The following is a 55,929-nucleotide window of genomic DNA, read 5'->3' on the forward strand; positions in this document are numbered from 1 at the left end:
TATCCGCAGCGCCACCCGATACGATCCAGAGGACTGAGAGGGCTGGGCCTGATACCCTTTCAGGGTTTCGGTTGTCCCGAATTCCCGTGCCCGCCAGGGTGGTCGGGACCCGTCTGCCAGCTTATTGCCAGTCCCCATGAATACACCTGTCAAATTCACTACCTCCCAGATCCGCAGCGATTTCCTCGAATTCTTCAAGAGCAAGGGCCACACCATCGTGCCGTCGGCGCCGCTGGTGCCGGGCAATGACCCGACCCTGCTGTTCACCAACTCCGGCATGGTGCAGTTCAAGGACGTGTTCCTGGGGGCGGAGAAGCGCAGCTACGTGCGCGCGGCCGACGTCCAGCGCTGCCTGCGTGCCGGTGGCAAGCACAACGACCTCGACTCGGTGGGCTACACCGCCCGTCACCACACGTTCTTCGAGATGCTGGGCAACTGGTCCTTCGGTGACTACTTCAAGAAGGAAGCCATCGCCTGGGCGTGGGAACTGCTGACCCAGGTCTGGAAGCTGCCGGCCGAGCGCCTGCTGGTCACCGTCTATCACACCGACGACGAAGCCCATGCGCTGTGGCGTGACATGGTGGGCATCCCGGAAGAGCGCATCGTGCGCATCGGCGACAACAAGGGTGCACCGTACGCGTCGGACAACTTCTGGCAGATGGCCGACACCGGCCCGTGTGGCCCCTGCACCGAGATCTTCTACGACCACGGTGCGCATATCGCCGGTGGTCCCCCGGGCTCGCCGGACGAGGATGGCGACCGCTTCATCGAGATCTGGAACCTGGTGTTCATGCAGTTCGACCGCCAGCCTGACGGCTCGCTGCAGCCATTGCCGGCGCCGTGCGTGGATACCGGCATGGGCCTGGAGCGCCTGGCGGCGATCCTGCAGCATGTGCATACCAATTATGAAATCGACCTGTTCCAGGCGTTGATCCGCAAGGCCGCCGAGCTGACCGGCACGGCCGACTTGGAGAACAAGTCGTTGCGCGTGATCGCCGATCACATCCGCGCCTGTTCGTTCCTGATCGTTGATGGCGTGCTGCCGTCGAACGAAGGCCGTGGTTACGTCCTGCGTCGCATCATCCGTCGCGCATTGCGCCATGGGTGGATGCTGGGCGTGCGCCAGCCGTTCTTCAGCAAACTGGTGCCGACCCTGGTCGAGCAGATGGGCGAGGCCTATCCGGAGCTGCCGGCGCAGGTCGATACGGTCGTGCGTGCCCTGCAGGCCGAGGAGGAGCGCTTTGCCGAAACCCTCGACGCCGGCATGAAGATCTTCGATGACGTCGCCGCCAAGGTGAGCGATGGCGTGATCCCGGGCGTGGATGCGTTCCGCCTGTACGACACGTATGGCTTCCCGCTTGATCTCACCCAGGACATCGCGCGCGAGCGTGACCTGACCGTGGACACCGACGGCTTCGACGCCGCAATGGAAGACCAGCGCCGCAAGGGCCGCGAAGCCGGCAAGTTCGGCGGTGGTGTGACGCTGTCCGCCGAACTGGTCGCTACGCTGAAGCCGACCGTGTTCCTGGGCTACGACCGCCTGCAGGCCGATGGCCTGACCGTGGTCGCGCTGCTCAAGGATGGTCGTCCGGTGGAGAGCGTCCAGGCCGGTGATGAGGTCATCGTGCTGACTGACCAGACCCCGTTCTACGCCGAGTCCGGTGGCCAGGTCGGTGATACCGGTACGCTGGTGGGCAACGGCTTGCAGATCGCCGTCGGCGACACGCAGAAGTTCGCGGGCCAGTTCCACGGCCATGTCGGTACGTTGAAGCAGGGTGCCCTGAAGATCGGTGACGTGCTGGCCGGGCAGGTGGATGCCCAGCGTCGTGGCGCCACCATCCTCAATCACTCCGCTACCCACCTGTTGCACGCGGCCCTGCGCGAAGTGCTGGGCACCCATGTGCAGCAGAAGGGTTCGTTGGTGGCACCGGATCGCCTGCGCTTCGACTTCTCGCACTTCCAGCCGATCACGGCCGAAGAGCTGGCTGTCATCGAGCGCAAGGTCAACGAGCAGGTGCGTGCCAACAATGCGGCCGAAGTGCACAACATGGGCATGCAGGAAGCGTTGGATTTCGGTGCGATGGCGCTGTTCGGCGAGAAGTACGGCGAGCACGTGCGTGTCCTGAAGATGGGCGAGTACTCGACCGAACTGTGCGGCGGCACGCACGTGTCGCGCACCGGTGACATCGGCCTGTTCAAGATCACCTCCGAAGGCGGTGTGTCCTCGGGCGTGCGCCGCATCGAGGCGGTGACCGGGCAGGGCGCGCTGGACTATGTGGCCGACGAGGAGCAGCGCCTGCATGATGCGGCCCAGTTGCTGGGCGGCAGTGCAGGGGACGTGGTGGACAAGATCCGCCAGCTGGGCGAGCGCCAGAAGAAGCTGGAGCGCGAGCTGGAAGCACTCAAGGCCAAGGTGGCCTCCGGTGCGACCGAGGACCTGGGCGCCTCGGCCATTGAGGTTGGCGGCGTGAAGGTGCTTGCCGCCCGCCTGGAAGGCTTTGACGCCAAGGCCCTGCGCGACACCATGGACCGTCTCAAGCAGCAACTGGGCGACGCGGTGATCCTGCTGGCGGGCGTGCAGGACGGCAAGGCGGCGCTGGTCGCCGGTGTGAATGGCGCCGCACTGGGCAAGGTCAAGGCCGGGGAACTGCTCTCCCATGTCGCCGGTCAGATCGGAGGCAAGGGCGGCGGCCGTCCAGACATGGCCCAGGGTGGCGGTGAGGATGGTCCGAAGCTCGTGTCGGCCCTTGACGGTGTGCTGGCGTGGATAAAGCCGCATTTGACCTGAACATGAACAGAAATCCGCCTTGAAGGTCTTTGCGCCCTGCCGTTAACATTGGGAGTCTTTTCCCTTTGTCGTGGGGCGCATCGCTTCAAAGCGCGCCAATGCCGGCGGGAAGCCCCCCCGGTTCCATGGAGATTCGCAAAAATGTTGATCCTGACTCGCCGTGTAGGCGAAACCCTGATGATTGGCGACTCGGTCAGCGTGACCGTGCTCGGTGTCAAGGGCAACCAGGTACGTATCGGTATCACCGCGCCGAAGGATGTGGCAGTGCATCGCGAGGAGATTTTCCAGCGCATCCAGCGTGGCGATGATGCGGGTGCATCGGGAAGTGAAGAAACTTCCGAATAAGGGTTTACCTTTCACCTCGTTTAACGTTATTCTTCGCGCCCCGCTACGGAATACGCAGCGGGCAAGAAAAACGGAGTGATGCCCGAGAGGCCGAAGGGGCTCCCCTGCTAAGGGAGTATAGGGTCAAAAGCTCTATCGAGGGTTCGAATCCCTCTCACTCCGCCAGTCAAAAAAAGCCCCTTTTCAGGGGCTTTTTTATTGCCCGTGATACTGCCTCGGCGTGCGACGCATGCGCGTATGTTCGAAGCCTGCCGGCTTCGTTGTCATCAGTGCCGCGAGTGGGTTGAGGTGATGTCGTGGTGAATTGCATGCGTTGCTTCGGGCATGTCCTTGAGGGCGTTCTCAGGCGGGAGCCTGCATGCGTGGTGCGCACGGTGAAGCATGAAGCGGCAGGGGGCCGTGGTGGCGAGTGGTGCGTGGTCCTGTTGCCTTGCTTGGTGCGCGCCAGTGTGTGCACGCCTGCCGGGGTGATGCAGGCGGCCTGGGGTGGCGGCGGAGCTGTATGTTGCGCGTGGCGCTGTGATCGCGCGCGTCTGAGGGTTGCTTCGTGCCGGGTGCGTGCGCGGCTACCTTGTGGCGGCGTGAGCGCGTGCGAGGGAGGGGGGGGTAGGTGGGGCTGCCTAGATGACGGGCATAAAAAAAGCAGGCTGCGCCTGCTGTTTTTTATTGAAATGGTGCGCCCGGAGAGATTCGAACTCCCGACCGCCTGGTTCGTAGCCAGGTACTCTATCCAACTGAGCTACGGGCGCATATTTCATTAGGTTTTGAAGCATGCAGAATTGAATTCTGCTTTCTGACGTGGTGCGCCCGGAGAGATTCGAACTCCCGACCGCCTGGTTCGTAGCCAGGTACTCTATCCAACTGAGCTACGGGCGCGTCGTCAGGAGCGAGATTATGCGGATATGCTGCGGCTGCGTCAACGCTTTTGTGAAATTTTCTTAATCATCGTGATGAAGCAATGCCGAGGCGACGGCCTGCGGAGATTTCATCCAGTGGAAGTGATCTGCACGGGCGTTGAGCTGGGTCGAAGACAGTAATTGCAGCGTGCTCGGAGCAGTCGGCATCTTCGCCAACAGGGCGCGCATGGAGCTGGCCGGTGCCAGCCAGTCCGCATCGAACACAACGGCCGCGACCGGCGCCTGGATGCGGCGCAGCCCCGCCTCCAGGTCCGCATCCAGTCCTGCGGCGGCGTAGTGGTTGCTGAGGCCGACGCGGGCCCAATCGCGGATCAGGCCGCGGGCCTCGGTACCGCCGAAACCCACGCGACGTCCGGGCAGGGTGCCATTGCGATCGGCGAGCCAGGGCAGGAAGCGATAGGCCAAGGGCAGCAGGTAGCCACGGGGCGGGGGAAAGCTGCGCCACCATGGCGTGCCGCTGGCGACCAGGTAGAGCGCATCCAGTTCGTCGGTCCGTTGGCCGGCGTAACAGCTGCCGAGCTGTCCGCCGAGGCTATGCCCGCCCAGGCGCATCGGCAGGCCCGGCAGTGCAGCGTGCAGCGCGGCTTCGGCGGCGGGCAGGTCGTGCTGCAGCAGCTCGCGGTAACCCCAGTCCTGGTGGCGGCCCGGGCGCAGGCTGCTGCTGCCATTGCCACGCCACTCATGCAGGAACACGGCGATGTTGCGTGCCGCCAATGCTTCGGCGAAGGGAAGGTAGTGCCGGGCGGCGACACCCAGAGCGGGCAGCCACAGCAGGCTGGCAATGGGGCGGTCAGGCAACTGCGCCAGTAGTTCGAAACGGTGCCCATCGGGCGTGGTGACGTCCAAGCGGGCCTCGCCGATCATGCGGAGGGTGCCGCGCCAAAGTGATCCAGCACCATGACCTCGCTGCGGCCGGGCAGGTAGCCGCCGCGCAGGCCGCGTGCGACGTAGTCGATCGCCGCTTCGCAGGCGTTGGCCGCGCTCAGGCCGCGGCACAACTGGGCGGCGATGGCCGAGGCAAGCGTGCAGCCGGTGCCATGGGCGTCCACCGGCAGTCGTGCGTGGCTGAACTCCTCGCTGCTGACACCGTCGAAATAGCGGTCGATGACGCGGCTGCCTTCGTGCAGGTGGCCGCCCTTGAGCAGGACGGCGCCGGCCCCGAGCTGGATCAATGCGGCGGCGGCGTCCTCGGCGTCACCGGCATGGGTGATGCGTCGGCCGAGCAGCAACTCGGCCTCGGGGGTGTTGGGGGTGAGCAGCGTAGCCAGCGGTACCAGGCGCTCGCGCATGGCCTGCAGGGCGCTGTCTTCGAGCAGCTTGGCGCCGCTGGTGGCGACCATCACCGGGTCCAGCACCACGTGGGCGGGACGGCGTTGTTCGAGTACATCGGCGACGAGATGGATCACCTCGGCATTGGCCAGCATGCCCAGCTTGACGGCATGGATGTCGAAGTCGTCGAAGCAGGCGTCGATCTGGGCGCGCAGGAAGCCCAGCGGCGGGACATGCACGGCGGTGACGCCGCGGGTGTTCTGCGCGGTCAGCGCGGCGATGGCCGACAGCCCGTGCACGCGATGGGCGGCAAAGGCCTTGAGGTCGGCCTGGATGCCGGCGCCGCCGCCACTGTCGGAGCCGGCGATGGTCAGGGCGGAAACGGGCGTGGAAGGCGTCATGCGCCGATTGTGCAGTGTTTGCGCGCTGCCTGCCTCAGTGATGCCGGAACAGCGTCCATTGGCGGTACAGCACGTAGCCCAGGCCGGTCAGGCCGGTCAGCAGGGCCGGGACCAGCAGCGCGTCGTACTGCCAGCGCACGAACAGCCAGGCGCCGATCACGCCGCCGGCGAGGAAGCCGCTGATGATCAGGCCGCTGAGGGTCAGTCTTCGCAATTGCAGTGGCAGGCCGCGCAGCAGATGCCCGAGGCCGATGCCCAGGTCGGTGAACATGCCACTGAGGTGGGTGGTGCGCACCACCGCGCCACTGAAGGTGGTGGCCAGCGCGTTCTGCAGGCCACAGGCCATGGCCGCGGACATCGCGCCCCACACCTGGTGTTGCTTGAACAGGGGAATGGCCAGCAACAGCAGCATCGATTCCAGCGCAAGGGCCACGCCGTAGCGGCGCCCCAGTTGCAGGGTGCTGTCCTGGATGAGCAGCCCGCTGAGCATGGCGCCCAGCGAGAAGGCGATCAGCAGGCCCCAGAGGTGGCCGACGCTGCGCCAGTCTCCCTGGGCCAGTGCCATGCCCAGCTGGCTGGTGCTGCCGGTCAGGTGGCTGACGGCCTGGTGCTCGAAGCCGAGAAAGCCGACCACGTTGACCATGCCGGCAACGCACGACAGTGCGACGGCACCAATCCAGACCCAGGTGGGCAGGCGTATTCCCACGTCCCTCGCACTCAGGGCGTCGCGGGCGGGCCGTTGAACTGCACGTCGGAGAAGCTGCCGGCCTGCGGGTCGTAGACCGCGCCCCAGAACTGGCGACCGCCATCGCAGACGCGGATGGCTTCACGCGCGGGGTTGATCTCGCTGTGGTCCGGCAGCGGGAAGGCGTTGACGTAGATCAGGCGCCTGCCTTCGGATTCGAAGCCGACGTACTGGCGGTTGGACTGCGCAGCATCCGGCACCGAGGCGGACAGCTGCGGCAGGTGGCTTTCCAGTGCATCGACATCGCTGCGGCTGGGAGCCCAATAGCCGGTTACCGCGCCGGCATGGCGGGCCGGGCTGTCGCGCGAGCAGGTGTCCAGCACCTGCGCGGCGACAACCGGACGCGTGACCACCCAGGATTGCCCGGCCTTGATCGCGGTCGGCACGAGGGCGCCGGGCTTGACGTTGGACGGGGTGCAGGCGGCCAGCGCGAGGATCGCGCCGGCCGACAGCAGGGCATGCAGGTGTTTCACAGGACCTCCGAGGCGTAATCGGCCAGGCGCGAACGCTCGCCCCGGCGCAACGTGATGTGCGCACTGTGCGGCCAATTCTTGAAACGGTCCACCGCGTAGGTGAGGCCGGAGGTGGTTTCGGTCAGGTACGGCGTGTCGATCTGCTCCACGTTGCCCAGGCAGACGATCTTGGTGCCCGGGCCGGCGCGGGTGATCAGCGTCTTCATCTGCTTGGGGGTGAGGTTCTGCGCCTCGTCCAGGATCAGGTAGCGCGACAGGAAGGTGCGCCCGCGCATGAAGTTCAGCGAGCGGATCTTGATGCGGCTGGCGAGCAGGTCGTTGGTGGCCGCGCGGCCCCAGGCGCCGCCCTCCTGGTTGTGGGTGAGTACTTCCAGGTTGTCGGTCAGCGCGCCCATCCACGGCGTCATCTTCTCTTCCTCGGTGCCGGGCAGGAAGCCGATGTCCTCGCCGACGCTGACCGTGGCGCGGGTCATGATGATCTCGCGGTAGCGCTGGGTATCCATGGTCTGGGCCAGGCCGGCGGCCAGCGCCAGCAGGGTCTTGCCGGTGCCGGCGGTGCCGAGCAGGGTGACGAAGTCGATCTCCGGGTCCATCAGTGCGTTGAGCGCGAAGTTCTGCTCGCGGTTGCGCGCGGTGATGCCCCAGACCGAATGCGAGCCATGGCGGAAATCATCCACCAGGCTGAGCACGACGCGGCCATCGCCCTCGACCTTGGCGACCTTCAGTTCCACCTCGTCGTCACCGGGCAGGTAGACGTACTGGTTGGGATGCCAGTCCTCGTCGTCGGTGGCGCGGATCTCGTAGCTGGTGCGGCCCTTGTCGCTCCAGCTGCGCAGGTCGTCGGTGTGCTTCTTCCAGAAGTCTTCCGGCAGCGCGTTGGCGCCGGTGTAGAGCAGGCTGAAGTCGTCCAGTGCGCGGTCGTTCTCGTAGTCCTCCGAGTCGATGCCGGCGATGGCCGCCTTGATGCGCAGGTTGATGTCCTTGGAAATGAACACCACCGGTGTTTCCGGGTGCTGCTCCTTCAGCGCCAGGATCGCGCCGAGGATGGCGTTGTCCGGGATGACCTTGCCAAAGCTCTTGCCAGCGTCGAAATGGCTGGTCTGGAAGTACAGGCGGCCGGCACTCTGCGCGCCGCGCAGCTGCAGGCCCTGCGGACGTTGCAGCGGCACGCCCTCGTTGACGCTGTTGATGCCGGCCGCCTCGATCAGCTCGTTGAGGAAGCGGCTCACCTGGCGGGCGTTGCGACTCGCTTCGGTGGTGCCCTTCTTGCCGTTGTCCAGCTCCTCGATCACCTGCATGGGCAGGTAGACATCGTGTTCCTCGAATTTGAACAGCGCGGTCGGATCGTGCATCAGCACGTTGGTATCCAGTACGTAGATGCGCTTGCCTCGGGTCATCGTCGATTCCTGGTGGCGGGACAGGGTCACGCCCCCCCGCCGCGGGGCCGGGCGGTGGCGTGGGTTGGTACGGGAGGTGGGTCACTTGGCTTGGGCGGCCTTCAGGGCGTCCAGCACGGCGTCGGCATGGCCGGCAACCTTGACCTTGCGCCATTCCTGCACGAGCGTGCCGTCGGGCGAGATCAGGAAGGTGCTGCGCTCGATGCCGCGCACCTGCTTGCCGTACATGTTCTTGAGCTTGATCACGTCGAAGGCCGTGCACAGGGCCTCGTCGGCGTCGCTGATCAGCGGGAACTTGAATCCCTGCTTGCCGCAGAAGTTGTCGTGCGACTTGACCGAGTCGCGGGAGACGCCGAACACCTGCGCGCCGGCACGCTTGAACCTGGGCAGCAGGGCGTTGAAGTCCAGTCCCTCGGTGGTGCAGCCCGGGGTGCTGTCCTTCGGGTAGAAGTACAGCACCAGCCAGTGGCCGGCCTGTTCGGCGAGGGTGGTGGTGGCGCCGCCGGACAGGGGCAGCGGGAGGTCGAGGGTCGTGCGGTCCAGGGTGTCGCCGATGTTCATTGGATCCTTTCCGGAGCCTGGGGTAATTCGATTGCAATCACATGAAACGCCGCGCGCCTGTGACGGGCGCGCGAATGTCAGAACTTCATCGGGTCCATGATCGCGTCCAGGTTGAGGTGGTCGCAGAATTCGAGGAAGTCGTCACGCAATGCCGCGATGTGCATGTTGGAAGGCACGCCGATGGTGATCTGCGCGGAGAACATCTCCGCACCGGTCTGCATGGCCTGGTAGCGCGTGCTCTGCAGGTTCTCGATGGTGATGCCCTGGCGGTCGAAGAAGTCGGCCAGCTGGAACAGGATGCCCGGCTTGTCGGCGGCGATCACTTCGACGATGTACGGCAGCAGGTTGGACTGCACCTGCTTGGCGGCGGTGCGGTACCACACCAGCTTCAGGCCTTCCTCGCGCTCCAGGCGCGACAGCATGGCTTCCAGCTTGGCCACGGCATCCCATGAGCCGGTGGCCAGGGTGGTGACCGAGACATCACGGCCGACGGTGGAGAGGCGGGCGTCGACCAGATTGCAGCCGCTGTCGGCGATGCGACGGGTGACGGACAGCAGGGGGGACTCCGGATGCGTCGTGTAGGCGTTGATCAGGAGGTGGTTTTCAGTCGGCAGCGGCCGCGGCGTGGTGTCGGTCAAGGTGGTTCCGGAATGCTGGAGAGTCTGAACGGCGCCGCTGGCGGCCCGTTCACTGGCGTCCAGCATACTTGCCCCTGCTTTCGACCGGCAAGTAACATGCTTTTGGTCACGAACCCGCCGTCTTGCGGGCTTCTTTACCCCCACGAAGAGCGACGATTCCTTGTCCATTACTGGTCTCATCACCGCGCTGGCCACCCCGTTCAGGGAAGACGGCGCATTGGATCCTGACGCCTGGCAGCGGCTGCTTGCATTGCAGCGCCAGGCCGGCGTGCAGGGCGTGGTCGTCGCCGGTTCCACCGGCGAGGCCGCCACGTTGTCCGACGAGGAGTACGACAGCCTGCTGCGCAGCGCGGTGTCGGCCTTCGGCGGCAAAATTCCGGTGATGGCCGGCACCGGCCTGTCCGGTACCGCGAAAACCATCGCGCTGACCCGGCGTGCCGCCGCCAATGGCGCGACCCACGCGCTGGTGGTCACCCCGCCGTACGTGCGGCCGACCCAGGAAGGGCTGCGCCAGCACTACCTGGCGGTGGCCGAGCAGGGCGGGCTGCCGGTGGTGCTGTACAACGTGCCGGGCCGCACCGGCTGCGACCTGCTGCCGGAGACGGTGGCCCAGCTGGCCACGCACCCGAACATCGTCGGCATCAAGGAAGCGGTGGGCGACATGGCGCGCCTGAGGGCGCTGCTGGAGCTGCGCAGCGACACGTTCGCCCTGCTCAGCGGCGATGACGGCACCGCCGCGCGCTCGATCCTGGCCGGTGCCGATGGCCTGGTCTCGGTCGGTTCCAATGTCCTGCCGGGCGCTTACCGGACCCTGTGCGACCTGGCCCGTGCCGGCCAGCACGAGGCCGCCGAGTCCTGGGATGCCCGCCTGCAGCCGTACCACGATTTCTGTGGCGTCGAGTCCAACCCGATCCCGGTCAAGGCGCTGCTGCAGCGCATTGGCATCGGTCACGGGCTGCGCCTGCCGCTGCTCCCGCTTTCCGCGCCGCATCACACTGCTGCCGACCATCTGGCCGCCGACGTGGGTGCGCTGGAAGAACTATCCAGCCGCTGATCGCAGCGGCCTGAACCTCGGAGATTCACCCATGCGTCAAACCTCTACTGTTCGCGTGCTTTCGCTGGCGTTGCTGGCCGTTGCGACCATTGCCGCCTCCGGCTGCCACCGCGGTGCGCGCGGCGATTACGCCCTGGCGCCGGAAGCCCGCCCGCTGGAAGTCCCGCCGGATCTGAACCTGCCCAACACCTCCGGTGCCGCGGCCATCCCGGCGCTGGCCTCGGCCAACAAGCCAGTGGCCGCTTCGCAGGCGAGCGTGGCCTCCTCGCAGAGCGGCTTTACCGCCGCCGGCAGCCGCGACGAGGTGTTCGGCAAGGTGGGTGACGCCCTCGGCGGCATCGAAGGGGTGACCATCGCCAGCCGCGCGCAGCTGCTGGGCTCCTATGATGTCGGCTACGAAGGCAGCAACTTCCTGGTGCGCGTGGTGGCCGTGGATGCCGGTGCCTACGTGTCGGCGGTGGACCCGCGCGGCATGCCGGCGACGGACGCGGCCGCGGTCAAGCTGATCGCCGCGCTCAAGGCCAAGCTGGCCGGCTGAGGCCGGACCGCTGCCAGCAACGAAAACGGGCGCCCAGGGCGCCCGTTTTCATAGGGGGAGCTGCGGCGCGATCAGCGCTCGAGCAGTTTCAGCTTGTCCGGCTTGCCGTCCCAGTCGGCGGCGTCGGCCGGCGGGTCCTTGCGCACCGTCAGGACCGGCCACTCCTTGGCGAGCTCGGCGTTGAGGCCGACGAAGACCTCCTGGCCGGCCGGCACGTCGTCTTCCGGGAAGATGGCGTTGACCGGGCATTCCGGCTCGCACAGGGTGCAGTCGATGCATTCATCCGGGTCGATGACCAGGAAGTTCGGGCCTTCATGGAAGCAATCCACCGGGCAGACTTCAACGCAATCGGTGTGTTTGCACTTGATGCAGTTTTCGGTAACGACGAAAGGCATGGCGGGGTCCGGCTTTGAGCCCGGCAATTCTAGTGCAGGATGCCGTGGCAGGGCGGGGGGATGTTCGTTCGCGGCAGGCCGCGGGGCCTGGCAGGGGGCTGGGCCGCAAAACAAAAAACCCCGCAGGGCGGGGCTCTTGATGTATCGCAGACGGAGTTGGCGCTCCCTAGGGGACTCGAACCCCTGTTTTAGCCTTGAGAGGGCCACGTCCTAACCACTAGACGAAGGGAGCGTTTGGTCGCGTCTGGCGAGCGCGCTAGTATATGCACCTGGTTGCCGTTCGGCAATCCCGTAAACCCAATTGGAAGCGCCACCATCAATTCCCCAGTTACAACACCATTCACGCTGCATGTCATCCCGCGCGACCAGCACACCATTTCGCGCAAGGACATCAGCCCCAATGCGCTGCGGGTGCTGTACCGCCTGCGCGAGTCCGGCTTTGGTGCCTACCTGGTAGGTGGCGCCGTGCGCGACCTGCTGGTGGACGGGCGGCCCAAGGACTTCGACGTGGCCACCGACGCCACCCCCGAGCAGGTCAAGCAGTTGTTCCGCAACTGCCGGCTGATCGGGCGGCGGTTCCGCCTGGCCCATGTCGTGTTCGGCCGCGAGATCATCGAAGTGGCCACTTTCCGCGCCAACAGCGATGACGGCAGCGGCGACCGCGAGGTCGAGAACGGCATGCTGGTGCGCGACAACGTGTACGGCAGCATCGAGGACGATGCGGTCCGCCGTGACTTCACCTGCAACGCGCTTTATTACGCCATCGAGGATTTCTCGGTCCGCGACTACGTCGGCGGCTTCGAGGACGTGATGGCCCGGCGCATGCGCCTGATCGGCGACCCCGAGCAGCGCTACCGCGAGGACCCGGTGCGCATGCTGCGCGCGGTGCGGCTGGCCGCCAAGCTGGGCTTCGAGATCGACGGGCCGACCGCCGAGCCGATCCCGCGCCTGGCCACGCTATTGAATGAGGCCGCGCCGGCACGACTGTTCGAGGAAGTGCTCAAGCTGTTCCTGGCCGGCCACGGCGTGGCCAGCTTCGAGGGCCTGGAGCGCTACGGCCTGCTGCAGGTGCTGTTCCCGGAGAGCGCCGCCGCGCTGAAGAGCAACCGTACCGGTGCGTTGCGCCGGATGGTCATCGCCGGCCTGCGCAGCACCGACGAGCGGGTGGCCAACGACGAGCCGGTCTCGCCGGCCTTCCTGTTCGCGCTGCTGCTGTGGCCGGCGTTCTGCCGGACCCTGATCGGCCTGCAGAAGCAGGGCCTGGCCCCGGAAGAGGCGCAGCGTCGCGCCGCCGACCGGGTGACCCTGCACCAGTTGAGCACGATCGCCCTGCCGCGCCGCTTCTCGCTGCCGATGCAGGAGATCTGGCTGCTGCAGTCGCGTTTCGCCTCGCGCCAGCGCAAGCGCGTGTTCCGCACCCTGACCCATCCGCGCTTCCGGGCCGCGTTCGACTTCCTGGTGTTGCGCCAGGTGGCCTCGCCGGAGCATGAGCAGGACATCGCGTTCTGGCAGGAAGCACAGCAGCAGAACGGCCGCGAGCTGGAATCGAGTCTGGAGTCGATCCACGCCGAGGTCGATGCCGAGCAGGACGGCGAGGCGCCGCGTCGCCGCCGCCGGCGCCGCCGGCGCCCCGGCGGCGCGGTATCGGGCGAGTAAGCCACGATGGTGATGGCCTGCATCGGGCTCGGCGCCAATCTCGGCGACGCGCCCGGCACGGTGCGCGCCGCGATCCAGGCGCTGGGCCGGCTGCCGCAGACGCGGCTGCTGGCGGCCTCGCGCCTGTACCGCACCCCGGCCTGGGGCAAGCAGGACCAGCCGGACTTCATCAATGCCGCCGCCGCGGTGGAGACCAGCCTGCCAGCGCCGGAGTTGCTGGCCGAGCTGCTCTCCACCGAACAGGCCTTCGGGCGGGTCCGCAACCCGGGCGAGCAGTGGGGGCCGCGGACGCTGGACCTGGACCTGCTGCTCTATGGCGAGCAGGTCATCGATCTGCCGCAACTCAAAGTGCCCCATCCCTACCTGCACGAGCGTGCCTTCGCCCTGCTGCCGTTGGCCGACGTGGCACCGCTGGCGCTTATCCCGGGCCATGGAACGGTGCGGGACACACTTGCTGTCATCAAAACCTGCGACATCGCGCCGATAGGGGGATAATGCTCGGCTTATCACCAAGCGTTACCCCCATATGAGCACACACGCAGACAGCAAACCCTGGACCGTCCCGGCCCTGGCCGACGCCAAGCGCAACGGCCAGAAGCTGGTGATGTTGACCGCCTACGACGCCGGCTTCGCCCGCGCCTTCGATGCCAACGGCGTGGACCTGATCCTGATCGGTGATTCGCTGGGCATGGTCGTGCAGGGGCACGATTCCACCTTGCCGGTGACCGTGGCCGACATGGTCTACCACACCCGCGCGGTGTCGCGCGTGCTGCAGCGTGCGCTGCTGGTGGCCGACCTGCCGTTCGGTGCGGATGCGACCCCCGAGCGCGCGCTGGAGGCCTCGCTGCAGCTGCTGCAGGCCGGCGCGGAGATGGTCAAGATCGAAGGTGCCGGCTTCAAGCTGGACATCATCCGCCACCTGGTCGAGCGTGAAATCCCGGTGTGCTCGCACCTGGGCCTGACCCCGCAGTCGGTGCTGCGCCTGGGTGGCTACCGCGTGCAGGGCCGAGGTGATGCCGCCCAGCAACTGGTCGATGACGCCAAGGCCGTGGTCGCCGCCGGCGCCAGCCTGCTGGTGCTCGAATGCGTGCCCAGCCCGGTCGCCGCGCGCGTCACCGCCGCGGTCAGCGCGCCGACCATCGGCATTGGTGCCGGCCCGGACTGCGATGGCCAGGTGCTGGTGCTGCACGACTTCCTCGGCCTGGACAGCGGCCATCGCCGGCCCAAGTTCGTCAAGGACTTCCTGGCCGAAGGCGGCTCGGTCGCCGGTGCCGTACAGGCCTACGCCGACGCCGTGCGCGCCGGTACCTTCCCCGACGCGGAGCATGCGTACGCATCATGATCGAGACCGTTACCGACCTTGCCCGGCTGCGTGCCATCGTTGCCGGCTGGAAGCGCGATGGGCTGCGCGTGGGCTTCGTGCCGACCATGGGCAACCTGCATGCCGGCCATTATTCGCTGGTAAAGCTGGCGCGCCAGCACGCTGACCGGATCGTCTCCAGCGTCTTCGTCAACCCGACCCAGTTCGGTCCGAACGAGGATTTCACCCGTTACCCGCGTACCCCGGAGGCCGATACCACCGGCCTTGAACAGGCTGGTTGTGACGTGTTGTGGCTGCCGACGGTCGAATCGATGTACCCGTTTGGCGTGGGTCTGGCCGCCAATGTCCATGTGCCGGGCGTGAGCGCCCTGCTGGAAGGGGCTTTCCGCCCCGGCCACTTCGACGGGGTCTGCACGGTGGTGAGCCGCCTGTTCAACCAGGTGCAGCCCGACGTGGCCGCGTTTGGCCGCAAGGACTACCAGCAGCTGGCGGTGATCCGTCAGATGGTGACCGACCTGGCATTCCCGATCGAGATCCTCGGCGGCGAGATCGTCCGTGAAGGCGATGGCCTGGCGATGAGTTCGCGCAACCAGTACCTGACCGCGGAGATCCGTCCGCAGGCGACGGTGATCCGGCGCGTGCTGCTGGCCATGCGTGAGGCCTACCTGGCGGGCGCCACGCGCGAGCAGGTCGAGGCCGACGGCGCCGCACAGCTGGAAGCGGCCGGTTTCCAGGTGGACTACGCGGTGGTGCGGCTGCCGGATCTGGGCGAGCCGGGGAACAGTCATGACGGTGCCCGCGTGGCGCTGGTGGCCGCCAAGCTGGGCAGCACCCGCCTGATCGACAACGTCGAGTTCTGAATGGGGCAGCAAGGGGACTTCGCCTGTCCCGCCGATGCCTGTTCCTGACTGCCGATGGCGCCCTCGTGGCGCCATCGGCGTCTTCGGGCCCCGTCCCCGGGAACACGCTTGTTGCAGTGCGGGCAAGCCGTCATGCGGGTGCTAGACTGCGCGCTTTCACACGCAGTTTTCGGCATTGCCATGCAACTTTCCCTGCTCAAGACCAAGATCCACCGCGCCACCGTCACGCACTCGGAGCTGAACTACGAAGGCTCCATCGCCATCGATGACAACCTGCTCCAGGCCACCGGCATCCGCGAGTTCGAACAGGTGCACATCTGGGACGTGACCAACGGTGCGCGCTTCACCACCTACGCCCTGCGTGCCGAAGCCGGCAGCGGCATCATCTCGCTCAACGGCGGCGCCGCGCGCCACGTGCAGGTGGGCGACATCATCATCATCGCCGCCTTCGCCAGCATGAGCGAGGAAGAAGCCAGCCGCTTCAAGCCGAAGCTGGTCTACGTCGATGGCGACAACCGCATTTCCCACACCAACGACAGCATCCCTACACAGGCCGCATGACCACGTACAACGGATTCGACGTATTGCGCACCCACGCCCAGCGCTTGCAGGGCACGGGTATCCCCACGCTGCTGGCCGCCGAGCCGGACCGGGTGAAACGCCTGGCGCTCAAGGTCGGTCCGTTGTATGTGAACTTCGCACGACAGAAGTACGACGCCGCCGCCCTGCAGGCGTTGCTGGAGCTGGCCGCCGCGCGCGATGTCACCGGCGGCTTCCAGCGCCTGTTCGGCGGTGAGCGGATCAACATCACCGAGGACCGCGCGGTGCTGCACAGCGCCCTGCGCGGCAACGCCAGCCAGGCGCCGGTCGCAGTTGCGGCCAACGCCGAGGCGGTGGCGGTGCAGCAGCGCATGGGTGCGCTGATCCAGCAGCTGGAAGCGAGCAATGTCACCGACATCGTCAGCGTCGGCATTGGCGGTTCGGACCTGGGCCCGCGATTGGTGGCCGATGCGCTGCGTCCGGCAAGCGGCGCGCGCTTCCGCGTGCATTTCGTTTCCAACGTCGATGGCGCGGCGATGCAGCGCACGCTGGCTACGCTGGACCCGGCGACCACCGCCGGCATCCTGATCTCCAAGACCTTCGGTACCCAGGAGACGCTGCTCAACGGCGCGATCCTGCGTGACTGGCTGGGTGGCAGCGCGCGCCTGTACGCGGTCAGCGCCAATCCGGAGCGCGCGGCCAAGGCGTTCGAGATCGCCGCCGAGCGCGTGCTGCCGATGTGGGATTGGGTGGGGGGGCGCTATTCGCTGTGGTCGGCGGTCGGCTTCCCGATCGCGCTGGCCATCGGCTTCGAGCGCTTCGGCCAGTTGCTGGCCGGTGCGGCGGAAATGGATGCCCACGCCGCCAGTGCGCCGCTGGACCGCAACCTGCCGGTGCTGCATGCCTTGACCGACATCTGGAACCGCAACGTGCTCGGCTACGCCACGCACGCGGTGATGACCTACGACCAGCGCCTGGCGCTGCTGCCGGCCTACCTGCAGCAGCTGGTGATGGAAAGCCTGGGCAAGCGGGTCAAGCTCGACGGCAGCCCGGTCGACGTGGACACCGTGCCGGTGTGGTGGGGCGGTGCCGGCACCGACGTGCAGCACAGCTTCTTCCAGGCCCTGCACCAGGGCACCAGCATCGTGCCGGCCGACTTCATCGGTTGCGTGCGCAATGATGATCCGTACACGGTCAACCACCAGGCACTGTTGGCCAACCTGCTGGCGCAGACCGAGGCATTGGCCAACGGCCAGGACAGCGAAGACCCGCACCGGCAGTACCCGGGCGGCCGTCCGAGCACCTTGATCCTGCTGGATTCGCTGACCCCGCAGTCGCTGGGGGCGCTGATCGCGATGTACGAACATGCGGTGTACGTGCAGTCGCTGGTCTGGGGCATCAATGCGTTCGACCAGTTCGGCGTGGAGCTGGGCAAGCAGTTGGCCAACCAGTTGCTGCCGGCGTTGCAGGGGCAGGCGGTGGAGATCGCCGATCCGGTGACGCGCGAGGCGCTGGCGCTGCTGCGCTGATTGTCGCGCGCAGGTTGATGTAAAAACGCCGTGCAGCGATGCACGGCGTTTTCGTTTGCGCCGCCTCCCTTTCGCGCAGCGAAGGGGAGGGCTGGGGAGGGGGCTTTGGGGGCTCGCCAGCGACGCTTGCTTCGCGACGGAAGTCGCTGCTGCCGGGCCTATCGGTTCGGGTCGCGTTCCGGGCTTGGGCGCTTGGTCAGTTTGCGCTGCAGCGAGCGGCGGTGCATGCCGAGCAGGCGTGCGGCGGCCGAGACGTTGCCGCCGGTTTCATGCAGGGCCTGCTGGATGTGTTCCCACTGCAGGCGGCTGATCGGGGTCATCGAATCCGGCGGCTCGACGTCGTCCGGCTCTTCGCCGCCCTCGTCATCCTCGCCCAGCGCACGCAGGATCATCTGCACGGTCGCCGGCTTGGGCAGGTAGTCATCGGCACCGAGCTTGATCGCTTCCACTGCGGTGGCGATCGAGGCATAGCCGGTCACCAGCAGGATGCGCATGTCCTGGCGCAGTTCGCGCAGCGGCTGGATCAGGTTCAAGCCGGATTCGGTGCCCAGCTTCAGGTCGATCAGGGCGAATGCCGGTGGCGTCTGGGTGGCCAGCTGCAGCGCGCTGACGGTGTCGGTGGCGGTCACGGTCTGGATGTCGCGCCGCGCCAGCGTGCGTTGCAGGGTACGCAGGTACAGCGGGTCATCATCGACCAGCAGGCCGTGGGAAGCGGGAGCAGTCATGCATTTACCTCGGTGGTGTTCAACGGCAGGCGGAAGCCGACGCGTGCTCCCTGGCCTTCGGCCGGACGCATCCACAACTCGCCATGCAGGCGCTCCATGGTGGCATGGGACAGGGCCAATCCCACGCCCATGCCATCGGTTTTTCCGCTGTTGAACAGTGTGCCCGGCAACGCCGCATCGTTGGCATTGAAACCGGGACCGTAATCGCGCACTTCACCGTAGAGCTGGCCGTCACGCACGCGGATGTCCAGGTCCACCTGCGCCCGTCCACTGCGCTCGCCGGCATCGGCGGCATTGTTGAGCAGCACCTGCAGCAGGTGGCCCACGCCCGGGTCCAGCTTCAGCTCGAGCGGGGCATTGGCATTGCGGCGCAGCTGGATGGTCGGGCGCACCAGCCGCCATTGTTCGAGGACATGGCCGATGGAGACGTCGGCGCGGCTGCGCGCGCCTTCGGCCGGGGCGGCCAGCGCCAGGACGCGCTCGCGGCATTGCACCAGCAGGCCGCGCAGGGTCTCCAGGTCCTCGCGCATTTCCAGGTTGTCGTTTCCCTGTTCGGCGATGTCATCGACCAGCAGTGTCATCGTCGCCAGCGGCGTGTTCAATTCATGCGCGACCGAGGCCGCATGCGTGGCCAGCGCGACGATGCCCTCGTTGCGGACGAAGCGCTCGCGCAGCAACGCGAGCTGGTTCTCGCGCTCGCGCAGCGCGGCGGCCAGCCGGGTGGAGAACACCAGCACCACCACGCTGGAGAGCAGGAAGTTGGCCGCCGCCCCCCACAGGTGCAGGTCCATCGAGTTGAAGTAGCCACCCTGCAGCGGCAGGCCGAACACCGCGCTCAGCGCATAGCCGCCGACGCAGGCGGCGGCCACCGCGTGGGTCCAGCGCAGGGGCAGGGCCAGCGCGGCCAGCGCGATCAGGATCAGGAACAGCGAACCGAACGGGTTGGCGATGCCGCCGCTCCAGCCCACCATCCAAGTCAGCACCGTCACGTCGACCAGGATATGGCCGAAGGCGGTGACCGGGGCCGGGTTGGAGTCGTGCACGCGCAGCTGGACGTACAGGTTGAACAGGGCCAGTACGAACACGCCCGCCCACAGCTGCTGTTGCGGCAGTTCCAGGCCCAGCAGCCAGGTGGCGACGAGGATGGTGGCGGCCTGGCCCGCGCAGGCCAGCCAGCGCAGGCTGCACAGGGTGCGGAGGAAGGAGGTGTCCTGGGATTCCATGGGCGCCATCGTATGCTGTCGGGCCGGTTGTCGTGCAATGGAGGGTTCATGCCCGCGAGGCGGCCGGCGCGCTAAAATGCCGCCCATGTACGACGCCGTCACTCGCCCAACCCCGCCCACCGACGCCACCGCGTGGCCCCGCCGCATCACCCAGGCCGTGACCATCGGCGGTGTGAAGGTGGGCGGTGGCAATCCCGTGGTCGTCCAGTCGATGACCAACACCGATACCGCCGACGTGGCGGCCAGCGTCAAGCAGGTCGCCGACCTGTGGCGCGCCGGCTCGGAGATGGTGCGGCTGACCGTCAACAACCCCGAATCGGCCGCCGCCATCCCGCGCATCGTCGAGAAGCTGCGGATGATGGGCATCGAAGTGCCGCTGATCGGCGACTTCCATTACAACGGCCACCAGCTGCTGACCAATGAACCGGCCTGTGCCGAGGCGCTGGCCAAGTACCGCATCAACCCGGGCAACGTCGGCTTCGGCAAGAAGAAGGACACCCAGTTCGCGCAGCTGATCGAGTTCGCGATCAGGTACGACAAGCCGGTGCGCATCGGCGCCAACTGGGGGTCGCTGGACCAGGCACTGGCCGCGAAGCTGATGGACGAGAACAGCCAGCGCGAGCAGCCCTGGGATGCCGGCCGCGTGCTGCGCGAGGCGTTGATCCGCTCGGCGCTGGATTCGGCGCAGACCGCCGTGGAGCTGGGCCTGCCGCGCGATCGCATCGTGCTCTCGGCCAAGGTCAGTGGCGTGCAGGAACTGATCGCGGTCTACCGCGACCTGGCCAATCGCTCCGATTTCGCCCTGCACCTGGGCCTGACCGAGGCGGGCATCGGCAGCAAGGGCATCGTTGCCTCGTCGGCGGCGCTGGCGGTGCTGCTGCAGGAAGGCATCGGCGATACCATCCGCATCTCGCTGACCCCGGAACCGGGCCAGGCGCGCACGCAGGAAGTCATCGTCGCCCAGGAACTGCTGCAGACCACCGGCCAACGTGCGTTCACGCCGATGGTCACCGCCTGCCCGGGCTGTGGTCGCACCACCTCCGAGTTCTTCCAGGAGCTGGCCAAGGTGGTGCAGAACCATGTGCGCGAGAAGATGCCGGTGTGGCGGGTCAGCCACCCCGGGGCGGAGAACATGACCCTGGCGGTGATGGGGTGCATCGTCAACGGGCCGGGTGAGTCACGCCACGCCAACATCGGCATCTCGTTGCCGGGCACCGGCGAGACGCCGGCCGCGCCGGTGTTCGTCGATGGCGAGAAGAAGGTGACACTGCGTGGTGAGAACATCGCCCAGGAATTCGTCGCGCTGATCGACGACTACGTCGAGACCCGGTATGCGCGAAGCTTCGGCTGAGTCCCGGAGCGAAGCCGCCGGTGTGCGGCGCTGGCTGGCCCACAATGCGTGGCGGCTGGTGCTGTTGTTCGTCGGCGTGCTGTTGCCGTTGGCGGGGTTCGTCACCCTCGCCGACGACATTCATGAGGCCGAAGCCTTCCATTTCGACGATGCGCTGCTGTTGCACCTGCATGGGCTGGCCACGCCCGGGCTCAACACGTTCTTCGTGGTGCTGTCCAAGCTGGGCTACGAATGGGGCGTCATCCCGCTGGATGTGCTGATCGTGGCGGTGCTGCTGCTGCGCCGGCGCTGGCGCAAGGCAGCATTCGCGGCCACCGCGTTCGTGGGGTCGGCGCTGCTGAACCTGGGCAGCAAGCAGCTGTTCCAGCGCGAACGCCCGAGCCTGTGGGAATCGATCGCCCCGGAGAGCACGTTCAGCTTTCCCAGCGGGCACGCCATGGGCTCGATGACCCTGGCCGTCGCGGCGGTACTGCTGACCTGGCACACCCGCTGGCGTTGGCCGGTGCTGCTGGCCGCCATCACCTTCGCGGGGCTGGTCAGCCTGTCACGGGTGTACCTGGGCGTGCACTATCCCTCCGATATCCTGGGGGGCTGGTGTGCCGCGCTGGTCTGGGTGATCGGCGTCCACACGGTGATGTTCCGGCGCCGCTGGTCGCTTCCGGCACCATGATCCGCTGTCAGATTGTCAGCGATTTTTACTAAGAAAAGTCTTAAATGCGCGGGGGAAAAGGGCTGATGGATCAGCTCCGCGCATCACGCGATAGTAGCTCCAACGGCGTCGTTGCAGTGTTTCAGCGTCGTGACGGCACGGGATGCAGGTCATGCGCCGCGTGATCCGGTCAGCGAAGCGCTGACCCGGTTGCAGAGTGTTCTGACGGGTTCTGGTCGATAATACGCAAGGCCTTGGTCTTGGGTGGCGGTGGGGACCGTCGCCTCGTGTGCCCCCGGTGGGCAATGGCTCTGGCTTCAACTATCACCTCGGTACGAGGACTGCGGTATGACCATCAGCGTTTTTCTCATCGATGACCATGCGCTTGTGCGCACGGGCATCCGGATGATCCTCTCCGGCCAGGCCGACATCGAGGTCGTCGGTGAAGCGGACAGCGGCGAAGCCGCGTTGCCGCAGATCCGTCGGCTGCGTCCCGACGTGGTGCTGTGCGACCTGCACCTTCCCGGGTTGAGCGGGCTGGAGATCACCGAACGCATCGTCAAGGGCGACCATGGCACACGGGTCATCATCGTGTCGGTGCTGGAGGATGGGCCGATGCCGAAGCGGTTGCTGGAGGCCGGTGCGTCGGGGTACGTGGGCAAGGCCGGCGATTCGCGCGAGCTGATCCGCGCGGTGCATGACGTTGCCACCGGCAAGCGTTACCTGGCCAACAGCATTGCCCAGAACCTGGCGCTGTCGAACCTGGAGGGCGAGTTGTCGCCATTTGATTCCCTGTCCCCGCGTGAGCTGGAGGTGGCGTTGCTGCTGATCCAGGGCCACCGCCAGGAGGAGATCGCGCGGCGCTTGAGCCTCAGTGCCAAGACGGTCAATACGCACAAGGCACGGTTGTTCCAGAAGATGGGGGTACAGGACAACATCGCCCTGGCGCGGTTGGCCACGCAGTACGGCGTAGGTGATCCGGCCCGCGCGCTCTGAGCCAATTCCAATCGCATGGAAGGCAGGGTGGTCGCGAGGCCGCCCTTTCTTTTTGCCCGCGGATGGAAGGGCAGGGCCGGTGGTGCAGGAGGCATGCACGAGCGGTGGTGGGCGTTGCAGGCTGCGGCGGTGAGGCGGGTAGCCTGCATGCATGAAAAAGGGCGGCCAGTGGCCGCCCTTTTTGCTACAGCGATGAGGCGAGGAGATCAGCCGTTGCGCGGCTGGTCGGACTCGGCTTCCACCTTGTCGCTTTCCTCGACCTTGACCGGTTCGATGCGGGCGATGGCTTCCGGCTTCCGGGTTTCCGGGGCGTCGGTGACTTCGACCGTGGCCGGTGCTGCTTCGAACAGCTGGCCGTTTTCCGGTGCGACCGCGCTGCTTGTCGGTGCTTCGACAGCGGCGGGGGCTACTGGCGCGGGCGCGTCAACCACCGGTGCTGCAGCGGCTTCCACCTTGGGAGCGGCTTCGGCGGCGAGCGGCGCTGCTTCCACGACGGGCGTTTCGACGGCCGGTGCGTCAACCGCCGCCGGCGCCTCCGCCGCTGCCTTGGGAGCTTCCGTAGCCGGGACCTCGGCGAGGACCGGTGCTGCCTCGGCTTCCGGCTTCGCGGGCTCGATCACGACCGGGGCCGGTTCGACGACTGGCGTCACCGTCGCCGGTGCGGCCGGTGCGGCCTGCTCAGCCACCGGGCGGGTGACCGCCACCGGCTCGGTGACCACGGTTGCGGATGCGGCTTCTGCCTTCGGTGCCGGTGTCGGTGCGGCAACGGTGTCCTTGGCCGGAGCTGCAGCCTGAGCGGGCTTCACGGCAGCGGCTTCACCCGGCTCGTCATCGAACTCGAACTCCGGCTGGGCGGCCGCTGACTTATGGGGGGCAACGTCCGCCACCTCGCCATCGTCGATTTCATCGATGCTGTCCTCGTCGGATTCATTGCCCAGCACCTCGCCGGCGGCGGCGCCTTCGGCGTTGCCACGACGACGACGACGGCCGCCACGACGGCCGCGGCGACGGCGGCTGCCGGCTTCACCGGCGGCTTCGTCACCGGCAGCGGCGGCCGGGTTGGCATCGTCGCTGGCAACCGTGCTGTCCACGACCAGTGGGGCGTCGCTGACGGCGACCGGCTTGGCGACTTCAGCGGCAAACACCTTTTCCTTGGGCGCCACGTCCGTCGAGACGGTGTCAGTGGCAACCACGGCGGCGGCAGTCACGGCAGCAGCGCGGGGTGCTTCGGCCTGCGGCTGGCGTGCCGGCTTCTCGGCAGCGGGCTGCTGCTGGACGGCCTTGTCGGCGTCCTGCGGCTTGGCTTGCTTGGGCTGCTTCGGCTGCTTGGGCTGCTGCTCGTTGCGGGGCTGCTTGGGCTGCTGTTGCTGCTGTTCGTTGCGCTGCTTGGGCTGCTGCTGGCCGTTGTTCTGGTTCTGGGCCTGCTGCTGCGGCGCGTTGCCGTTCTGGCGGCGCTCTTCACGACGGTCCTCGCGGCGTTCGTCACGACGCTGGTCCTCGCGGCGGTTGCCGTTGCCGGCCTTCTGGGCGTTGTTGCCGTTGCGGTTGTCGCGGCGCTGGTTGCGATCATTGCGGTTGTTGCGACCGCCTTCGTGCTGGCGCTGCGGCTGGGCCGGCTGCGCGGTGGCTGCCGTGCCTTCGCCACCGAAGATGCGCTTGAGCCAGCCCATCACGCCGCCCGCGGCCGGGGCTGCTGCGGGGGCGACCGGTGCCGGCGTCGGTGCGGCCTCGACCACTTCGCGGACCGGTGCCGGCTGGCTGTGCTTGACGTGGGTCACCGCCGGTGCCGGCGGGATGTTCAGCTGGGCCTTGGTCAGGGCATGCACCGGCAGCTTGCGCGGGGTGCCACGCTGGTAGCTGGGCTTGCCCGATTCCTCGCCCAGCTCGTTCTCGCGCAGGCGGGTGACTTCGTAGTGCGGGGTGTGCAGCTGCTCGTCGGCGACGATGATGATCGGCGCGTCGTGGCGACGTTCGATCTCACGCAGCGCGCCGCGCTTCTCGTTGAGCAGGAAGTTGGCGATCTCGACCGGGGCTTGGACCAGCACCTGCCCGGTGTTTTCCTTCATGGCGTGTTCTTCGGCCACGCGGATGATCGACAGCGACAGCGACTCGACGCTGCGCATGCGGCCCTGGCCATCGCAACGCGGGCAGACGATCTGGCTGGACTCGCCCAGGCTCGGACGCAGGCGCTGGCGGCTCATTTCCATCAGGCCGAAGCGCGAGATGCGGCCCAGCTGGACGCGGGCGCGGTCGTACTTCAGGGCGTTCTGCAGGCGGTTCTCGACCTCGCGCTGGTGCTTGTTCGAGGACATGTCGATGAAGTCGATCACCACCAGGCCACCCAGGTCGCGCAGGCGCAGCTGGCGGGCGACCTCTTCGGCGGCCTCCAGGTTGGTCTGGAACGCGGTGTCCTCGATGTCGGTGCCCTTGGTGGCACGGGCCGAGTTCACGTCGATGGCGGTCAGGGCTTCGGTCTGGTCAACCACGATCGAGCCGCCCGAAGGCAGGCGCACGTTGCGCTCGTAGATCGCCTCGATCTGCGATTCGATCTGGAAGCGGTTGAACAGCGGGATGTCGTCCTTGTAATGCTTGAGCTTGCGCAGGGTCTGCGGCATCACCTGCTGCATGAACTCGCGCGCGGTCTCGTACAGCTCCTCGGTGTCGACCAGGATCTCGCCGATGTCCGAGCGCAGGTAGTCGCGCAGGGCGCGCACGATCAGGCGCGACTCCTGGTAGATCAGGAACGGGGCCGGCTTGGTCAGCGCGGCTTCGGCGATCGAGCGCCAGACCTGCAGCAGGTAGTCCAGGTCCCACTGCAGCTCCTCGGCATCGCGGCCGACGCCAGCGGTGCGGATGATCACACCCATGTCGTCGGGGATGTTGAGCTTGTCCAGCGCTTCCTTCAGGGCAGCGCGGTCTTCACCCTCGATGCGACGCGAGACGCCGCCGGCGGAGGGCGAGTTCGGCATCAGCACCATGTAGCGGCCGGCCAGGGAAATGAATGTGGTCAGGGCAGCGCCCTTGTTGCCACGCTCTTCCTTGTCCACCTGCACGACCACTTCCTGGCCTTCGCGCAGCAGTTCCTTCAGGCCGGCCTTGTGCGGGTCGACGCCAGCCTGGAAATAGTCGCGGGAGATTTCCTTCAGCGGCAGGAAGCCGTGGCGGTCTCCGCCGTACTCGACAAAGGCGGCCTCGAGCGAGGGCTCCAGGCGGGTGATGCGGCCCTTGTAGATGTTGGACTTCTTCTGTTCCTTCGACGGTTGCTCGATGTCGATGTCGTACAGGTTCTGCCCGTCGACGATGGCCACGCGCAGTTCTTCTGCCTGCGTGGCGTTGATCAGCATTCGCTTCATTGTGCGTTCCTCGCGCGCTGCTACCGCGCGGAACGCCATGGGGTTTCGCCTCTGGTCACGGGTCGCCGCCCATTCGCGCAGGCGCGGACAGGGTGGCTTGGGCTTCCAGCGCTACGACACCACGGCAGGCCGCGGGAGCGCTTCTCATTTTTGTTTTAGGTGTTTCAGGGCCGGCGGCCGCATCCGGCCATGGCCGGGGCGTCGCACGGGACATTTGTTTCGTCCAGCTCAGGTGCTTTTGACACCCGGCGATGGCCGGGAACGCCGACGAGCCGCTAACATGGCCGCCCCGGGGGCGGTGGCCGCGCACTGTGCCGGATTCGTAGGGAGCGGGGCTTCTGGCCCTGACCAACTTCCAACGAAATCAAACCCTTATATCGCCCCCCGAGTGTAGCAGAATAAATAGGCAGATGACTGACTCCGAACACCGCCAAGCACTGCCCGCGGGCAAGACCAGCGTGCGCATGATCAAGGTCCCCGAGGACCGGGCAGGCCAACGCCTGGACAACTTCCTGCTCGGCCAGCTCAAGGGTGCCCCGCGCAGCCTGGTCTACAAGCTGGTCCGCAGCGGCCAGGTACGGGTCAACGGTGGTCGCGCCAAGGCCGACCGCAAGCTGGAGGCCGGCGAAGAGGTGCGGGTGCCACCTGTCAATCTCAGTGAAGTCGGAGACAAGGCGCCGCCGCCGGCCAGCTTCCTGCAGCGCATGGAGCAGGCCATCGTCTTCGAGGATGCCAAGCTGCTGGTGATCAACAAGCCCTCGGGGGTGGCCAGCCACGGCGGCAGTGGCATCAGCCATGGCGCCATCGAGACCATGCGTGCGCTGCGCCCGAACCTGAACCTGGAACTGGTCCACCGGCTGGACCGGGACACCTCCGGCCTGCTGATCCTGGCCAAGAAGCGCTCGGCCCTGAGCGAGCTGCAGGCGATGCTGCGCGAGGACCATGGCGGCATCCAGAAGCGCTACCTGACCCTGCTGGTCGGGCGCATGCCCGATGGCGTGATGAGCGTGGACGCCCCCTTGCTGGTGGGGCTGCGCCAGGGCGGGGAGCGCCATGTCCAGGTCAACCAGGGCGGCAAGCCGTCGTTGAGCCACTTCCGGGTGCTGGAACGGCGGGGTGGGCACTCGTACTGCGAGGTGCGGATCGAAACCGGGCGTACCCACCAGATCCGCGTGCATGCCCAGCACATTGGTCACCCGGTCGCCGGGGATGACAAGTACGGCGATCCAGTGGTCAACAAGCGGCTTCGTGAGCAGATCGGGCTGAAACGCCTGTTCCTGCATGCCGCTTCGCTGGAGTTCGCGCTGGACGCTGGCAAGACACCTTATGTATTGAATGCGCCGCTGGCGCCGGAGCTGGCCGAAGCGCTGGACCGGCTGTGAGGCGCAGGGAAGGGGGCGGGCATCGCCCCCTTCTTCATCTCACCACTTGAACAGCACCAGGCTGATGGCGATGGTGGCCATGCCGATCACCAGTCCGTAGACGGTTTCGTGCCCCTTGGCATAGCGCTTGGCGGCCGGTAGCAGCTCGTCCAGTGCCAGGAACACCATGATGCCGGCGATCAGCCCGAACACCGCGCCGAAGGTGGCGTTGGACAGGGAGCCGGCCAGGGCGAAGAAGCCGATCGCCGCACCCACCGGTTCGGCCAGCCCGGACAACAGGCTGGCGCCGAAGGCGTAGGACTTGCGGCCCGTGGCGAAGTACACCGGTACCGCGATGGCAATGCCCTCGGGAATGTTGTGGATGGCGATGGCGAAGGCCAGCGGCAACCCGACGGATGGGCTTTCCAGCGTGGCAAAGAACGTGGCCAGGCCTTCAGGGAAGTTGTGGGCGGTGATCGCCACCGCGCTGAGCAGGCCTACCCGGCGGATGCTGCTGCGGTTCTTTTCCTTGAACGCGGGGTCCTGCTTGTCCAGCGTTTCATGGGGGTTGGGGACGAAGTGGTCGATCAGCACCACCAGGATCACGCCGGCCAGGAACCAGAGCGTGCCGTAGGTGAAGCCCAGGTGCTCGCCATAGGCCAGCGCGAAGGAGGCCACCGACTTGTTGAGGATCTCCGACAGCGACACGTACACCATCGCGCCGCCGGCGAAGGCCAGCCCGAACGCCAGCAGTCGCGGGTTGGGCCGCTTGGAGAACAGCACCAACAGGCTGCCGATGGCCGTGGCCAGGCCGGCAGCGAAGGTCAGCCCGAATGCGACCCAGAGATTGTCGAGGGAAACGGCGTGCATGGAGGAGGCGCCGGGCAGGGGCAATCAGCCGCCGCGATGCGCACGCTCCTCGATCGCGAAGCACTCGTCCGGCTTGGGCTGGGGCGGGTTGAAGCTGACCGGGACCTGGATGGTGGTCGGCACGGCCTGGCCATTGCGGGTGGCGGCCTTGAACTTCCATTCCCGCACGCGGGCGATGGCCGAGTCATCCAGCTGGCTGTTGCCGCTGGTGGTGACCAGGGTGACATCGGTCGGCGTGCCCTGCGGGCCGACGACGACGCGCAGGACGCTCTTGCCGCCCACGCCGGCGCAGGCCAGCTCGGCCGGGTAGTCCGGTGGCGGGGTCTGCACGGCGGCTACTTCGGTGGGGGCGACGGCCGGTGCGGCCGGTTGGTCGGAGCCGTTGCAGGCGGCGAGGGCGGTGGCGGTGGCCAGCGCGCCCAACAGCAGACGCAGGTTCATGTCATTGCTCCGTAAGTGCGGATGCCTTGGCGGCACAGATGAAGTCGTTCTCGCTCAGGCCGCCGACATCGTGGGTGGAGAAGCGCACCACCGCGCGGTCGTAATGCACGCCCAGGTCGGGGTGGTGGTCTTCCTGGTGGGCGATCCAGGCCAGCGCGTTCACGAATGCCATCGTGGCGTGGTAGTTGTCGAAGCGGAAGGTGCGCAGCAGGGCCTGGCCGTTCTCCGCCAGTTCCCAGCCGGGGACCTGTGGCAGCAGCTCCGCCAGGCGCGCCTGGCCCAGTCGGTTTTCGTGGCCGCGGCGGGGAATGCAGTGTGCCTGGACGAGCGGGATCAGATCTGGGGCCATGGGAGCCTCCTTCAAGGCAAGGGACTGATGAACGGTATCGCGCCTGGAATCAGTGTCCCATCAGCGTCAACCAAGACACGGCTAGAATACCCGGATGATCCAGATCTCAGATACCGCCCAAAGCTATTTCCGCAAGTTGATCGAACGCGAGGCCGTGCCCGGCATGGGCGTGCGCCTGAGCGCGGTCGAGCCGGGAACGCCGCGTGCCGATGCGCGCCTGGAGTTCGCCGAGCCGACCGAACTGCTCGGTGACGAGTGGGCGGTGGATTGCGATGGTTTCACCTTGTACGTGGCCGCCACCAGCGTGGCATGGCTGGACGGGGCGGAGATCGACTTCGTCACCCAGTCCGCCGGTACCCAGCAGCTGACCATCAAGGCACCCAAGATCAAGGGAGAGGCACCCGGCGACGCTGCGTCGATGGTGGAGCGCGTGCATTGGGTGGTCGAGAACGAGATCAACCCGCAGCTGGCCTCGCACGGTGGCCGCGTGGCGGTGCAGGAAGTCTCCGCCGATGGCGTGGTGCTGCTGCGTTTCGGCGGTGGCTGCCATGGCTGCGGCATGGCCGACGTGACCTTGAAGCAGGGGATCGAGAAGACCTTGATGGGCCGTGTGCCGGGCGTGACCGCCGTGCGCGATGCGACCGACCACGGCAGTGGCCAGGCGCCTTACATTCCGCGCGGCAGCGCGGGCTGAGTTGAGCGCCGCATGCCGGTGACGTCAGTTGCCGAGTTGATCGACCTGCTGGCCAGCCGCCGGCAGGCCAGCATTCTGCATGATCGCCGCACCGGCATGCCGTACAGCTGGAGTAACTGGCTGCGCACGCGTGCATCGCGTGGTGGCAGCCAATTCAATGACCAAGAGGTGCGCGCGCTGATGGGCGCGCGCGCTGCGCCCGCGCGTGGCACGGTGCCGGCATTGATGCCGTTGTGGCAGGCCATCGCGCTGATGTTCTGGCACGGTGGCGACGATCCGCCGCCGCGCGACCAGCGCAGGCTGCGCTGGTTCTCCGGCTTCTTCAGCGCTGGCCTGCACCTGTTGTTCGCGGTGTTGCTGTTGTGGGTGGCCATGATCCGCAGCAATGCGCCGGATGCGAGCGCCGAGGAAGGCGAGCGCGTGCAGGTCGAATACATCGGGCGCGGCACTCCCGACATGGAAGGCGGCGGTGCGCCACAGGCACAGGGGGAACCGGGTGCACCGGCTGCACCGGCGGCGTCGGGCGATGCCGCGTCCATGGCAGCTGCCGCGCAGCCGCAACGCGGGCAGGACGTGCCAGTCGACGCGGCGGCCGATGTGGCTTCCGAGCCATCGCCTGCGCCGGCGGAGGAGAGCCCCACCCGCACGCCTGCGCCTCCCGTCGCGCAACCGCTGCAGGTCACCGAGACCGCGCAACCAACCACGGATTTCGTGCTGACCCCGCCCACGGTGCAGGTGCCGGCGGTGAGCCTGCCCAGCGTGCCCACGCCGGAAGTGCGCGTGCGCGAACGGACGGTGGAAACGGTGACCGAGCGACCGCTGGTGACCTCGCAGGTGCGCCAGCCGACGGAAGTCCAGGCACAGGTGCGCGCACCCGACATGCAGGTGCGTGAGCGCCAGGTGGAGGTCGCGCCACGGCAGCAGGTGCAGATGGCGGCCGTGCAGGTGCGCGGCGCCGAGGTACAGGTGCGCTCGCGCGAGATCGCGGTACGCGAGCGACAGGTAGAGGCGGCGCCCCGCCAAGCGGTATCGATGGCGCAGGTGCGCTCGAATGCGCCCGAGGTGCAGGTGAAGTCACCGGGCATGGCCGTACGCGAGCGGCAGATACCGGGTGCTGCGGAGGCACCGGCGGCCCGCAGTGCCGAGGGGGCTGCGCAGGCGACATCGACGGCTGCCGCGGGGGCGACGACGGCAGCGACCGCCTCCAGCGCGCCGTCCGCCGGCAACCCGGTGGCGAACGCGGCATCGTCGCGCTCCGGCAGCAGTGCCGGTGCCGGTCCCGCCGCGCAGGACCGCTCCGGCGGTTGGGCCGCGGCCACGCGCGGGGATGATTGGGGGGCTTCCCGACGGCAGGTGGAAGGCAGCGCCGGCGGACAGTCGGACCAGGGCCGCGGCTTGTTCAACGCCGACGGCAGCGTGCGCCTGGCCGGGGACGGCGAGAAGGGCCAGGAGCCGAAGCGGGGCGCACCGGGCGGTGATTCGGACAGCTGGACGCGTGAACGTATCGCCGAGTCCGGTACCTGGCTCAAGCGGCCGCCCTATGAGTTCACTCCGACCTCGTTCGACAAGTATTGGGTGCCCAACGAGTCGCTGCTGGCCGAATGGGTGCGCAAGGGCATCAAGAGCATCGAGATTCCGATTCCCGGCAGCAGCAGCAAGATTTCCTGCGTGGTGTCGATGCTGCAGTTCGGCGGTGGCTGTGGCCTGACCAACCCGAACATGCAGGAGCAGCCGGCCGAAGCGCGGCCGCCACCGGACATCCCGTTCAAGAAGGAACTGCAGGAAGACAACGGCAGCCGCTGAGGTGGTTGCCTGCGGCTGGTGCGGCTTGAGGCGTAAACCCAACCGCTCACCATTCCCTCGCATGTTGGCGGGAGAGAGGCTCAAGCAGGCGGGATCAAACACGCCGGCACGCAAAAAAGCCGCCCTTGGGCGGCATTTTTGCGTCTGTCAGAGTGGTTCGGTTGCCGGGCCGGCTCAGTTCACGCCGTGCAGGTCACGCAACTGGGTGGGACGCGAGCCGAAGTAGGCGGCAAGGTCGGCGATGTCCTGGTCGCTGAGGCTGGCGGCCTGCGGGGTCATCAGCATGTGGTCGCGGTCGCCGCGTCGATAGGCCTGCAGCGCATGGGCGAGGTAATCGCCGTACTGGCCCCCCAGGCGCGGGTAGGTGGGGTCGATCGGGGCGTTGCCGTCCGCGCCGTGGCAATCGATGCAGCTCTGGCCGGTGGCCTTGCCCTTGGCGTTGGCCAACTGTTCGCCGATGGCGATGCGGCCCTGTGGCAGGCCGGCGGAGGAGCTCGAACCGTGTTCGCCGCTGGCATGGCCGGGATCGCCGGCGGAGGTGCTGGCCGACTCCACTTCCGATTGTGAGCACGCTGCCAGCGCCAAGGCAGCGAGCAGGACGATGGACAAGCGCGTTGCGTGCGTTGCTTTCGACATGGGCGATGCCTATTTGATGGTGGACAGGTAAGCGGCGAGGTCAGCGATTTCCTGCGCGCTGAAACTCATCGACTGGGCCTGCATGGTCGGGTGCTTGCGCTTGCCTTCGCGGTATTCGGTCAGCGCCTGGGAAAGGTACTGCGCCGACTGGCCGCCGATCTTGGGCACGCGGTAGCTGGGATAGGCATTCTTGTAGCCGGTGATGCCGTGGCAGCCCTGGCAGGTATAGGCCAGGGTGCGTCCGGCTTCGGGGTTCCCCACGGGGGCTGCAGGCGCGGCGGCTGCGGGTGCAGGGGCCGGTGCGGCGGGTGGATCAGACGGCGGTTCTGCGAGGGCGGCCCCGGTGGTCAGGGCGAAAGCCAGAACGAAACAAGCGGCGAGCGGCTGCGGGCGCATGGTTTCCTTGTCCGGTAAGCGGGTCTGTTGTTCCGCCGTGGGGGACACGGAACGGGCCGAGTATAGCCCGCGTATTTACCGGTCCGGTACCCGGTCCGATGCTGCGGCGCGTCAGTATTTGTGGGCAGGAAGGGGACGGGCATGACCTTTGGGGCATGGTGTCCCTGTGGGGTGGTGCAATACTTTGCTACAACACCCCGCCAATGCATCCCCAGGGACCTGACGATGTCGCGATTCTTCTCTCAGCACGGCCGCACCGGAAGCTGCGCCGCTGCACTTCTCATTACCACCTCGCTGCTGCTGGGCGGATGCAAGGCAGGCGGCGAAGAGGCCAAGGCCAAGGCTCCGGAGGAGCAGAAGGCGTCCGACGCGGTTCCGGTCGAGGTGGCCAAGGCCGTCCATCGCGCGATCGCCGCCAGCTATGCCGGTACCGCCGCGCTCGAGGCCCGGGCCGAATCACAGGTGGTGGCCAAGACGTCGGGCGTTGCGCTGGCAGTGCTGGTCGAGGAAGGACAGCAGGTCAGTGCCGGCCAGGCGCTGGTGCGGCTGGATCCGGACCGCGCGCGCCTGAGCGTGGCGCAGAGCGAGGCACAGATGCGCAAGCTGGAGAACAGCTACCACCGCGCCGAAAAGCTGGTGCAGCAGCAGCTGGTCAGCGCCGCCGACGTGGACCAGCTGCGCTACGACCTTGAGAACGCACGTGCACAGTACCGCATGGCGACGCTGGAACTGTCCTACACCACGGTGGTGGCACCCATTGCCGGCGTGGTGGCTTCGCGTGACATCAAGCCGGGCAACTTCGTGCAGATCAACTCGCCGATCATCCGCATCGTCGACAGCTCCCGGTTGGAAGCGACCTTGAATGTGCCCGAGCGCGAGATCGCCAAGCTCAAGCCGGGCCAGGCGGTCGGGCTGGCGGTGGACGCGCTGCCGGGCAAGCCGTTCACCGGTACGGTGGACCGCGTCGCGCCGGTGGTGGACAACGGCACCGGCACCTTCCGCGTGGTCGCCTCGTTCTCCGGCGAAGGGGACCTGCAGCCGGGCATGTTCGGTCGCCTGAGCATCAACTACGACCAGCGTGCCGACGCGTTGGTGGTGCCGCGCAGCGCGCTGCTGGAGGACGGCGGTGAGCCGGCCGTGTACGTCGTGCGCGACGGCAAGGCACAACGCGCCACGCTGAAGCTGGGCTACGACGATGCCGGCTGGATCGAAGTGCGCGAAGGCCTGAAGAGCGGCGATGAGGTGGTGATCGCCGGCAAGGCGGCGCTGCGCGAAGGCAGTGCCGTGCAGGTCATCGGGCAGGAGAAGAAGGTGGCCGCGGCCGCCCAGGCACCGGCCGCGGGGGCGACCAAGCAATGAGTGCGCACGGACCATCGGCGTCCGGCGGTGGCTTCGACCTGATCGAGTTCGCCACGCGCCGCCGCGTCACCATCGCGATGATGACGCTTACCCTGGTGTTGTTCGGCCTGATCTCGCTGTCCAGCCTGAAGGTCGAGCTGCTGCCGGACCTGAGTTACCCGACGCTGACGGTGCGCACCGACTATGAGGGCGCGGCACCGGCGGAAGTTGAAACACTGATCTCGCAGCCGGCCGAAGAAGCGTTGGGCATCGTCAAGGGCCTGCGCAAGCTGAAGTCGATCTCGCGTACCGGGCAGAGCGATGTGGTGCTCGAGTTCGCCTGGGGCACGGACATGCAGCAAGCGGGCCTGGACGTCCGCGACAAGATGGAGACGCTGCAGCTGCCACTGGAGGCCAAGGCCCCGGTGCTGCTGCGCTTCAACCCGTCGACTCAGCCGATCATGCGCCTTGCACTGTCCTCCCGGCAGGACGCCGGCAACGAGGCCGATGCGATCCGTCGCCTGATGGAACTGCGCCGTTATGCCGACGAGGACCTCAAGCGCAAGCTCGAACCGGTCTCCGGCGTGGCGGCGGTGAAGGTGGGCGGTGGCCTGGAGGATGAGATCCAGGTCGACATCGACCAGCGCAAGCTGGCCCAGTTGGGCCTGTCGCTGGACAACGTGATCCAGCGCCTGCAGCAGGAGAACGTGAACCTGTCCGGCGGACGCCTGGAGGAAGGTTCGCAGCGTTACCTGGTGCGTACGGTCAACCAGTTCGCCACGGTCGAGCAGATGCGCGAGATGCTGCTGACCACCACGGCGGGTGCCTCGTCCAGCAGCTCGACCGGCACCAACCCGCAGCTGATGACGGCGATCCTGGGCAGCAGCGATCCGAACGTGATCGCCGCGCTGCGCAGCGACACCAGCAACGGTGCGCCGAGCGTGCGCCTGAAGGACGTCGCCGACGTGCGGCAGGGGTACAAGGAGCGCGAGGCAGTCATCCGCAGCGCCGGCCACGAGGCAGTGGAGCTGGCCATCTACAAGGAAGGCGACGCCAATACGGTGTCCACGGCCGACGCGCTGGAGAAGCGCCTGGAGACGATCCGCAAGGAGCTGCCCAAGGACATCGAGATGACGATGGTGGAGGACCAGTCGGTCTTCATCCGCCACGCCATCAAGGACGTGAAGATCGATGCGGTGATCGGCGGCATCCTGTCGATCCTGATCATCTTCCTGTTCCTGCGCGATGGCTGGAGCACCTTCGTCATCTCGCTGTCGCTGCCGATCTCGATCATCGCCACGTTCTTCTTCATGGGCCAGCTGGGCCTGAGCCTGAACGTGATGTCGCTGGGCGGCCTGGCACTGGCCACCGGCCTGGTGGTGGACGACTCGATCGTGGTGCTGGAATCCATCGCCAAGGCGCGCGAGCGCGGCATGGGCATCCTGGAAGCGGCGATCAAGGGCACGCGCGAAGTGTTCATGGCGGTGGTCGCCTCCACGCTCACCACGATCGCGGTGTTCCTGCCGCTGGTGTTCGTGGAAGGCATCGCCGGCCAGTTGTTCCGCGACCAGGCGCTGACCGTGTCGATCGCCATCGCGGTGTCGCTGGTGGTGTCGATGACGCTGATCCCGATGCTGAGCGCGCTCAAGGGGCGTCCGCCGCTGGAGTTCCCGTCCGAGGCGGTGCGTGAGCCGTGGCGTCCGGAAAGCCGCTGGAAGAAGCCGGCGGCCTACGCCGGGCGTGGCGTGGGTGCGCTGTTCCGCTACGGCTTCTTCTCGCTGGCGTGGCTGGTGGTGCGGATCTTCCGCGGCATCGCCGCGGTGGTGGGTCCGGTGATGCGCAAGGCCAGTGACCTGGCGATGGCGCCGTATGGCCGCGCTGAGGCCGGTTACCTGCGGATCCTGCCGGCGGCGCTGAAGCGCCCCTGGCCGGTGCTCGGTGGCGCCGCGCTGGCATTCGCGCTGACCATGGCCGCGCTGCCGCTGCTGGGCGTGGATCTGATCCCGCAGCTGGCGCAGGACCGCTTCGACATGACCGCCAAGCTGCCGCCGGGTACGCCGTTGGCCAGGACCGATGCGCTGGTGCGCGAAGTGCAGCGCCAGCATGCAGGCGAAGAAGGCGTGCGCCTGCTGTACGGCGTGTCCGGTACCGGTACCCGCCTGGACGCCAGCCCAACCGAAAGCGGCGAGAACATCGGCAAGCTCTCGGTGGTGATGAGCGACACCCGGCGTGAGCCGGCGCTGATCGAAAGCCTGCGGCAGACCATGAAGCAGTGGCCGGAAGCGCAGGTGGACTTCGCGCGGCCGGAGTTGTTCGCATTGGCCGCGCCGCTGGAGATCGAGATCGAAGGCAACAACCTCGAATCGATCCGCGTGGCCGGCAACCGCCTGGCCGCGATGCTGCGCCAGAGCCCGCACTACGCCGACGTGAAGTCGACGGTGGAGCAGGGCTTCCCGGAGATCCAGATCGTGTTCGACCAGGACCGCGCCGCCGCGCTGGGCCTGACCACGCGCCAGATCGCCGATGCGGTGGTCAACAAGGTGCGCGGCAACGTCGCCACCCGCTACAGCTTCCGTGACCGCAAGATCGACGTGCTGGTGCGCGTGCAGGAATCCGAGCGTGCCTCGGTGGACGACATCCGCCGGCTGATCGTCAACCCCAGCGGCAACAAGCCGGTGGAGCTGATCTCGGTGGCCGACGTCATCGCCACCACCGGCCCGAGCGAGATCCACCGCGCCGACCAGCGTCGCGTGGCGATCGTCTCGGCCAACCTGCGTGACATCGACCTGGGCAAGGCCATCACCGAAGTGCAGAGCATGGTCGCCAAGAATCCGCTGGGCACCGATGTCGGCATGCGCATCGGTGGCCAGGGCGAGGAACTGGGCGAATCGATCCGCTCGCTGCTGTTCGCCTTCGGGCTGGCGATCTTCCTGGTCTACCTGGTGATGGCATCGCAGTTCGAATCGCTGCTGCACCCGTTCGTCATCCTGTTCACCATCCCGTTGGCGCTGGTCGGTGCGGTGGCGGCGCTGCTGCTGTCGCGTTCGCCGGTATCGGTGGTGGTGTTCATCGGCCTGATCCTGCTGGTTGGCCTGGTGGTGAAGAACGCGATCATCCTGATCGACAAGGTCAACCAGCTGCGCGAGGACGGCGTGGCCAAGCGCCAGGCATTGGTGGAGGGTGCGCGCTCGCGCCTGCGCCCGATCATGATGACCACCTTGTGCGCGGTGTTCGGCTTCTTGCCGCTGGCGCTGGCCTTCGGCCAGGGCGCCGAGGTGCGCTCGCCGATGGCGATCACCGTGATCGGCGGCCTGCTGGTCTCCACGCTGCTGACGCTGGTGGTGATCCCGGTGGTGTACGACCTGCTGGACCGCAAGCCGGATGAGTTCTATGCCGAGCGTGGCCGTCGTGCACGCCTGGCCGCCGCGCAGGCCGAGCAGGTGATCGCGCACGAAGACGATGCCATCGGCGGCGCCAGGGACTGAACCGGATGAACATCACCGAGCTTTCCATCCGCCGTCCCGTCACCACCATCATGCTGTTCGTGTCGATGGTGGTGATCGGCCTGATCGCCTCGTTCCGGCTGCCGCTGGAGTCCGAGCCGGAAGCCACCATCCCGTTCTTCTTCGTCTCGCTGCCCTATCCAGGCTCGACGCCGGAGGAAGTCGAGCGCAACCTGCTGCGCCCGGTGGAAGAGGCCATCGCCACGATGCCGGGCATCAAGACGATGAACTCGCGTGCCAATGCCGAAGGCGGCCAGATCCAGGTCGAGTTCAGCGATTGGAGCCGCGACATCGCCATGGCCGCGTCCGAAGCGCGCGAGCGCATCGACGCGGTGCGCGACCAGCTGCCGGATGACTTCCGCCGCTACTACGTGCAGCGCTGGAGCACCAGCGACCAGGAGGCGATCAGCCTACGCTTGAACAGCAACGAGGACCTGACCGCGCGCGCGGACATGATCGAGCGCAGCATCAAGCAGCACCTGGAGCGCCTGCCGGGCGTGGCGCGCGTGGAAGTGGAAGGCGTGGCCAAGCAGGAAGTGCTGGTGGCGCTGGACAAGGACCGCATCAGCGCGCATGGCATCGCCCTGAATGAACTGGTCGAGAAGCTGCAGGCGGCCAACTTCTCGGTGTCCGCAGGGCAGATCACCGAGGATGGACGACGCCTGCGCGTGCAGCCCCGCGGCGAGCTGCTGGAGCTGCAGGCGCTGCGCAACCTGCCGGTCAACAACCGTGGCACGCGCTTGTCCGATGTCGCCGATGTCAGCCTGCAGCCGCAGCGCATGAGCTACGTGCGGCAGATGGAAGGCAAGCCCAGCGTCGGCGTGGACATCTACAAGGAGCGTTCGGCCAACCTGGTGGACCTGTCGCGTGCGGTGGGCCAGGAGATCAAGGTGCTCGAGCAGGACCCGGCGATGCGCGGGGTCGACGTCGAGGTGGCCTACGACTCGGGCAAGGCGGTGACCAGCTCGTTGCTCGCGCTGGCCGAGGCCGGTGCGATCGGCCTGCTGCTGTCGGTGATCGTGCTGTACGCGTTCCTGCGGCATTGGCCGTCGACGCTGATGGTGTCGATGGCGATCCCGATCTGCTTCATCATGACGCTGGGCTTCATGTACTTCACCGGCATCAGCCTGAACATCATCTCGATGATGGGCTTGCTGCTGGCGGTTGGCATGCTGGTCGACAACGCCGTGGTGGTGGTGGAGAGCATCTACCAGGAGCGGGAGAAGTTTCCCAACCAGCCGGAGTTGGCCTCGATCATCGGTACCCGGCACGTCGCCATCGCGCTGTCGGCCGGTACGCTGTGCCATTGCGTGGTGTTCCTGCCGATGATGTTCGGCGAGAAGAACATCATCACCATCTACCTGTCGCAGCTGGCGGTGACCATCTCCTTCTCGCTGCTTGCATCGTGGCTGGTGGCGGTGAGCCTGATCCCGATGCTGTCGGCACGCATGAAGACGCCGCCGGCGGTGAAGTCACCGTTGATCAGCAGGCTGCAGACCCGCTATGCACGCGTGCTGCGCTGGACGCTGGAGCACCGTGGCTGGAGCGTGGCCGGCATCGTGCTGATCTCGGCGATCAGCGTGTTCCCGATGATGAACACGGCCGGTGGCGGTGACGACAACGACCCGGACGAGATCAACATCTTCTACCAGTGGAAGGGCTCCTACTCGAAGGAGGAGATGGGCAAGGAAGTGCAGCGGGTGGAGGACTTCGTCAACGCCAACCGCGAGGAATTCCACGTCAAGCGGGTGTACAGCCGCTATTCCGAGCAGGGCTGGGCGCAGACGCGCCTGTACCTGAACATCGACGACCGCGAGATCAGCAAGAAGATCGAGGAGGAGGTTCGCAAGGGGCTGCCGCAGTCGGCGCGGGCCAAGATCGGCATCGGCTGGCCCGGCGGCATGGGCAGCGAAGGGCAGGGCGTGCGCTTCAGCCTGGTGGGTGATTCCAGCCAGACGCTGCGCGAGCTGGCCGACGACATCATGCCGATCCTGTCACGTAACCCGAAGCTGCGCGACGTGCGCGTGGACATCGGTGATGCCAATTCCGAGCTGGCGGTGCAGGTGAATCGCGAGCGCGCGGCGGCCTACGGCTTCAGCGCGCAGCAGGTGGCGCAGTTCGTCGGCATGGCGTTGCGCGGCTCGTCGCTGCGGGATTTCCACCGTGACGATGTGGAGATCCCGGTCAATGTGCGCTTCGCCGGCTCGGACCACTACAGCATCGAGGACCTGTCCTCGTTCATGGTGCGCAGCGCGTCCGGCAAGGAGATCCCGTTGCTGGCGATGGTCGACGTCAACGTCAACCCGGCCGCCAATGCGATCCAGCGCCTGAACCGGCAGACCATGCTGCGGATCGAGGCCGGCCTGGCCAAGGATGTGTCGATGGAGGACGCGCGCAAGTCGGTGGAGGCCACGCTGGGCGACATGGAGTTCCCGCCGGGTTACGGCTTCACGTTCAATGGCGCCGGCTTCAACATCAACTTCGATGGCATGGACCAGATGCTGCGCGCCATCGTGATCGCGTTGGTGTTGATGATGGTGATCATGGCGGCGGTGTTCGAATCGTTGCTGTTCCCGGCCGCGATCATGTCCTGCGTGCTGTTCTCCATCTTCGGCGTGTACTGGTTGTTCTGGCTGACCGGCACCGAGATGAACATCATGGCGGTGATCGGCATCCTGGTGCTGATGGGCGTGGTGGTGAACAACGGCATCGTGATGATCGAGCACATCAACAACCTGCGACGGCGTGGCATGGCGCGCACCGATGCGTTGGTGGAGGGCAGTCGCGAGCGCCTGCGCCCGATCATGATGACGATGGGTACCGCGATCCTGGCGATGATCCCGATTGCCCTGAATACGCAGACCGCCGACGGCATGCCGCCGTATTACCCGATGGCCCGTGCGATTGCCGGTGGCCTGGCGTTCTCGACGGTGGTCAGCCTGCTGTTCCTGCCGACCATCTACGCACTGCTGGACGACCTGCGCCGGGGCACCGCACGTTCGGTGCGTCGCGCGCGCGGTCTGCCAGCGGAGCGCGAGGTGGCGCTGGAGAGTTGATCCATCCCGAAGTTGAAATTGAAAAGGCCCGCAGCGATGCGGGCCTTTTCATTGCGACGAAGTGAACGCCGCGGTCGCTTGAAACGGCTCAAAGCCCCTCTCCCGCATGCGGGAGAGGGGTTGGGGCGAGGGCAGGCTCTGGATAATCCAACCGAAAGGCCAAAGCTCTCTTATCCGGCGCTCGGCACCACCTTCTCCCGCATGCAGGAGAAGGAAGCGCCTGCCGACGTATCGTGTAGCGGGATGGCAGGGAGGCCGCTCAAAGCCCCTCTCCCGCATGCGGGAGAGGGGTTGGGGTGAGGGCAGGCTTTGAGTAATCCATGCCGAAAGGCCAAAGCACCTTCATCCGCTGCACTGCACCGCCTTCGTGCGCGTGGGAGAACGGGGGCTCTCAGCCAGCCAGCTTTCCATAGACGCTGAAACCCGTCAGCCACAGCCCCAGCATGCTGCCGAGGTTGGTCAGCATGAAGGTCAACGTGATGCGGGTGACGCGGTTGCGGTACCAGCCCTTCAGGGTCTGTGCGTCGTCGCGCAGCTGCAGGAAGTCCTGGTAAGTCGGCTTGCGCAGCCGGGTTTCCACCAGTGCGGCGAATGCACCGGTCGGGATGCTCAGGCGGAACGGTTTGAAGGGAGCCACCGCGATCGCGGTCAGGATGCTCAGCGGGTGGCTGCCGGCGAGCAGGGCGCCCAGGCCGGCCAGACCGCCGGTGTACAGCGCCCAGATCGCCAGCATCTGCGCGCCCATGTTCATGCCGCCCTTCCAGAAACCGATGCCGATGCCGGCCAGCACCACGGCCAGGATGGTCAGCGTGATCCACGGGACGTTGCGCTTCTTGGGCACCGATTCGAGCTGCTCGCGCACCTGCGCCGGCGGCTCGTTGTCGGTTTCCAGATAGCGGGCCAGGCCGGCCAGATGGCCAGCGCCCACCACGGCGAGCACGTTGCGCTGCGCGCTGTCGTGCTCCTGGCGCAGGCGGGTGGCCATGTAGCGGTCGCGCTCGCCGATGATGGTCTCGTACAGCGCCGGGCTTTCCTTGGCGAACTCGCCGAAGCTCGACTCGAGCATGTCGCCCTGCTTGAGCTTCTCGATCTCGTCCTCGCCGACGTCCTCGGACGAGAACAACCCGGCCCCCAGGCCGGCGATCAGCTTGATCTTGCCAAAGAGGCCCAGCCGCTGCGAAACACGGCGGAAGGTCAGCCCGACGTCGCGGTCGATCAGGTGCACCGGCAGGTCGTCTTCCTTGGCCAGTGTCACCGCACGCTTGAGCTCGGCGCCCGGTTCGATGCCCAGCTGGTCGGCGAGGCGGCGCTGGTAGGCGGCCAGGGCGAGGTTGGCCGCGAACAGGGCCACGCGGCCCTTGCGGATGACCTCGACCAGGTCCAGCTGCGCCATCGCATTCGGGTTGGTCAGTGCGACCAGGCGTTGCGGATCCAGCTCGACCGCGACCGCATCGAACTGGCCGCTGCCGATGGCTTCTTCCACTGCCTGTACGCTGGCCAGCGAGACGTGGGCCGTGCCGAGCAGGGTGTAGCGCACGCCGTCGCGTTCGACGATGCGGACCGGCTGGCCGGCAAGCAGTTCAGTGCCGGCGTGTTGCGAGGAGTCGTTCATTGCGTCATTCATTGGAGGGGGCACTGTCGGTGCCGTCGCCGAGGGCGCGTTGCATCTGCACCGTGTCCAGCCAGCGGCCATGCTTGCGGCCGAGCCCGCGGAAGATACCGACCAGGTGGAAGCCGAAACGTTCGTGCAGCTTGATCGAGGCGGTGTTGGTGGGTTCACCGATCACCGCCACCATCTGCCGGTAGCCGCGCGCGGTGCAGGCATCGATCAACGCCTGCATCAGCGCGCTGCCCACGCCCTTGCCCTGGAAGCGACCATCGACGTAGACCGAGTTTTCCACCGTCCACTGGTAGGCAATGCGGGCACGGTAGCTGTTGGCATAGGCATAGCCGGCGACCTGGCCGTCGATGGTGGCGACCAGGTAGGGGAAGCCGCGCGCGGTGATGTCGGCCATGCGCCGTGCCATCTCCGCTTCGTCCGGCACCTCGTATTCGTAGGTGTTGACCAGTTCTTCCACCTCCACCGCGTAGATGGCGGTGATGGCGGGGATGTCGGCCGGGGTGGCCGGACGCAGCTGCAGGCTCACGGGCACCCTTGGGTCAGTCGATGTAGCGCTTGAGCAGGTCGCCGTAGGCATCGATGCGGCGGTCGCGCAGGAACGGCCAGATGCGGCGGACGTGTTCGCTGCGCTGCAGGTCGACGTCGCAGACCAGCAGGGTCGGATCGGTGCCGGCTTCGGCCAGGAACTCGCCCTGCGGGCCGAGGATGTGGCTGTTGCCCCAGAAGTCGATGCCCGAGGCGCCCAGTGGCGAGCGCTCGTGGCCGACGCGGTTGCAGCTCAGCACCGGCAGGCCATTGGCCACGGCGTGGCCGCGATGGCTCAGCACCCACGCATCGCGCTGGCGGTTCTTCTCGTCCTGCACGTCGTCCGGGTCCCAGCCGATGGCGGTGGGGTAGAGCAGCAGGTCGGCGCCGGCCAGCGCCATCAGGCGCGCGGCTTCCGGATACCACTGGTCCCAGCACACCAGCACGCCGAGGCGACCGACCGAGGTGTCGATCGGCTTGAAGCCGATGTCGCCCGGGGTGAAGTAGAACTTCTCGTAGAAGCCCGGGTCGTCGGGGATGTGCATCTTGCGGTACTTGCCCAGCAGGGTGCCGTCCTTCTCGAAGACCACCGCGGTGTTGTGGTACAGGCCGGCGGCGCGGCGTTCGAACAGCGAACCGACGATCACCACGCCATGCTTCTTCGCCAGCGCGCCCAGGCGTTCGGTGCTCGGGCCGGGGATCGGCTCGGCCAGGTCGAACTCGTCCACCGATTCGTGCTGGCAGAAGTACGGGCCGTTATGCAGCTCCTGCAGCAGCACCAGCTTCGCACCCTGCGCGGCGGCCTCGGCCACGCGTGCTTCGATCACTGCCAGGTTGGCAGCGGCATCGCCGTGGTTGCGCTCCTGGACCAGGGCGACGGTAAGGGGGCTGCGCGCGTTCATGTGATGCGGATCCTGCGGTGGAAAACGCGCATGTTAGCGCGGATGCGCAGGCGCGACGTGGTGGGGGCTGAACGACTTCGGGCAGCGTGCGGCCGGGTGTTGTCCGGCGGCTTTCCGCATGTTCAAGGTGATGGGAGGAGCCGGGCATGGCCGGGCTCCTCCGCGGCCGGCTCAGTGCTTGAGCAGGCCGGCCGGCAACTGCATGGTGATGCAATGCAGGCTGCCGTTCTGCCAGATCAGCGAGCGGCAGGGGACCTGCACGATCTCGCGACCCGGGAACGCCTGCACCAGCACGTCGCGCGCGGCATCGTCGGCCGCGTCGCCATAGGCTGGCATCAGTACCGCGCCGTCGATGATCAGGAAGTTGGCGTAGGAGGCCGCCAGGCGGCGACCTTCGTCCAGCACCGGTTGTGCCCACGGCAGCGGGAACAGGCGGTAGGGCTGTCCATCGGCGGTGCGCAGTGCGGCCAGCTCGGCACCCATGGCCTGCAGTTCGGCGTAATGCGAGTCCTGCGGGTCATCGCAGTTCTGGTAGACGATGCTGTCGGCCGAGGAGAAACGGGCGAGGGTATCGACGTGGGCGTCGGTGTCGTCGCCTTCCAGGTAGCCGTGGTCCAGCCACAGCACGCGGTCCTGCTGCATCCACTGCGCCATGTCCGCGCCCAGCGAGGCACGGTCACGCTCCGGGTGGCGCTCATGCAGGCACTGCCAGGTGGTCAGCAGGGTGCCGGCACCGTCGGTGTCGATCGCGCCGCCTTCCAGGGCGAACGGAATGCTGCGGACATCAGCCTTCGCGTTGAACACACCGGCGCCGTGCAACACGCCGACCAGCTGGTCGTCGAGGTTGGCGTCGAACTTGCCGCCCCAGCCGGTGAAGCGGAAGTCCAGCAGCTGGAAGCTGCCGTCGGCGCGGGTGAGGGTGATCGGGCCGGAGTCACGCAACCAGGTGTCGTCGTACGGCGCGGTGACGAACTGCACGCGCGCCATGTCGATCCGGTTCGAGCGCAGGCGCATTTCGGCGTAGGTCTCGACGTCGTCATCGGCCACGCAGATCAGTACCGGCTGGAAGCGGGTGATGGCGGCAACCAGCGCGATATAGGTTTCTTCGACCTCGGCCAGGCGCTCGGCCCAATCGGTGTCGGCGTGTGGCCAGGCGATGAGGACGCCGGACTGGGATTCCCATTCGGCCGGGAAGCGGAGCGTGTCGTTCATTTCTTCCTGCAGTTTCAGGGCCCGACGCGCTGGCGCGGGCGTAGGCGGCGACCGATGACCGGCACCGGCCGCCGGGACAAGGGTCAGCGGATCGGCGGCTTGGGCCCGACTTCACCGGGGCTGGCTTGGTTGGCCACCACGTCGATGACGCGCTGCCGTTCGAAATACACGGTGAACGCCGGGTAGACCCAGCGGTTGATGGTCGGCCACTGGCGCTTCTGGCCGCCACGCGGCTCCAGCCGCTCCTGCGGCGCGCCGAAGCGGGCTTCCACCTGCTGCGCGGTGTCGCCGCGTGCCGGCAGGGCGCCGGCCGGCTTTTCCTGGGCGCGGTCGATGAGCAGGGTGTCGGCCATCGCGGCCGGTGCCCCGCCCAGCAGGGCGGTCAGGGTCAGTGCTTGGAACAATTGCTTCATGGTCGCTTCTCCCCAGAGGACAAGTGGCGATTACAGCAAAAAACGGCGACGAAAAACCGGCTTGGCGTCGTTTGGTTGCGCTGGAACACGTCTGTGCCGGAAGCTGGATGCAAAAAACCGCCCGAAGGCGGCTTTTTGCGGATTCCGGCGGCCTTGCGGCGACCGGTGCTGGCCTAGGCCAGTTGGCTCAGCGCTGGCGAGCCTTGAAGCGCGGGTTCGACTTGCAGATCACGAAGATCTTGCCGCGACGGCGAACGACCTTGCAATCGCGGTGACGAGCCTTCGCCGACTTCAGGGAGGACAGGACTTTCATGGCATACCTCGGCGGATAACTGTTGGGAATCTCAGGAGCGCGGCCGCGGATATGCAGGATGACGCTCGTTCAAGCCCGCCATTCTACCGGGCATTTCCATGCGCGTTCAAGTGGTTGCGGCAAATCGGGCGGCGGGGCGTCCGCGCGGGGCGTTAGAATAGCGCGATTCCCGTTCAGACTCAGGCAGCCACATGAGCCAGCTCCCCCCCGTTCTCACCATCGATGGCCCGTCCGGGGCCGGCAAGGGCACGGTCAGCCGCATCGTCGCGCGCCGCCTGGGCTGGCACTACCTGGATTCGGGCGCACTGTACCGGGCGGTGGGCGTGGCGGCGAGCTGGGCCGATATCGACACCTCCGATGCCTCGGCGCTGGTGCGTTGCACCTTCGATACCCGGGTTCAGTTCGCTGAACAGGGTGAAAGCCTGCGCGTGCTGGTCAATGGCACCGACGCCACCGATGAGTTGCGGCTGGAGACCACGGGCGCGCTGGCCTCGGCGATCGCGGCCATCCCGGAGGTGCGTGCGGCGCTGAAGGAGCGCCAGCGCGCATTCAGGGCCGAGCCGGGCCTGGTGGCTGACGGGCGCGACATGGGGACGGTGATCTTCCCGGATGCCCCATTCAAGGTCTTCCTGACCGCCAGCGCCGAGGAACGTGCCAATCGCCGGCATAAGCAGTTGAAAGAAAAAGGGGTTTCGGTTAACTTTGATGACCTCCTGCGCGAGATCATGGCCCGCGACGCCCGTGATGCACAGCGCGCAGTGGCGCCCCTGAAGCCGGCCGAAGACGCCGTCTTCATCGACACCAGCGGAATTGGCATCGACGACGTCGTTGCCAAGGTGCTGGATCTGGTCCCCGCAACGGGCCCGTGATCCACGCAGTGTTGAGTGTGGCCAGTGCACCGGCCGCAGTCGCGAAGAGAAGTTGCAACAACCCCGCTGCGCAATGGTGCGTGGTGGGCTTTTCCATTCACACGGCCGCCTGCTTGGGGTCGTACAACAGGCTGGACAGTCCGGGTTTCCGCAACGAATCCGCTGTCCGTGTGTTCAACTGAGTAAATCCAATGACCGAATCATTTGCAGAACTGTTTGAAGCCAGCCAGGCCAACCTGGCCAAGCTGAAGCCCGGCGCCATCGTTGTCGGTACCGTCGTTGACGTCCGCGGCGACGTGGTCGTGATCAACGCCGGCCTGAAGTCCGAAGGCATCGTGCCGATCGAACAGTTCCGTAACGACGCTGGCGAGATCGATGTGGGCGTGGGCGACCAGGTGAAGGTCGCGCTGGACTCCATCGAGAACGGCTTCGGCGAAACCGTCCTGTCGCGCGAGAAGGCCAAGCGCGCCATGGTGTGGGACGAGCTGGAAGAAGCGTTGGAAAAGAACGAAACCATCACCGGCCGCATCAGCGGCAAGGTCAAGGGTGGTTTCACCGTGGACATCAAGGATGTCCGCGCGTTCCTGCCCGGTTCGCTGGTCGATGTGCGCCCGGTGCGCGACCCGGCCTACCTGGAAGGCAAGGAGCTGGAGTTCAAGCTCATCAAGCTCGACCGCAAGCGTAACAACGTGGTCGTTTCCCGCCGTGCAGTCGTCGAGAGCGAGCATTCGGAAGAGCGCGAGCAGCTGATGGACAAGCTGCAGGAAGGCGCGATCCTGAAGGGTGTCGTCAAGAACCTGACCGACTACGGCGCGTTCGTGGACCTGGGCGGCATCGACGGCCTGCTGCACATCACCGACATGGCATGGAAGCGCGTGCGCCATCCGTCCGAAGTCGTGAACGTCGGCGACGAGCTGGACGTGCGCGTGCTGAAGTTCGACCGCGAGCGCAACCGCGTTTCGCTGGGCCTGAAGCAGCTGGGCGAGGATCCGTGGGACAACATCTCGCGTCGTTACCCGGCCAACAGCCGCGTGTTCGGCAAGGTCTCCAACGTGACCGATTACGGCGCGTTCGTCGAGATCGAGCCGGGCGTCGAAGGCCTGGTGCACGTGTCCGAGATGGATTGGACCAACAAGAACGTCAACCCGTCCAAGGTCGTGCAGGTCGGTGACGAAGTCGAAGTGATGGTGCTGGACGTGGACGAAGAGCGTCGCCGCATCTCGCTGGGCATGAAGCAGGTTGCCGCCAATCCGTGGGAAACCTTCGCTGCCATCCACAAGAAGGGCGACAAGGTGTCGGGCCAGATCAAGTCGATCACTGACTTCGGCATCTTCATCGGCCTGGACGGCGGTATCGACGGCCTGGTGCACCTGTCCGACATCAGCTGGAACACCACCGGCGAAGACGTGGTCCGCAACTTCAAGAAGGGCGACACCCTGGATGCCGTCGTGCTGGCGGTTGATCCGGAGCGTGAGCGCATCTCGCTGGGCGTCAAGCAGCTGGAGCAGGATCCGTTCGGCCAGTACATGGCTGCCAACCCGAAGGGTTCGAAGGTCGAAGGCGTCGTGAAGGAAGTTGACGCCAAGGGCGCGACCATCGAGCTGGCTGACGGCATCGAAGGCTACGTGTCGGCACGTGACGTCGCCAACGAGCGCGTCGACGACGCCACCCAGTTCCTGAAGGTCGGCGACAAGGTCGAAGCCAAGTTCGTGGGCATGGACCGCAAGGGCCGCACCCTGCAGCTGTCGATCAAGGCCAAGGACGATGCTGAAATGCGCGAAGTGCTGGAGGAATACCAGTCCTCTTCGGGCGGCACCACCCAGCTGGGTGCCCTGCTGCGCGCGCAGTTGAATGGCAACAAGTCCGAGTAATAATCGGACATCCTTGTTGTAGATGTATCTGGGCGGCCCGGACGATCAGTCCGGGCCGCTTCAGGCTAGAGAACCAGCCATTGGCGAGTACGCAATGACCAAATCCGAACTGATCGAAATCCTCGCGCGCCACCAGGCGCACCTGAAGGCCGATGATGTCGATCTGGCGGTGAAGTCCTTGCTGGAAATGATGGGGGGTTCGCTGTCCTCCGGGGATCGCATCGAGATCCGCGGTTTCGGGAGTTTTTCCCTGCATTACCGCCCGCCGCGCCTGGGCCGCAACCCGAAGACGGGTGACTCGGTCGCACTGCCGGGCAAGCACGTGCCGCACTTCAAGCCAGGCAAGGAATTGCGCGAGCGCGTCAGTTCCGTCATCCCGCTGGAAAGCGATCCCGCCTGAGCCTGCCCGGTTCCTGCTGCGAATTCATGCGCTGATTCGGTAAGCTACCGGCTCTTGTTATCGGAGCAGACGGCGCCATGAAGATTTTTCGTTTAGTGCTCCTGCTGGCCGTCCTCGTCGGAGGACTGGTGATTGGTTCGCTCAACTCGCAACCCATCCAGATCAGCCTGGCCTTCTGGATGCTCAAGACCACCTCCGGGGTGGCAATCATCGCCTCGCTGTTGCTCGGCGCCCTGGTGGGCGGCGGCATGGTGATGGCAGGCTTGGTCGTGCCGATGTACGCCAAGCTGCGCCGTGCCAACAAAGTGGTGGCTGCAGCCAACGCGGCGGCAGCACCGGCCGAAACGACGCAATCCCCTTCTCCTTTCGACGGGCGCTGATCGCAGATGGAATTCATCAGTGAGTGGTTCTGGTTCTTCCTGTTCCTGCCGCTTGCCGCGCTCAGCGGCTGGGTCGTGGGCCGCCGTGGGGGGCAACGGCATAGCGAGAACCAGGTCAGCCGGCTTTCCAGTACCTATTTCCGCGGCTTGAATTACCTGCTCAACGAGCAGCCGGACAAGGCCATCGAGCTGTTCCTGCATATCGCCGAGCTGGACAAGGAAACCTTCGAGACGCAGGTGGCGCTGGGGCATCTGTTCCGCCGCCGCGGCGAAGTCGATCGCGCCATCCGCCTGCATCAGGGCCTGGTCAACCGCAATGACCTGAGCGATGCGCAGCGCGTGCAGGCATTGCTCGCCTTGGGCGAGGACTACATGAAGTCCGGCCTGCTTGACCGCGCCGAAACCGTGTTCACCGACCTGGCCAGGCTGGACCAGCGTGCGCCGCAGGCGCTCAAGCACCTGATCAGCATCTACCAGGCCGAGCGCGACTGGGAAAAGGCGATCGAGAACGCTACCCGTTACGAGCAGGTCACCGACGAACCGATGGGCAAGCTGATCGGGCAGTTCGAATGCGAGCTGGCCGAGCGCTATCGCGCCGCGGGCCGTCTGGAGGATGCGCGCGCGGCGATCAACCGCGCCAATGCGGCGGATGCGATGAGCGTGCGTGCCGGCATCATCGAGGGCCGCCTGGAGAGCGACTTCGGCAATGACGAAGCCGCGGTGCGTGCGTTCGAGCGTGCGGCACGCAATGACCCGGACTACCTGCCGGAGATCCTGCCGCAGCTGTTGAAGAACTACCGGAATGTCGGTGATCTGGCTGGCGCGCGTGCGTTCCTGGCCGAGATGACCGAGCACTACCGGGGCATCGCGCCGGTGCTGGCGTTGACCCGTCTGATGGAGGAGCAGGAAGGCACTGCGCCTGCACGCGCCTATCTGGGACGACAGCTGAAGGATCGTCCTTCGGTGCGCGGTGAATCGGCGCTGATCGACCTGACCCTGGCCGAGGGCGCCGACCCGGTCGCCACGCTGCAGGACCTCAAGCACATCACCGACCAGTTGCTGGTCCGCAATCCGGCCTATCGCTGCACGCGTTGTGGCTTCGGTGCCAGGACGCACCACTGGCAATGCCCGAGCTGCAAGGAGTGGGGCACGGTCAAGCCGCTGCTGAACTTCGCGGTGCTCTGAACCGTGCCGACGCCGTTCTTACTTCTGCCGCTGGCGACGCTGGCGCTGGCGGCATGGGTGACCTGGCTGGCCATCCACTACGCGATCCGTCGTCGATTGGTCGATCTTCCCGGCGAGCGGCGCAGCCACCAGGTCACCACACCACGCGGTGGCGGGATCGGGATCGTTGCATCGCAGGTGTTTGCCTGTTCCGTTCTGGCTTTCCTGTACCCCGCTTACGCGTTCGCGCTGCTGGTCTTCGCGGTAGGGTTGCTGTTGGTGGCGGGAATCGGGTGGTGGGACGACCATCGGCCACTTCCCGCGCTACCACGCTTGGGTGTTCACCTGCTTGCATCGCTGATGCTGGGCGGGGTAGTGCTGGGGGCGACCGGCGACCCGTTGAAAGCGGCGTTCTGTGCGTTCCTGGCGGTGTCGCTGATCAACATCTGGAACTTCATGGATGGCATCAACGGCTTGGCCGCCAGTCAGGCGGCACTGGTCGGCATCGGGGTGGCAGTGCTCTTGCCCTGGCCCCTGGGAATCGCGGGCGCAGTGTTGGCGGCCGGTTGCCTGGGGTTTCTCCCGTTCAACTTCCCGCGTGCCCGGATCTTCATGGGGGATGTGGGCAGTGGCGCGCTGGGCTACCTCGTTGCCGGATTGCTGGCACTGGGCATGTGCACGACAGTGCTGGCCCCGCCGTTGTGGCTGGTACTGCCGTCGGTGTTCCTTGTTGATGCGGGGTTCACCTTGTTGGCGCGGATACTCAAGGGTGAGCGCTGGATGCAGCCGCATACCCAGCATCTGTATCAGCGGTTCGTGAAACGTGGCCGAAGTCACGCCATTGTCACGGTCATGTACGCCAGTCTTACGCTGTCGGGAGTGGCATTTACGGTATTCTTTTCAAGCCTTCCCCTAGGTTGGGGATGGGCAGGGGGATTGGGCTGGGGGGCTGCGCTTGCAGCCGCCTGGGGTTTCCTGCGCATCGGGCTTTTCAATAAGGACGACGACTGAATGGCATCCTGGCATGATCGATTCCCCGGTAGTGGTCTGCGCTATGCGGTGATGCTCCACGATCTGGTCATGGTCTGGCTGGGGTGGCAGCTGCTGTTTGCCGCGCGCTACGCGATGCTGGACAACGCGCCTGACCAGCCGCTGTTCTCGCTGGACGTGCTGGCCGTGGTGGCGATACAGGGAATCGCGTTCTGGAAGGTCGGGCTTTATCAAGGCCTGTGGCGTTTCGCCAGCGTTGCGGACCTGATCAACATCTTCAAGGCGAGCTTCATTGGCCTGCTGGCCATCGTTGTCCTGTTCACCTACCGGCGGCTTCACGGCATTCCGATCTCCGTACTGGTGGTCTATCCGTTTGCGCTTTCGGCGCTGCTGGGCACGCCGCGGTTGCTGTACCGGGCCTGGAAGGATTATCAGTCCGTGCATTCGGATGCGCGGGCACGCCGCGTGCTGGTCATCGGTGCGGGGCAGGCGGCGGAAGGCCTGATCAAGGACCTGCGTCGCTCGGGCGACTATGAGCCCGTCGGGCTGGTCGATGACTCGATTCATCTGAAGGGTGCGAAGCTGCATGGCGTGCCAATCCTCGGCAAGATCAACGATCTGGTCTCGGTTGCCCGGGAGACCAGCAGCAAGCTGCTCGTGATTGCCATTCCAACCATCGATGCCGCCGGCATGCAGCGCATCGTGGGCCTGTGCGAGCGGACCGGGTTGCCATTCCGGACCGTGCCGAGGTTGACCGATATCCTGGAGGGCAGCTCGCTTCCCGGTGAACTCAAGGAAGTGGCCATCGAGGACCTGCTGGGCCGCAAGCCGATCCTGCCCGACTGGGAGCTGATCCGCGGTTGGCTGCGGGGACGTACGGTGCTGGTGACCGGCGGCGGTGGTTCGATTGGTTCGGAGCTGTGCCGGCAGTGCGCGCGGCATGGTGTTACCCGCGTCGTCGTGCTGGAGATCAGTGAGCTGCTGATGATCAACATCCAGGCAGAACTGCGGCGCAACTTCCCTGATCTGGATGTACAGGGAGTGCTGGGTGATTGCGGCGATCCGGCCGTGATCCGCCATGCCTTGCGCACCTTCCGGCCCGATACCGTGTTCCATGCGGCCGCCTACAAGCAGGTGCCGTTGCTTGAGGATCAGTTGCGTGAAGCGGTGCGCAACAACACGCTGGCAACCGAATGCGTCGCTTCGGCCTGTGCGGAAGCCGGGGTCGAGAATTTCGTGTTGATTTCCACCGATAAGGCGGTGGACCCGGTTAACGCACTGGGTGCGAGCAAGCGCTACGCCGAAATGATCTGCCAGAGCCTGAACAAGCGCGCGCCATCGACCCGCTTTGTCACCGTCCGCTTCGGCAACGTGCTCGGTTCGGTGGGTAGCGTAGTGCCGTTCTTCCGCGAGCAGATCCGCAAGGGGGGGCCGGTGACGGTCACCCACCCGGACGTCAGCCGCTACTTCATGACGATCCCGGAAGCCTGCCTGCTGATCCTGCAGGCGGCCGCCTCGTCCTCGCGTGGCGCCATCTACATGCTGGACATGGGCGAGCCGGTGCTGATCCGGGACCTGGCCGAGCAGATGATCCGGCTGGCCGGCAAGGTGCCCGGCGCGGACATCGGCATTGTCTACACGGGCCTGCGTGCTGGTGAGAAGCTGCACGAGAGCCTGTTCTACCACGACGAAAACTGCCAGCCGACCGCTCACCCCAAAGTGATGGAAGCCGGCGTGCGTGAGTTCTCGCCTGACCTGGTGCTTGGCAACGTGGCGGCGCTGCGCAAGGCCATTGCTTCCTATGATATCGAGGCGATGCAGCAGATCCTGACCGCCACCATTCCCGAGTTCAAGCCGATCGAGGAGCCGGGAGTGCCCAGTACCTCGGCCAAGATCGTGCCGTTCCCCACCAAAGAAGCTGGAAGGATTCATTGATGAGTGTTCGTATCAAGAAGGCGGTGTTTCCCGTGGCGGGCCTGGGGACGCGCTTCCTGCCTGCGACCAAGACCGTGCCGAAGGAGATGCTGCCGATCATTGATCGTCCGCTGATCCAGTACGCGGTGGATGAAGCCATCGAGGCCGGTTGCGATACGCTGATCTTCATCACCAACCGTTACAAGCATGCGGTGGCCGATTATTTCGACAAGGCCTACGAGCTGGAGCAGAAGCTCGAGCGCGCCGGCAAAACCGAGCAGTTGGAGCAGATCCGCCACGTGCTGCCCAAGGGCGTGCGCGCGGTGTTCGTGACCCAGACCGAGGCGTTGGGCCTGGGGCACGCGGTGCTGTGTGCCAAGCCGATCGTTGGAGATGAGCCGTTCGCGGTCCTGTTGCCGGACGACCTGATCTGGAATCGTGGCGACGGCGCGCTCAAGCAGATGGCCGATCTCAATGAGGCATCGGGGGCCAGCGTCATCGCGGTGGAGGACGTGCCCCACGAGAAGACTGGCAGCTACGGCATCGTCGCCACCGACAAGTTCGACGGGCGCAAGGGGCATATCACCCAGATCGTCGAGAAGCCCAAGCCGGAGGACGCGCCCAGTGACCTGGCCGTGGTCGGCCGTTACGTGCTGAGCCCGAAGATCTTCGAACTGCTCGAGTCCACTGGGACTGGGGCGGGCGGGGAAATCCAGCTGACCGATGCGATCGCGCAGCTGCTCACCAGCGAGCAGGTGGATGCCTTTCGATTTGAAGGTACCCGCTTCGATTGCGGCACGCACCTCGGGCTGGTCGAAGCCACGGTCCGTTTCGCGTTGGAGAACCCGAAGCTGGCGGGCCCGGCGCGCGAAGTCATGCAGAAGATGCTGGCCGAGTAAGCTCCGCGCTTGCAGGACGTCGACCTTCAAGGTTGACGGGCAGAAGGGCAGCCACTGGCTGCCCTTCCTGCTTTTTGCATCACGCGAAGCATCAGGGCGTTGGTTTCAGGGCATCACGTCGATGCGCACAAAAAAAGGGCGGCCCGCGGGCCGCCCTTTCGGCGTCATCCGGCGAGTTGGATTACAGCGACTCGAAGATGCCGGCAGCGCCCATGCCGGTGCCGATGCACATGGTGACCATGCCGTACTTCTGCTGGCGGCGACGCAGGCCGTGCAGGATGGTCGCGGTACGGATCGCGCCGGTGGCACCCAGCGGGTGGCCCAGGGCGATGGCGCCGCCCAGCGGGTTGACCTTGCTCGGGTCCAGGCCGCAGTCGCGGATGACCGCCAGCGACTGTGCGGCGAAGGCTTCGTTGAGCTCGATCCAATCCAGCTGGTCCTGGCTCAGGCCGGCCTGCTTGAGCGCCTTCGGGATTGCGGCGATCGGGCCAATGCCCATCACTTCCGGGCGCACGCCGGCCACCGAGAAGCTGACGAAGCGGGCCAGCGGGGTCAGGCCGTAGTCCTTGATGGCCTGCTCCGATGCCAGCAGCACTGCACCGGCACCGTCGCTCATCTGCGAGGAGTTGCCGGCGGTCACGCTGCCACCGAACTGGCCGTTGCGGAACACCGGGCGCAGCTTGGCCAGGCCCTCGGCCGAGGAATCCAGGCGCGGGCCTTCGTCGGTGTCGGCGAGCTTGTTGCGGGTGATGATGCGCTTGCCGTCGGCCAGGTCAGGCAGGTGCGAGACGATCTCGTACGGGCTGATCTCGTCCTTGAATTCGCCGTTCTGGATCGCGGCGATGGCCTTCTGGTGCGAGGCCAGGGCGAAAGCGTCCTGGTCCTCGCGCGAGACCTTCCATTCTTCGGCGACCTTCTCGGCGGTGATGCCCATGCCGTAGGCAATGGCGGTGTGGTCGTTGTCGAACACGCTCGGCGCCATCGCGATCTTGTTGCCCATCATCGGCACCATCGACATCGACTCGGTGCCGCCGGCCAGCATCAGGTCGCTGTTGCCCAGGCGGATCTGGTCGGCAGCCATGGCCACGGCCTGCAGGCCGGAGGAGCAGAAGCGGTTCACCGTCTGCGCGGCGATGGTGTTGGGCAGGCCGGCCAGCAGCACGCCGATGCGCGCCACGTTCATGCCTTGCTCGGCTTCGGGCATGGCGCAGCCGATGATGGCGTCGTCGATGCGGTTGACGTCCACGCCCGGGGCCTGGGCGACCACGCTCTTGAGCACGTGGGCGAGCATGTCGTCCGGACGGGTGTTGCGGAACATGCCCTTGGGCGCCTTGCCAACCGGGGTGCGGGTGGCGGCGACGATGTAGGCGTCCTGGATTTGCTTGGTCATTGCAGTGATCTCTTCAATAGGTGTGAGCGTGAGGGCGGGCGAGGGCGACGCCGTGGCGTCGCGCCTGAAGCACGCTCACTCAGTTCCGCAGCGGCTTGCCGGTTTTGAGCATGTGCGCGATGCGGGCCTGGGTCTTCTCCTGCTGGGCCAGTTCGACGAAGTGCTTGCGCTCCAAGGTGAGCAGCCACTCTTCGTCCACCAGCGTGTTGCGGTCGACCTTGCCGCCGCACAGCACGGTGGCGATGCGCTCGGCGATCTCATAGTCGTAGGGGCTGATGAAGCGGCCTTCGAGCATGTTGACCAGCATCATCTTGAAGGTGGCGACGCCCACGTCGCCGGCGACGCGGATGCGGCGCGCCGGCAGCGGCGGACGGTAGCCGCCCTCGGCCAGTGCAGTGACCTCGGCCTTGGCGATGTGCAGCAGCTCGAAGCTGTTGAACACGACCTTGTCGGTGCCGCGCATCAGGCCCAGCTCCTTGGCGTTGACCGCGGAGTTGGAGACCTTGGCCATGGCCACGGTTTCGAAGGTCTTCTTCAGCTCGGCGAATACGTCGCCGTCGGCGCCGGCGGCCTGCGAGGCGCGCACGGCGATCTCCTTCAGGCCACCACCGGCCGGCAGCAGGCCAACGCCGGCCTCGACCAGGCCGATGTAGCTTTCCAGCGCGGCAACCGACTTGGCCGCATGCATCTGGAACTCACAGCCGCCGCCCAGCGCGAGGCCGCGCACCGCAGTCACCACCGGCACGGTGGCGTACTTGATGCGCTGGCTGGTGCGCTGGAAGTTGGCGACCATCGCCTCGAACTCGGCGATCTTGCCGGCCTGCAGTGCACCCAGCGCACCGGACAGGTCGGCGCCGGCGGAGAAGGGCTCCTTGTTCTGCCAGATCACCACGCC

Annotated in this window: 52 protein-coding genes, 4 tRNA genes and 1 pseudogene (2 of these 57 only partly in view); 30 read left to right on the plus strand and 27 right to left on the minus strand. The window is 66.5% G+C overall.

The window, feature by feature from the left end:
- The 4 genes from recX to VA603_RS16195 form a co-directional block, all read left to right on the plus strand.
- On the plus strand, window positions 1-37 hold the end of the coding sequence (recX, locus tag VA603_RS16180) for a recombination regulator RecX (protein ID WP_132862740.1). It extends 455 nt beyond the left edge of the window; 37 of the gene's 492 nt are visible here — the last part of the coding sequence; the start codon falls outside the window, past its left edge; its stop codon occupies window positions 35-37.
- Between the two features lie 99 nt (window positions 38-136).
- Window positions 137-2,788 carry an alanine--tRNA ligase gene (alaS, locus tag VA603_RS16185; RefSeq protein WP_323439448.1) on the plus strand — a complete coding sequence of 884 codons (2,652 nt, stop codon included), beginning with the start codon at window positions 137-139 and terminating at the stop codon, window positions 2,786-2,788.
- 141 nt (window positions 2,789-2,929) lie between these two features.
- Window positions 2,930-3,133, plus strand: coding sequence for a carbon storage regulator CsrA (gene csrA / locus VA603_RS16190; RefSeq protein WP_132862742.1), 204 nt, complete (start codon window positions 2,930-2,932; stop codon window positions 3,131-3,133).
- Between the two features lie 72 nt (window positions 3,134-3,205).
- Window positions 3,206-3,298, plus strand: a tRNA-Ser gene (locus VA603_RS16195).
- 507 nt (window positions 3,299-3,805) lie between these two features.
- On the opposite strand, the gene VA603_RS16200 is transcribed toward VA603_RS16195, so the two are convergent.
- The 9 genes from VA603_RS16200 to VA603_RS16240 form a co-directional block, all read right to left on the minus strand.
- Window positions 3,806-3,882, minus strand: a tRNA-Arg gene (locus tag VA603_RS16200).
- A gap of 50 nt (window positions 3,883-3,932) precedes the next feature.
- A tRNA-Arg gene (locus tag VA603_RS16205) sits at window positions 3,933-4,009 on the minus strand.
- A 62-nt stretch (window positions 4,010-4,071) separates the two neighbouring features.
- Complete coding sequence (locus tag VA603_RS16210; RefSeq protein ID WP_323439449.1) at window positions 4,072-4,914, minus strand: alpha/beta hydrolase family protein; 843 nt, start codon at window positions 4,912-4,914, stop codon at window positions 4,072-4,074.
- Window positions 4,911-5,720 carry a bifunctional hydroxymethylpyrimidine kinase/phosphomethylpyrimidine kinase gene (thiD, locus tag VA603_RS16215; protein ID WP_313251290.1) on the minus strand — a complete coding sequence of 270 codons (810 nt, stop codon included), beginning with the start codon at window positions 5,718-5,720 and terminating at the stop codon, window positions 4,911-4,913. The genes VA603_RS16210 and thiD overlap by 4 nt, the downstream gene beginning before the upstream one ends.
- A 34-nt stretch (window positions 5,721-5,754) precedes the next feature.
- Complete coding sequence (locus tag VA603_RS16220; protein WP_323439450.1) at window positions 5,755-6,426, minus strand: YoaK family protein; 672 nt, start codon at window positions 6,424-6,426, stop codon at window positions 5,755-5,757.
- Between the two features lie 11 nt (window positions 6,427-6,437).
- A complete protein-coding gene (locus VA603_RS16225; RefSeq protein ID WP_425603742.1) occupies window positions 6,438-6,929 on the minus strand; it encodes a hypothetical protein in 492 nt (163 codons plus the stop codon).
- Window positions 6,930-6,934: 5 nt separating this feature from the next.
- The gene (locus tag VA603_RS16230; protein WP_132862792.1) at window positions 6,935-8,335 is read right to left on the minus strand and encodes a PhoH family protein; all 1,401 of its coding nucleotides are present in this window, start codon (window positions 8,333-8,335) and stop codon (window positions 6,935-6,937) included.
- 81 nt (window positions 8,336-8,416) lie between these two features.
- Window positions 8,417-8,896 (minus strand): peroxiredoxin, encoded by a 480-nt coding sequence (locus VA603_RS16235; protein WP_323439451.1) that lies wholly within the window; start codon window positions 8,894-8,896, stop codon window positions 8,417-8,419.
- Window positions 8,897-8,973: 77 nt separating this feature from the next.
- Window positions 8,974-9,534 (minus strand): glycine cleavage system transcriptional repressor, encoded by a 561-nt coding sequence (locus VA603_RS16240; RefSeq protein ID WP_132862794.1) that lies wholly within the window; start codon window positions 9,532-9,534, stop codon window positions 8,974-8,976.
- A 160-nt stretch (window positions 9,535-9,694) separates the two neighbouring features.
- Between VA603_RS16240 and dapA the strand changes: the two genes are divergently transcribed.
- Window positions 9,695-10,588 (plus strand): 4-hydroxy-tetrahydrodipicolinate synthase, encoded by an 894-nt coding sequence (dapA, locus tag VA603_RS16245; RefSeq protein ID WP_323439452.1) that lies wholly within the window; start codon window positions 9,695-9,697, stop codon window positions 10,586-10,588.
- A gap of 31 nt (window positions 10,589-10,619) precedes the next feature.
- Window positions 10,620-11,126: a hypothetical protein gene (locus VA603_RS16250; protein WP_323439453.1), complete on the plus strand. Its 507-nt coding sequence runs from the start codon at window positions 10,620-10,622 to the stop codon at window positions 11,124-11,126.
- Window positions 11,127-11,197: 71 nt separating this feature from the next.
- On the opposite strand, the gene fdxA is transcribed toward VA603_RS16250, so the two are convergent.
- A complete protein-coding gene (fdxA, locus tag VA603_RS16255) occupies window positions 11,198-11,521 on the minus strand; it encodes a ferredoxin FdxA (RefSeq protein WP_132862797.1) in 324 nt (107 codons plus the stop codon).
- A 157-nt stretch (window positions 11,522-11,678) separates the two neighbouring features.
- Window positions 11,679-11,753, minus strand: a tRNA-Glu gene (locus tag VA603_RS16260).
- Between the two features lie 41 nt (window positions 11,754-11,794).
- On the opposite strand from VA603_RS16260, the gene pcnB reads away from it, so the two are divergent.
- The 6 genes from pcnB (at window position 11,795) to pgi (ending at window position 17,427) form a co-directional block, all read left to right on the plus strand.
- Entirely contained in the window at window positions 11,795-13,177 is a 1,383-nt protein-coding gene (gene pcnB / locus VA603_RS16265) for a polynucleotide adenylyltransferase PcnB (RefSeq protein WP_425603743.1), read from the plus strand.
- A gap of 6 nt (window positions 13,178-13,183) precedes the next feature.
- Window positions 13,184-13,672, plus strand: a complete 489-nt coding sequence (gene folK, locus VA603_RS16270; RefSeq protein WP_132862798.1) for a 2-amino-4-hydroxy-6-hydroxymethyldihydropteridine diphosphokinase — start codon at window positions 13,184-13,186, stop codon at window positions 13,670-13,672.
- 31 nt (window positions 13,673-13,703) lie between these two features.
- Window positions 13,704-14,519: a 3-methyl-2-oxobutanoate hydroxymethyltransferase gene (panB, locus tag VA603_RS16275; protein WP_132862799.1), complete on the plus strand. Its 816-nt coding sequence runs from the start codon at window positions 13,704-13,706 to the stop codon at window positions 14,517-14,519.
- Window positions 14,516-15,358: a pantoate--beta-alanine ligase gene (gene panC, locus VA603_RS16280; RefSeq protein WP_323439454.1), complete on the plus strand. Its 843-nt coding sequence runs from the start codon at window positions 14,516-14,518 to the stop codon at window positions 15,356-15,358. The genes panB and panC overlap by 4 nt, the downstream gene beginning before the upstream one ends.
- Before the next feature lie 180 nt (window positions 15,359-15,538).
- Window positions 15,539-15,919, plus strand: coding sequence for an aspartate 1-decarboxylase (panD, locus tag VA603_RS16285; RefSeq protein WP_192288096.1), 381 nt, complete (start codon window positions 15,539-15,541; stop codon window positions 15,917-15,919).
- Window positions 15,916-17,427 (plus strand): glucose-6-phosphate isomerase, encoded by a 1,512-nt coding sequence (gene pgi / locus VA603_RS16290; RefSeq protein ID WP_323439455.1) that lies wholly within the window; start codon window positions 15,916-15,918, stop codon window positions 17,425-17,427. Before panD ends, pgi begins: the two co-directional genes overlap by 4 nt.
- Before the next feature lie 158 nt (window positions 17,428-17,585).
- Here pgi and VA603_RS16295 read toward each other — a convergent pair whose 3' ends face one another.
- Together VA603_RS16295 and VA603_RS16300 are read right to left on the minus strand one after the other, a co-directional pair.
- Entirely contained in the window at window positions 17,586-18,152 is a 567-nt protein-coding gene (locus VA603_RS16295; RefSeq protein ID WP_132862803.1) for a response regulator transcription factor, read from the minus strand.
- Window positions 18,149-19,375: an ATP-binding protein gene (locus VA603_RS16300; RefSeq protein ID WP_132862804.1), complete on the minus strand. Its 1,227-nt coding sequence runs from the start codon at window positions 19,373-19,375 to the stop codon at window positions 18,149-18,151. The genes VA603_RS16295 and VA603_RS16300 overlap by 4 nt, the downstream gene beginning before the upstream one ends.
- Window positions 19,376-19,460: 85 nt before the next feature.
- Here VA603_RS16300 and ispG point away from each other — a divergent pair, with 85 nt between their 5' ends.
- The 3 genes from ispG to VA603_RS16315 all read left to right on the plus strand — a co-directional run bounded on the left by ispG (window position 19,461) and on the right by VA603_RS16315 (window position 22,371).
- Complete coding sequence (gene ispG / locus VA603_RS16305) at window positions 19,461-20,726, plus strand: flavodoxin-dependent (E)-4-hydroxy-3-methylbut-2-enyl-diphosphate synthase (RefSeq protein ID WP_132862805.1); 1,266 nt, start codon at window positions 19,461-19,463, stop codon at window positions 20,724-20,726.
- Window positions 20,707-21,396, plus strand: coding sequence for a phosphatase PAP2 family protein (locus tag VA603_RS16310; protein WP_132862806.1), 690 nt, complete (start codon window positions 20,707-20,709; stop codon window positions 21,394-21,396). The genes ispG and VA603_RS16310 overlap by 20 nt, the downstream gene beginning before the upstream one ends.
- A 327-nt stretch (window positions 21,397-21,723) precedes the next feature.
- The gene (locus VA603_RS16315) at window positions 21,724-22,371 is read left to right on the plus strand and encodes a response regulator (RefSeq protein WP_132862807.1); all 648 of its coding nucleotides are present in this window, start codon (window positions 21,724-21,726) and stop codon (window positions 22,369-22,371) included.
- 206 nt (window positions 22,372-22,577) lie between these two features.
- Here VA603_RS16315 and rne read toward each other — a convergent pair whose 3' ends face one another.
- Entirely contained in the window at window positions 22,578-25,724 is a 3,147-nt protein-coding gene (rne, locus tag VA603_RS16320) for a ribonuclease E (protein ID WP_323439456.1), read from the minus strand.
- 410 nt (window positions 25,725-26,134) lie between these two features.
- Here rne and VA603_RS16325 point away from each other — a divergent pair, with 410 nt between their 5' ends.
- Entirely contained in the window at window positions 26,135-27,106 is a 972-nt protein-coding gene (locus VA603_RS16325; protein ID WP_323439457.1) for an RluA family pseudouridine synthase, read from the plus strand.
- 39 nt (window positions 27,107-27,145) lie between these two features.
- On the opposite strand, the gene zupT is transcribed toward VA603_RS16325, so the two are convergent.
- From zupT to VA603_RS16340, 3 genes are read right to left on the minus strand one after another with little or no spacing between them, the layout of a single operon-like run.
- Complete coding sequence (gene zupT / locus VA603_RS16330; RefSeq protein WP_323439458.1) at window positions 27,146-27,955, minus strand: zinc transporter ZupT; 810 nt, start codon at window positions 27,953-27,955, stop codon at window positions 27,146-27,148.
- Between the two features lie 24 nt (window positions 27,956-27,979).
- Window positions 27,980-28,396, minus strand: a complete 417-nt coding sequence (locus VA603_RS16335; RefSeq protein ID WP_323439459.1) for an energy transducer TonB — start codon at window positions 28,394-28,396, stop codon at window positions 27,980-27,982.
- A gap of 1 nt (window position 28,397) precedes the next feature.
- Entirely contained in the window at window positions 28,398-28,745 is a 348-nt protein-coding gene (locus VA603_RS16340; protein ID WP_132862812.1) for a 4a-hydroxytetrahydrobiopterin dehydratase, read from the minus strand.
- Between the two features lie 94 nt (window positions 28,746-28,839).
- On the opposite strand from VA603_RS16340, the gene VA603_RS16345 reads away from it, so the two are divergent.
- Both VA603_RS16345 and VA603_RS16350 read left to right on the plus strand, forming a co-directional pair.
- The gene (locus VA603_RS16345; RefSeq protein ID WP_323439460.1) at window positions 28,840-29,439 is read left to right on the plus strand and encodes an NfuA family Fe-S biogenesis protein; all 600 of its coding nucleotides are present in this window, start codon (window positions 28,840-28,842) and stop codon (window positions 29,437-29,439) included.
- 12 nt (window positions 29,440-29,451) lie between these two features.
- Window positions 29,452-31,242: a hypothetical protein gene (locus VA603_RS16350; protein ID WP_323439461.1), complete on the plus strand. Its 1,791-nt coding sequence runs from the start codon at window positions 29,452-29,454 to the stop codon at window positions 31,240-31,242.
- 174 nt (window positions 31,243-31,416) lie between these two features.
- On the opposite strand, the gene VA603_RS16355 is transcribed toward VA603_RS16350, so the two are convergent.
- Both VA603_RS16355 and VA603_RS16360 read right to left on the minus strand, forming a co-directional pair.
- Window positions 31,417-31,878: a c-type cytochrome gene (locus VA603_RS16355; RefSeq protein WP_323439462.1), complete on the minus strand. Its 462-nt coding sequence runs from the start codon at window positions 31,876-31,878 to the stop codon at window positions 31,417-31,419.
- A 9-nt stretch (window positions 31,879-31,887) separates the two neighbouring features.
- Window positions 31,888-32,274, minus strand: coding sequence for a c-type cytochrome (locus VA603_RS16360; RefSeq protein ID WP_323439463.1), 387 nt, complete (start codon window positions 32,272-32,274; stop codon window positions 31,888-31,890).
- Window positions 32,275-32,499: 225 nt separating this feature from the next.
- Between VA603_RS16360 and VA603_RS16365 the strand changes: the two genes are divergently transcribed.
- The 4 genes and pseudogenes from VA603_RS16365 (at window position 32,500) to VA603_RS16375 (ending at window position 40,171) form a co-directional block, all read left to right on the plus strand.
- Entirely contained in the window at window positions 32,500-33,633 is a 1,134-nt protein-coding gene (locus tag VA603_RS16365) for an efflux RND transporter periplasmic adaptor subunit (RefSeq protein WP_132862817.1), read from the plus strand.
- Window positions 33,630-35,291, plus strand: a pseudogene (locus VA603_RS19565) (efflux RND transporter permease subunit); the annotation flags it as partial. The gene VA603_RS16365 and the pseudogene VA603_RS19565, both read left to right, overlap by 4 nt.
- Window positions 35,292-35,471: 180 nt before the next feature.
- Entirely contained in the window at window positions 35,472-37,097 is a 1,626-nt protein-coding gene (locus VA603_RS19570; RefSeq protein WP_425603744.1) for an efflux RND transporter permease subunit, read from the plus strand.
- Between the two features lie 5 nt (window positions 37,098-37,102).
- Window positions 37,103-40,171, plus strand: coding sequence for an efflux RND transporter permease subunit (locus VA603_RS16375; RefSeq protein WP_323439464.1), 3,069 nt, complete (start codon window positions 37,103-37,105; stop codon window positions 40,169-40,171).
- A 391-nt stretch (window positions 40,172-40,562) separates the two neighbouring features.
- Here the strand turns inward: VA603_RS16375 and VA603_RS16380 are convergent, their stop codons facing one another.
- The 6 genes from VA603_RS16380 to ykgO form a co-directional block, all read right to left on the minus strand.
- Complete coding sequence (locus VA603_RS16380) at window positions 40,563-41,795, minus strand: TraB/GumN family protein (protein WP_323439465.1); 1,233 nt, start codon at window positions 41,793-41,795, stop codon at window positions 40,563-40,565.
- Window positions 41,788-42,318: a GNAT family N-acetyltransferase gene (locus tag VA603_RS16385; RefSeq protein ID WP_323439466.1), complete on the minus strand. Its 531-nt coding sequence runs from the start codon at window positions 42,316-42,318 to the stop codon at window positions 41,788-41,790. Before VA603_RS16385 ends, VA603_RS16380 begins: the two co-directional genes overlap by 8 nt.
- 13 nt (window positions 42,319-42,331) lie before the next feature.
- Window positions 42,332-43,219: a carbon-nitrogen hydrolase gene (locus VA603_RS16390; protein ID WP_323439467.1), complete on the minus strand. Its 888-nt coding sequence runs from the start codon at window positions 43,217-43,219 to the stop codon at window positions 42,332-42,334.
- A gap of 171 nt (window positions 43,220-43,390) precedes the next feature.
- Window positions 43,391-44,431: an agmatine deiminase family protein gene (locus VA603_RS16395; protein ID WP_323439468.1), complete on the minus strand. Its 1,041-nt coding sequence runs from the start codon at window positions 44,429-44,431 to the stop codon at window positions 43,391-43,393.
- 83 nt (window positions 44,432-44,514) lie between these two features.
- On the minus strand, window positions 44,515-44,844 hold the full coding sequence (locus VA603_RS16400) for a hypothetical protein (protein ID WP_132862824.1): 330 nt from the start codon (window positions 44,842-44,844) through the stop codon (window positions 44,515-44,517).
- Window positions 44,845-45,031: 187 nt separating this feature from the next.
- Window positions 45,032-45,157, minus strand: a complete 126-nt coding sequence (gene ykgO, locus VA603_RS16405; protein ID WP_005409283.1) for a type B 50S ribosomal protein L36 — start codon at window positions 45,155-45,157, stop codon at window positions 45,032-45,034.
- Between the two features lie 191 nt (window positions 45,158-45,348).
- Between ykgO and cmk the strand changes: the two genes are divergently transcribed.
- The 8 genes from cmk to galU all read left to right on the plus strand — a co-directional run bounded on the left by cmk (window position 45,349) and on the right by galU (window position 53,644).
- Window positions 45,349-46,026 carry a (d)CMP kinase gene (gene cmk, locus VA603_RS16410; protein WP_323439469.1) on the plus strand — a complete coding sequence of 226 codons (678 nt, stop codon included), beginning with the start codon at window positions 45,349-45,351 and terminating at the stop codon, window positions 46,024-46,026.
- Between the two features lie 191 nt (window positions 46,027-46,217).
- Window positions 46,218-47,897 carry a 30S ribosomal protein S1 gene (gene rpsA, locus VA603_RS16415; protein WP_132862826.1) on the plus strand — a complete coding sequence of 560 codons (1,680 nt, stop codon included), beginning with the start codon at window positions 46,218-46,220 and terminating at the stop codon, window positions 47,895-47,897.
- A gap of 94 nt (window positions 47,898-47,991) precedes the next feature.
- Window positions 47,992-48,297, plus strand: a complete 306-nt coding sequence (locus VA603_RS16420) for an integration host factor subunit beta (protein WP_132866053.1) — start codon at window positions 47,992-47,994, stop codon at window positions 48,295-48,297.
- Window positions 48,298-48,374: 77 nt separating this feature from the next.
- A complete protein-coding gene (locus VA603_RS16425) occupies window positions 48,375-48,677 on the plus strand; it encodes a lipopolysaccharide assembly protein LapA domain-containing protein (RefSeq protein WP_132862827.1) in 303 nt (100 codons plus the stop codon).
- A 6-nt stretch (window positions 48,678-48,683) separates the two neighbouring features.
- Window positions 48,684-49,862, plus strand: a complete 1,179-nt coding sequence (lapB, locus tag VA603_RS16430) for a lipopolysaccharide assembly protein LapB (protein WP_192288113.1) — start codon at window positions 48,684-48,686, stop codon at window positions 49,860-49,862.
- Window positions 49,863-49,865: 3 nt separating this feature from the next.
- Window positions 49,866-50,852: an MraY family glycosyltransferase gene (locus VA603_RS16435; protein ID WP_323439470.1), complete on the plus strand. Its 987-nt coding sequence runs from the start codon at window positions 49,866-49,868 to the stop codon at window positions 50,850-50,852.
- Entirely contained in the window at window positions 50,853-52,766 is a 1,914-nt protein-coding gene (locus VA603_RS16440; RefSeq protein WP_323439471.1) for a polysaccharide biosynthesis protein, read from the plus strand.
- Window positions 52,766-53,644 carry a UTP--glucose-1-phosphate uridylyltransferase GalU gene (galU, locus tag VA603_RS16445; protein ID WP_323439472.1) on the plus strand — a complete coding sequence of 293 codons (879 nt, stop codon included), beginning with the start codon at window positions 52,766-52,768 and terminating at the stop codon, window positions 53,642-53,644. The genes VA603_RS16440 and galU overlap by 1 nt, the downstream gene beginning before the upstream one ends.
- A gap of 181 nt (window positions 53,645-53,825) precedes the next feature.
- On the opposite strand, the gene VA603_RS16450 is transcribed toward galU, so the two are convergent.
- Entirely contained in the window at window positions 53,826-55,034 is a 1,209-nt protein-coding gene (locus VA603_RS16450) for an acetyl-CoA C-acyltransferase (protein ID WP_313251238.1), read from the minus strand.
- Between the two features lie 79 nt (window positions 55,035-55,113).
- A protein-coding gene (locus VA603_RS16455) for a 3-hydroxyacyl-CoA dehydrogenase/enoyl-CoA hydratase family protein (protein WP_323439473.1) crosses the window boundary here: on the minus strand, window positions 55,114-55,929 show its final stretch. Its footprint extends 1,557 nt past the window's final position; 816 of the gene's 2,373 nt are visible here — the last part of the coding sequence; its start codon lies off the right edge, out of view; it ends in the stop codon at window positions 55,114-55,116.

This window comes from Stenotrophomonas capsici, assembly GCF_034961085.1.
Lineage (GTDB): Bacteria > Pseudomonadota > Gammaproteobacteria > Xanthomonadales > Xanthomonadaceae > Stenotrophomonas > Stenotrophomonas capsici.

Bases quoted from the DNA above. Each gene is read 5' to 3' on its own strand.
- alaS (WP_323439448.1), top strand. From the start codon at position 137: ATGAATACACCTGTCAAATTCACTACCTCCCAGATCCGCAGCGATTTC.
- csrA (WP_132862742.1), top strand. From the start codon at position 2,930: ATGTTGATCCTGACTCGCCGTGTAGGCGAAACCCTGATGATTGGCGAC.
- VA603_RS16210 (WP_323439449.1), bottom strand. From the start codon at position 4,914: ATGATCGGCGAGGCCCGCTTGGACGTCACCACGCCCGATGGGCACCGT.
- thiD (WP_313251290.1), bottom strand. From the start codon at position 5,720: ATGACGCCTTCCACGCCCGTTTCCGCCCTGACCATCGCCGGCTCCGAC.
- VA603_RS16230 (WP_132862792.1), bottom strand. From the start codon at position 8,335: ATGACCCGAGGCAAGCGCATCTACGTACTGGATACCAACGTGCTGATG.
- VA603_RS16235 (WP_323439451.1), bottom strand. From the start codon at position 8,896: ATGAACATCGGCGACACCCTGGACCGCACGACCCTCGACCTCCCGCTG.
- VA603_RS16250 (WP_323439453.1), top strand. From the start codon at position 10,620: ATGCGTCAAACCTCTACTGTTCGCGTGCTTTCGCTGGCGTTGCTGGCC.
- fdxA (WP_132862797.1), bottom strand. From the start codon at position 11,521: ATGCCTTTCGTCGTTACCGAAAACTGCATCAAGTGCAAACACACCGAT.
- folK (WP_132862798.1), top strand. From the start codon at position 13,184: ATGGTGATGGCCTGCATCGGGCTCGGCGCCAATCTCGGCGACGCGCCC.
- panB (WP_132862799.1), top strand. From the start codon at position 13,704: ATGAGCACACACGCAGACAGCAAACCCTGGACCGTCCCGGCCCTGGCC.
- panC (WP_323439454.1), top strand. From the start codon at position 14,516: ATGATCGAGACCGTTACCGACCTTGCCCGGCTGCGTGCCATCGTTGCC.
- panD (WP_192288096.1), top strand. From the start codon at position 15,539: ATGCAACTTTCCCTGCTCAAGACCAAGATCCACCGCGCCACCGTCACG.
- pgi (WP_323439455.1), top strand. From the start codon at position 15,916: ATGACCACGTACAACGGATTCGACGTATTGCGCACCCACGCCCAGCGC.
- VA603_RS16295 (WP_132862803.1), bottom strand. From the start codon at position 18,152: ATGACTGCTCCCGCTTCCCACGGCCTGCTGGTCGATGATGACCCGCTG.
- VA603_RS16300 (WP_132862804.1), bottom strand. From the start codon at position 19,375: ATGGAATCCCAGGACACCTCCTTCCTCCGCACCCTGTGCAGCCTGCGC.
- ispG (WP_132862805.1), top strand. From the start codon at position 19,461: ATGTACGACGCCGTCACTCGCCCAACCCCGCCCACCGACGCCACCGCG.
- VA603_RS16310 (WP_132862806.1), top strand. From the start codon at position 20,707: ATGCGCGAAGCTTCGGCTGAGTCCCGGAGCGAAGCCGCCGGTGTGCGG.
- VA603_RS16315 (WP_132862807.1), top strand. From the start codon at position 21,724: ATGACCATCAGCGTTTTTCTCATCGATGACCATGCGCTTGTGCGCACG.
- rne (WP_323439456.1), bottom strand. From the start codon at position 25,724: ATGAAGCGAATGCTGATCAACGCCACGCAGGCAGAAGAACTGCGCGTG.
- VA603_RS16325 (WP_323439457.1), top strand. From the start codon at position 26,135: ATGACTGACTCCGAACACCGCCAAGCACTGCCCGCGGGCAAGACCAGC.
- zupT (WP_323439458.1), bottom strand. From the start codon at position 27,955: ATGCACGCCGTTTCCCTCGACAATCTCTGGGTCGCATTCGGGCTGACC.
- VA603_RS16335 (WP_323439459.1), bottom strand. From the start codon at position 28,396: ATGAACCTGCGTCTGCTGTTGGGCGCGCTGGCCACCGCCACCGCCCTC.
- VA603_RS16340 (WP_132862812.1), bottom strand. From the start codon at position 28,745: ATGGCCCCAGATCTGATCCCGCTCGTCCAGGCACACTGCATTCCCCGC.
- VA603_RS16345 (WP_323439460.1), top strand. From the start codon at position 28,840: ATGATCCAGATCTCAGATACCGCCCAAAGCTATTTCCGCAAGTTGATC.
- VA603_RS16350 (WP_323439461.1), top strand. From the start codon at position 29,452: ATGCCGGTGACGTCAGTTGCCGAGTTGATCGACCTGCTGGCCAGCCGC.
- VA603_RS16355 (WP_323439462.1), bottom strand. From the start codon at position 31,878: ATGTCGAAAGCAACGCACGCAACGCGCTTGTCCATCGTCCTGCTCGCT.
- VA603_RS16360 (WP_323439463.1), bottom strand. From the start codon at position 32,274: ATGCGCCCGCAGCCGCTCGCCGCTTGTTTCGTTCTGGCTTTCGCCCTG.
- VA603_RS16365 (WP_132862817.1), top strand. From the start codon at position 32,500: ATGTCGCGATTCTTCTCTCAGCACGGCCGCACCGGAAGCTGCGCCGCT.
- VA603_RS19570 (WP_425603744.1), top strand. From the start codon at position 35,472: ATGGCGCCGTATGGCCGCGCTGAGGCCGGTTACCTGCGGATCCTGCCG.
- VA603_RS16375 (WP_323439464.1), top strand. From the start codon at position 37,103: ATGAACATCACCGAGCTTTCCATCCGCCGTCCCGTCACCACCATCATG.
- VA603_RS16380 (WP_323439465.1), bottom strand. From the start codon at position 41,795: ATGAATGACGCAATGAACGACTCCTCGCAACACGCCGGCACTGAACTG.
- VA603_RS16390 (WP_323439467.1), bottom strand. From the start codon at position 43,219: ATGAACGCGCGCAGCCCCCTTACCGTCGCCCTGGTCCAGGAGCGCAAC.
- VA603_RS16395 (WP_323439468.1), bottom strand. From the start codon at position 44,431: ATGAACGACACGCTCCGCTTCCCGGCCGAATGGGAATCCCAGTCCGGC.
- VA603_RS16400 (WP_132862824.1), bottom strand. From the start codon at position 44,844: ATGAAGCAATTGTTCCAAGCACTGACCCTGACCGCCCTGCTGGGCGGG.
- ykgO (WP_005409283.1), bottom strand. From the start codon at position 45,157: ATGAAAGTCCTGTCCTCCCTGAAGTCGGCGAAGGCTCGTCACCGCGAT.
- cmk (WP_323439469.1), top strand. From the start codon at position 45,349: ATGAGCCAGCTCCCCCCCGTTCTCACCATCGATGGCCCGTCCGGGGCC.
- rpsA (WP_132862826.1), top strand. From the start codon at position 46,218: ATGACCGAATCATTTGCAGAACTGTTTGAAGCCAGCCAGGCCAACCTG.
- VA603_RS16420 (WP_132866053.1), top strand. From the start codon at position 47,992: ATGACCAAATCCGAACTGATCGAAATCCTCGCGCGCCACCAGGCGCAC.
- VA603_RS16425 (WP_132862827.1), top strand. From the start codon at position 48,375: ATGAAGATTTTTCGTTTAGTGCTCCTGCTGGCCGTCCTCGTCGGAGGA.
- lapB (WP_192288113.1), top strand. From the start codon at position 48,684: ATGGAATTCATCAGTGAGTGGTTCTGGTTCTTCCTGTTCCTGCCGCTT.
- VA603_RS16440 (WP_323439471.1), top strand. From the start codon at position 50,853: ATGGCATCCTGGCATGATCGATTCCCCGGTAGTGGTCTGCGCTATGCG.
- galU (WP_323439472.1), top strand. From the start codon at position 52,766: ATGAGTGTTCGTATCAAGAAGGCGGTGTTTCCCGTGGCGGGCCTGGGG.
- VA603_RS16450 (WP_313251238.1), bottom strand. From the start codon at position 55,034: ATGACCAAGCAAATCCAGGACGCCTACATCGTCGCCGCCACCCGCACC.